Origin of the sequence: Aeromonas sp. R5-1, from assembly GCF_040908265.1 — a bacterium.
Taxonomy (GTDB): domain Bacteria; phylum Pseudomonadota; class Gammaproteobacteria; order Enterobacterales; family Aeromonadaceae; genus Aeromonas; species Aeromonas caviae.
The window spans coordinates 1-56057 of the sequence record NZ_JBFODJ010000068.1; the positions used below are offsets into that span (position 1 = coordinate 1).

Annotated in this window: 50 protein-coding genes and 4 tRNA genes; 29 read left to right on the top strand and 25 right to left on the bottom strand. The window is 62.7% G+C overall.

What is annotated here, in order from left to right:
- Nucleotides 1–4941, top strand: a 4941-nt coding sequence (locus tag AB5Y64_RS10235; RefSeq protein WP_368203734.1) for a type I secretion C-terminal target domain-containing protein, incomplete at its 5' end; no start/stop codon positions are given.
- Between the two features lie 167 nt (nt 4942–5108).
- On the opposite strand, the gene mdtH is transcribed toward AB5Y64_RS10235, so the two are convergent.
- Nucleotides 5109–6302, bottom strand: a complete 1194-nt coding sequence (gene mdtH / locus AB5Y64_RS10240; RefSeq protein ID WP_029314794.1) for a multidrug efflux MFS transporter MdtH — start codon at nt 6300–6302, stop codon at nt 5109–5111.
- A gap of 202 nt (nt 6303–6504) precedes the next feature.
- Here mdtH and AB5Y64_RS10245 point away from each other — a divergent pair, with 202 nt between their 5' ends.
- Nucleotides 6505–7404 (top strand): LysR family transcriptional regulator, encoded by a 900-nt coding sequence (locus AB5Y64_RS10245; RefSeq protein WP_029314793.1) that lies wholly within the window; start codon nt 6505–6507, stop codon nt 7402–7404.
- Between the two features lie 57 nt (nt 7405–7461).
- Here AB5Y64_RS10245 and AB5Y64_RS10250 read toward each other — a convergent pair whose 3' ends face one another.
- Nucleotides 7462–9234, bottom strand: coding sequence for a M4 family metallopeptidase (locus AB5Y64_RS10250; protein WP_039040201.1), 1773 nt, complete (start codon nt 9232–9234; stop codon nt 7462–7464).
- A 351-nt stretch (nt 9235–9585) separates the two neighbouring features.
- On the opposite strand from AB5Y64_RS10250, the gene AB5Y64_RS10255 reads away from it, so the two are divergent.
- The 8 genes from AB5Y64_RS10255 (at nt 9586) to putP (ending at nt 18479) form a co-directional block, all read left to right on the top strand.
- Complete coding sequence (locus tag AB5Y64_RS10255) at nt 9586–10140, top strand: GNAT family N-acetyltransferase (RefSeq protein WP_039040200.1); 555 nt, start codon at nt 9586–9588, stop codon at nt 10138–10140.
- 37 nt (nt 10141–10177) lie between these two features.
- Entirely contained in the window at nt 10178–10732 is a 555-nt protein-coding gene (locus AB5Y64_RS10260) for a GNAT family N-acetyltransferase (RefSeq protein WP_039040199.1), read from the top strand.
- 174 nt (nt 10733–10906) lie between these two features.
- A complete protein-coding gene (locus tag AB5Y64_RS10265) occupies nt 10907–12013 on the top strand; it encodes a 1-acyl-sn-glycerol-3-phosphate acyltransferase (RefSeq protein WP_010675527.1) in 1107 nt (368 codons plus the stop codon).
- A 310-nt stretch (nt 12014–12323) separates the two neighbouring features.
- Entirely contained in the window at nt 12324–12794 is a 471-nt protein-coding gene (locus AB5Y64_RS10270) for a YhcH/YjgK/YiaL family protein (RefSeq protein ID WP_039040198.1), read from the top strand.
- Between the two features lie 218 nt (nt 12795–13012).
- Nucleotides 13013–14212 carry an acetate kinase gene (locus AB5Y64_RS10275; RefSeq protein WP_010675525.1) on the top strand — a complete coding sequence of 400 codons (1200 nt, stop codon included), beginning with the start codon at nt 13013–13015 and terminating at the stop codon, nt 14210–14212.
- A gap of 131 nt (nt 14213–14343) precedes the next feature.
- Entirely contained in the window at nt 14344–15585 is a 1242-nt protein-coding gene (locus AB5Y64_RS10280) for a mechanosensitive ion channel family protein (protein ID WP_010675524.1), read from the top strand.
- Nucleotides 15586–15770: 185 nt separating this feature from the next.
- Nucleotides 15771–16697: a L,D-transpeptidase family protein gene (locus tag AB5Y64_RS10285; protein ID WP_010675523.1), complete on the top strand. Its 927-nt coding sequence runs from the start codon at nt 15771–15773 to the stop codon at nt 16695–16697.
- A gap of 273 nt (nt 16698–16970) precedes the next feature.
- Nucleotides 16971–18479, top strand: coding sequence for a sodium/proline symporter PutP (putP, locus tag AB5Y64_RS10290; RefSeq protein ID WP_323917925.1), 1509 nt, complete (start codon nt 16971–16973; stop codon nt 18477–18479).
- A gap of 71 nt (nt 18480–18550) precedes the next feature.
- On the opposite strand, the gene AB5Y64_RS10295 is transcribed toward putP, so the two are convergent.
- The 6 genes from AB5Y64_RS10295 to AB5Y64_RS10320 all read right to left on the bottom strand — a co-directional run bounded on the left by AB5Y64_RS10295 (nt 18551) and on the right by AB5Y64_RS10320 (nt 22500).
- Nucleotides 18551–19156, bottom strand: coding sequence for an NAD(P)H-dependent oxidoreductase (locus tag AB5Y64_RS10295; protein ID WP_323942286.1), 606 nt, complete (start codon nt 19154–19156; stop codon nt 18551–18553).
- A 54-nt stretch (nt 19157–19210) separates the two neighbouring features.
- Nucleotides 19211–19642 carry a MerR family transcriptional regulator gene (locus AB5Y64_RS10300; protein ID WP_323942285.1) on the bottom strand — a complete coding sequence of 144 codons (432 nt, stop codon included), beginning with the start codon at nt 19640–19642 and terminating at the stop codon, nt 19211–19213.
- Nucleotides 19643–19894: 252 nt separating this feature from the next.
- Entirely contained in the window at nt 19895–20533 is a 639-nt protein-coding gene (locus tag AB5Y64_RS10305) for a hypothetical protein (RefSeq protein ID WP_368203737.1), read from the bottom strand.
- Nucleotides 20534–20619: 86 nt separating this feature from the next.
- Entirely contained in the window at nt 20620–21048 is a 429-nt protein-coding gene (locus tag AB5Y64_RS10310) for a VOC family protein (RefSeq protein ID WP_368203739.1), read from the bottom strand.
- 379 nt (nt 21049–21427) lie between these two features.
- The gene (locus tag AB5Y64_RS10315) at nt 21428–22021 is read right to left on the bottom strand and encodes an MliC family protein (protein ID WP_042878427.1); all 594 of its coding nucleotides are present in this window, start codon (nt 22019–22021) and stop codon (nt 21428–21430) included.
- 110 nt (nt 22022–22131) lie between these two features.
- Nucleotides 22132–22500, bottom strand: a complete 369-nt coding sequence (locus AB5Y64_RS10320) for a DUF2061 domain-containing protein (RefSeq protein WP_010675518.1) — start codon at nt 22498–22500, stop codon at nt 22132–22134.
- A 180-nt stretch (nt 22501–22680) separates the two neighbouring features.
- Between AB5Y64_RS10320 and AB5Y64_RS10325 the strand changes: the two genes are divergently transcribed.
- The gene (locus AB5Y64_RS10325) at nt 22681–22902 is read left to right on the top strand and encodes a hypothetical protein (RefSeq protein WP_039040192.1); all 222 of its coding nucleotides are present in this window, start codon (nt 22681–22683) and stop codon (nt 22900–22902) included.
- A 72-nt stretch (nt 22903–22974) separates the two neighbouring features.
- Here AB5Y64_RS10325 and AB5Y64_RS10330 read toward each other — a convergent pair whose 3' ends face one another.
- The 3 genes from AB5Y64_RS10330 to AB5Y64_RS10340 are packed head-to-tail and all read right to left on the bottom strand — an operon-like array spanning nt 22975 to nt 26187.
- Nucleotides 22975–23829 (bottom strand): 23S rRNA (adenine(2030)-N(6))-methyltransferase RlmJ, encoded by an 855-nt coding sequence (locus tag AB5Y64_RS10330; protein ID WP_039040191.1) that lies wholly within the window; start codon nt 23827–23829, stop codon nt 22975–22977.
- Nucleotides 23823–24284, bottom strand: coding sequence for a DUF2390 domain-containing protein (locus tag AB5Y64_RS10335; RefSeq protein WP_039040190.1), 462 nt, complete (start codon nt 24282–24284; stop codon nt 23823–23825). Before AB5Y64_RS10335 ends, AB5Y64_RS10330 begins: the two co-directional genes overlap by 7 nt.
- Nucleotides 24277–26187, bottom strand: a complete 1911-nt coding sequence (locus tag AB5Y64_RS10340; RefSeq protein WP_039040189.1) for an ABC transporter ATP-binding protein — start codon at nt 26185–26187, stop codon at nt 24277–24279. The genes AB5Y64_RS10335 and AB5Y64_RS10340 overlap by 8 nt, the downstream gene beginning before the upstream one ends.
- A gap of 146 nt (nt 26188–26333) precedes the next feature.
- Between AB5Y64_RS10340 and AB5Y64_RS10345 the strand changes: the two genes are divergently transcribed.
- From AB5Y64_RS10345 to AB5Y64_RS10355, 3 genes are all read left to right on the top strand, one after another.
- Nucleotides 26334–26744, top strand: coding sequence for a CBS domain-containing protein (locus AB5Y64_RS10345; RefSeq protein ID WP_010675511.1), 411 nt, complete (start codon nt 26334–26336; stop codon nt 26742–26744).
- Between the two features lie 328 nt (nt 26745–27072).
- Nucleotides 27073–28173: a porin gene (locus AB5Y64_RS10350; protein WP_039040188.1), complete on the top strand. Its 1101-nt coding sequence runs from the start codon at nt 27073–27075 to the stop codon at nt 28171–28173.
- A 335-nt stretch (nt 28174–28508) separates the two neighbouring features.
- Nucleotides 28509–29453: a chemotaxis protein CheV gene (locus AB5Y64_RS10355; RefSeq protein ID WP_039040187.1), complete on the top strand. Its 945-nt coding sequence runs from the start codon at nt 28509–28511 to the stop codon at nt 29451–29453.
- Between the two features lie 87 nt (nt 29454–29540).
- Here AB5Y64_RS10355 and AB5Y64_RS10360 read toward each other — a convergent pair whose 3' ends face one another.
- Nucleotides 29541–30149, bottom strand: a complete 609-nt coding sequence (locus tag AB5Y64_RS10360; RefSeq protein ID WP_039040186.1) for an arylesterase — start codon at nt 30147–30149, stop codon at nt 29541–29543.
- 57 nt (nt 30150–30206) lie between these two features.
- Here AB5Y64_RS10360 and AB5Y64_RS10365 point away from each other — a divergent pair, with 57 nt between their 5' ends.
- Nucleotides 30207–30917 (top strand): ABC transporter ATP-binding protein, encoded by a 711-nt coding sequence (locus AB5Y64_RS10365; RefSeq protein ID WP_010675507.1) that lies wholly within the window; start codon nt 30207–30209, stop codon nt 30915–30917.
- 64 nt (nt 30918–30981) lie between these two features.
- Entirely contained in the window at nt 30982–33423 is a 2442-nt protein-coding gene (locus AB5Y64_RS10370) for an ABC transporter permease (RefSeq protein ID WP_039040211.1), read from the top strand.
- A 42-nt stretch (nt 33424–33465) separates the two neighbouring features.
- Here the strand turns inward: AB5Y64_RS10370 and AB5Y64_RS10375 are convergent, their stop codons facing one another.
- On the bottom strand, nt 33466–34371 hold the full coding sequence (locus tag AB5Y64_RS10375) for a TIGR01777 family oxidoreductase (protein ID WP_039040185.1): 906 nt from the start codon (nt 34369–34371) through the stop codon (nt 33466–33468).
- A 245-nt stretch (nt 34372–34616) separates the two neighbouring features.
- Between AB5Y64_RS10375 and AB5Y64_RS10380 the strand changes: the two genes are divergently transcribed.
- The gene (locus AB5Y64_RS10380; protein WP_039040184.1) at nt 34617–36158 is read left to right on the top strand and encodes a cyclic diguanylate phosphodiesterase; all 1542 of its coding nucleotides are present in this window, start codon (nt 34617–34619) and stop codon (nt 36156–36158) included.
- Nucleotides 36159–36208: 50 nt separating this feature from the next.
- On the opposite strand, the gene AB5Y64_RS10385 is transcribed toward AB5Y64_RS10380, so the two are convergent.
- On the bottom strand, nt 36209–37390 hold the full coding sequence (locus AB5Y64_RS10385) for a PLP-dependent aminotransferase family protein (protein ID WP_039040183.1): 1182 nt from the start codon (nt 37388–37390) through the stop codon (nt 36209–36211).
- A gap of 199 nt (nt 37391–37589) precedes the next feature.
- Entirely contained in the window at nt 37590–38657 is a 1068-nt protein-coding gene (locus tag AB5Y64_RS10390) for a M28 family metallopeptidase (RefSeq protein WP_039040182.1), read from the bottom strand.
- A 260-nt stretch (nt 38658–38917) separates the two neighbouring features.
- Here AB5Y64_RS10390 and trmB point away from each other — a divergent pair, with 260 nt between their 5' ends.
- The 5 genes from trmB to AB5Y64_RS10415 all read left to right on the top strand — a co-directional run bounded on the left by trmB (nt 38918) and on the right by AB5Y64_RS10415 (nt 42719).
- A complete protein-coding gene (gene trmB, locus AB5Y64_RS10395; RefSeq protein WP_010675501.1) occupies nt 38918–39631 on the top strand; it encodes a tRNA (guanosine(46)-N7)-methyltransferase TrmB in 714 nt (237 codons plus the stop codon).
- 26 nt (nt 39632–39657) lie between these two features.
- Nucleotides 39658–39990 (top strand): YggL family protein, encoded by a 333-nt coding sequence (locus AB5Y64_RS10400; protein ID WP_039040181.1) that lies wholly within the window; start codon nt 39658–39660, stop codon nt 39988–39990.
- 96 nt (nt 39991–40086) lie between these two features.
- Nucleotides 40087–41007 carry a glutaminase B gene (gene glsB, locus AB5Y64_RS10405; RefSeq protein WP_010675499.1) on the top strand — a complete coding sequence of 307 codons (921 nt, stop codon included), beginning with the start codon at nt 40087–40089 and terminating at the stop codon, nt 41005–41007.
- Nucleotides 41008–41036: 29 nt separating this feature from the next.
- Nucleotides 41037–42329 (top strand): sulfurtransferase, encoded by a 1293-nt coding sequence (locus AB5Y64_RS10410; protein WP_039040180.1) that lies wholly within the window; start codon nt 41037–41039, stop codon nt 42327–42329.
- Between the two features lie 183 nt (nt 42330–42512).
- Complete coding sequence (locus AB5Y64_RS10415; RefSeq protein ID WP_010675497.1) at nt 42513–42719, top strand: YgdI/YgdR family lipoprotein; 207 nt, start codon at nt 42513–42515, stop codon at nt 42717–42719.
- Between the two features lie 55 nt (nt 42720–42774).
- Here AB5Y64_RS10415 and AB5Y64_RS10420 read toward each other — a convergent pair whose 3' ends face one another.
- Together AB5Y64_RS10420 and AB5Y64_RS10425 are read right to left on the bottom strand one after the other, a co-directional pair.
- Nucleotides 42775–46335: an ATP-binding cassette domain-containing protein gene (locus AB5Y64_RS10420; protein ID WP_039040179.1), complete on the bottom strand. Its 3561-nt coding sequence runs from the start codon at nt 46333–46335 to the stop codon at nt 42775–42777.
- 97 nt (nt 46336–46432) lie between these two features.
- Nucleotides 46433–47710 carry an alpha/beta hydrolase gene (locus AB5Y64_RS10425; protein WP_039040178.1) on the bottom strand — a complete coding sequence of 426 codons (1278 nt, stop codon included), beginning with the start codon at nt 47708–47710 and terminating at the stop codon, nt 46433–46435.
- A gap of 236 nt (nt 47711–47946) precedes the next feature.
- Here AB5Y64_RS10425 and AB5Y64_RS10430 point away from each other — a divergent pair, with 236 nt between their 5' ends.
- Nucleotides 47947–48081 (top strand): hypothetical protein, encoded by a 135-nt coding sequence (locus AB5Y64_RS10430; protein WP_080560565.1) that lies wholly within the window; start codon nt 47947–47949, stop codon nt 48079–48081.
- A gap of 155 nt (nt 48082–48236) precedes the next feature.
- Nucleotides 48237–48458: a hypothetical protein gene (locus AB5Y64_RS10435; RefSeq protein WP_010675494.1), complete on the top strand. Its 222-nt coding sequence runs from the start codon at nt 48237–48239 to the stop codon at nt 48456–48458.
- Nucleotides 48459–48522: 64 nt separating this feature from the next.
- On the opposite strand, the gene AB5Y64_RS10440 is transcribed toward AB5Y64_RS10435, so the two are convergent.
- Both AB5Y64_RS10440 and AB5Y64_RS10445 read right to left on the bottom strand, forming a co-directional pair.
- Nucleotides 48523–48598, bottom strand: a tRNA-Asn gene (locus tag AB5Y64_RS10440).
- A gap of 5 nt (nt 48599–48603) precedes the next feature.
- Nucleotides 48604–48679, bottom strand: a tRNA-Phe gene (locus AB5Y64_RS10445).
- Nucleotides 48680–49060: 381 nt separating this feature from the next.
- On the opposite strand from AB5Y64_RS10445, the gene rraB reads away from it, so the two are divergent.
- A complete protein-coding gene (gene rraB, locus AB5Y64_RS10450) occupies nt 49061–49396 on the top strand; it encodes a ribonuclease E inhibitor RraB (protein WP_039040164.1) in 336 nt (111 codons plus the stop codon).
- Between the two features lie 68 nt (nt 49397–49464).
- Here rraB and AB5Y64_RS10455 read toward each other — a convergent pair whose 3' ends face one another.
- Nucleotides 49465–51438 (bottom strand): EAL domain-containing protein, encoded by a 1974-nt coding sequence (locus AB5Y64_RS10455; RefSeq protein ID WP_039040163.1) that lies wholly within the window; start codon nt 51436–51438, stop codon nt 49465–49467.
- Between the two features lie 166 nt (nt 51439–51604).
- Here AB5Y64_RS10455 and AB5Y64_RS10460 point away from each other — a divergent pair, with 166 nt between their 5' ends.
- Nucleotides 51605–52099, top strand: coding sequence for a hypothetical protein (locus AB5Y64_RS10460; protein WP_029314787.1), 495 nt, complete (start codon nt 51605–51607; stop codon nt 52097–52099).
- Between the two features lie 96 nt (nt 52100–52195).
- Here the strand turns inward: AB5Y64_RS10460 and AB5Y64_RS10465 are convergent, their stop codons facing one another.
- The 5 genes from AB5Y64_RS10465 to rsgA are packed head-to-tail and all read right to left on the bottom strand — an operon-like array spanning nt 52196 to nt 55037.
- The gene (locus AB5Y64_RS10465) at nt 52196–52597 is read right to left on the bottom strand and encodes a hypothetical protein (protein ID WP_039040162.1); all 402 of its coding nucleotides are present in this window, start codon (nt 52595–52597) and stop codon (nt 52196–52198) included.
- A gap of 2 nt (nt 52598–52599) precedes the next feature.
- Nucleotides 52600–52851, bottom strand: a complete 252-nt coding sequence (locus AB5Y64_RS10470; protein WP_010675489.1) for a DUF2960 domain-containing protein — start codon at nt 52849–52851, stop codon at nt 52600–52602.
- Nucleotides 52852–52855: 4 nt separating this feature from the next.
- A complete protein-coding gene (locus tag AB5Y64_RS10475) occupies nt 52856–53104 on the bottom strand; it encodes a VF530 family DNA-binding protein (RefSeq protein WP_039040161.1) in 249 nt (82 codons plus the stop codon).
- Complete coding sequence (gene asd / locus AB5Y64_RS10480) at nt 53101–53973, bottom strand: archaetidylserine decarboxylase (protein WP_039040204.1); 873 nt, start codon at nt 53971–53973, stop codon at nt 53101–53103. The genes AB5Y64_RS10475 and asd overlap by 4 nt, the downstream gene beginning before the upstream one ends.
- 29 nt (nt 53974–54002) lie before the next feature.
- Nucleotides 54003–55037 (bottom strand): small ribosomal subunit biogenesis GTPase RsgA, encoded by a 1035-nt coding sequence (gene rsgA, locus AB5Y64_RS10485; protein ID WP_039040203.1) that lies wholly within the window; start codon nt 55035–55037, stop codon nt 54003–54005.
- A 91-nt stretch (nt 55038–55128) separates the two neighbouring features.
- Here rsgA and orn point away from each other — a divergent pair, with 91 nt between their 5' ends.
- From orn to AB5Y64_RS10500, 3 genes are all read left to right on the top strand, one after another.
- A complete protein-coding gene (gene orn / locus AB5Y64_RS10490; protein ID WP_039040160.1) occupies nt 55129–55674 on the top strand; it encodes an oligoribonuclease in 546 nt (181 codons plus the stop codon).
- 177 nt (nt 55675–55851) lie between these two features.
- Nucleotides 55852–55927: transfer RNA gene (locus AB5Y64_RS10495), tRNA-Gly, on the top strand.
- Between the two features lie 25 nt (nt 55928–55952).
- A tRNA-Gly gene (locus tag AB5Y64_RS10500) sits at nt 55953–56028 on the top strand.
- Nucleotides 56029–56057 lie beyond the last annotated feature (29 nt).

A 56057-nucleotide genomic window follows, 5' to 3' on the forward strand; every position in this document is an offset into this window, starting at 1 on the left:
GTGCAGTACCTGGGCAAAGACGAGAGCAAGGTGGAAGTCTTTACCGTGTACGGCAAGGACGGCAGCAGCCACCAGGTGACGATCACCATCAACGGCACCGACGATGCACCTACCCTGAGTATCGACAAGGGGGCCGTGGTCTCCGAAGAAGGGCTTGCTGGCGGCATTACCGATACGGCAGGCAGCAGCGATACCACCGACAGAGTGGCCGCCAGCGGCAAGATCACGGTCGGCGATGTTGACAGCCATGATACGCTTACCATCAGCCTGAACGGACCGGCCGGGCTGACGTCCGGTGGGGCCAAGGTCCAGTGGAGCTGGGATGCGGGCAGCAAGACGCTGGTCGGCTACACGGGGGTGATAGGCGGCGCCGATTACAAGGCAGTGGTCGAGGTCAAGCTGACGGCACCCAATGCCAGCGGCAAGGGAGAGTGGACCTATGACGTGACCCTCAAGGGCCCCCTCGACCACGGGGATACGACCTCGGAAGACAAGTTGTCGTTCCAGCTGGACGTGGAGGTCTCCGATGGCAGCGGCGTCACCAAGGGCAAGCTGGATGTCAGCGTCGAGGACGACTCCCCCATTGCCGGCAGCAGCGATGCCGTTTCCGTGGTGAAGACCGATATTCCGAACGTGCTGACCGGGCTCTTCGACCTGACCAAGTACAGTGGCAACCAGAGCACCCTGAACATGGCGGGCTTTACCATCAGCGCCCTGGGCTTCAAGTCGGCAACCGATTCCTCACTGGTAACGGCGGATGTCAACGGCTCCAGCTCGGGGCTGGGGGTGGCCAGCGGTGCTGCGCCTTACCACAACCTCGCCAACGAGATTGACTTCCGTCACTTTGCCGACGGATCGTCCGCCTCCGAGCAGTTGATCGTCAGGCTGGATGCGGGCAAGGTTGCCTACGGCGCCAACATCAAGTTCAGCAAGATGTTTGGCGGCGAGCTGGAGAGCGGGGTCGTGGAGTTCTATCGCGGTGGTGTGCTGATCAGCACCCTGGTATTCAACTCCAACGCATCGGGTGGGGAGTTCAACCAGAACTTCCAGGTGCAGCAGGGTGGCTTCGATACCATGGTGATCAAGGCGACCAACAACGGCAACACCAATACCTCCGACAACAGCGACTTCACCGTACAGAGCATCGAGTTCCTCGGTGCCAACACGGCGCAGGCCATCGCCTATGGTTCCGGCACCGTGACCCCGCAGTGGGGGGCGGACGGCAAGGGCTCCATCGGGCTGGTGCTGGACCCGGCGACCTTCGAGAATGGTCTGCGGACGGCTTCCGGCTCAGCCATCGCCATCACCGCCAGCGGGGCCAATACCCTGCTCGGGAAGGATGCGGGCGGCAACCTCGTCTTCAAGCTGGAGTTCACGCCGGCCACCGGCAAGTGGGAGTTCTTCCAGTACCAGCGCATGTCCAAACCCCTGGGTGATGGTGACATCGACTTCCAGATCCGGGTGGTGGATGGTGACGGTGACGCCAGCACTGGCTCCTTCGCCACCAAGCCTCTCTTCACGCCGCTGGTTCAGGGTGTCTCCAGCGAGAGCGTGACTGAAGGGGGCAACCTGTTGCACAAGGTCACCTTGTCCGATGCGACCCAGGAAGCGACCGAATACGATTTCGCCATTCGCGGATCGGGCAACAACCCCGCCTCCAACCAGGACTGGGGCAATGCCCAGTTCAGCAACGGCGTGACCTACAACAGCACCACCGGCAAGATCACGGTACCGGCGGGCGTGACAGACTTCACGGTGACCATCCCGACGGTGAACGATCGTCTGGTCGAGACGAACGAGACCCTCTCGGTGACCATCGGTGGTCAGAGCGGGACCGGTACCATAGTGGACAACGATCGGGCGCCGACGGCGGCCGGCGGCCACAGCGCCGGTGCCGAAGATCAGCCCCAGGTCCTGACCTGGGCCCAGTTCGGTGCCAGCGACGATCAGGACGCGACCGATCTCGGGGTGCAGATCAACACCCTGCCGCTGAACGGTACCCTCGAATACCTCAATGCGGCTGGGCAGTGGGTTGCGGTGCAAACCGGATCCCTCATCTCCTATACCGAGGTGAACGCAGGCCATCTGCGCTTCGTGCCAGGTCTGAACGAATCGAGCACCCATGCCGCCAACGGCAACGGCGCCGTGGTCGGCAACATGAAGGGCGATTATGCCAGCATCGGCTATCAGATAAGCGACGGTGCCAACCTCAGCAACGGCAGCAAGCTGGTGATCGACGTGGCGGCGGTGGCCGACAAGCCGACCGTCAACCTGAGTCTGGTGGGCAACGGTATTCCCCTTTACAACCTGAGTTTCCCGAGCGCGGGGATCACCACGGGCCAGTTCCAGTCCGGCAGCTTCGACAAGGGGGCCCTCGGGATCACCAACACTCTGACCGATAGCACTTCTAGTAAGGAAACCGTGGTGGGTGGTGATGGCAACGACTACATCGTGAGCCAGAAGGGGGGCGGAGACCACTTCGTCGGTGGCAACGGCAATGACGTGCTGGTCGGTGGCAACTCAGTGTCGGGCGATACCCTCGACGGCGGCGTTGGAAACGACATTCTGGTCGCTGGGTTGGGTGGCGATACTCTCTATGGCGGTGCTGGTGATAAAGATATCGCTGTACTGTCCGGCAACCGTGCCGACTACGCCATCACGAAGGGCAGCGGATACTCGATCAATGATCGCTGGTTCAACTTCTCCGTCACGGAGAAGGGGGTCGGCATCACCAAGGCGCTGCACGACGTGGAGTATGTCCAGTTCGCCGACGGTGTCTACCAGATCAATCAGGATACGGGCGTGCTGACCCTGGTGCAGCCGGTGGTGGTCGACTACCCGCTGGAGGTGAGCGCCTCCCTGAGCGATCGGGATGGCAGCGAAGTGCTCGACAGCCTGGTACTAAGCGGGATGCCCAAAGGCTCCGAGCTCTACAAGGGCAGCCAGTTGCTGGGCACCGTCGGGGTTGATGGCAAGCTTACTCTCACCGTCAACAGCGGTCTGTGGAGTGAGATCGCGCTGGATGTGAAGTTGAGCGGACTGACGCTGCGAGTGCCGGGCAGCAGCGCCGGTCGGGTGGATCTCAAGGTGGAGGCGATCACACGCGAGTTGTATTCGGAGTCGTCAAACACCGCCAGCGACGAAGACAGTATCCGTCTGAGCTACTTCAATGCCACCGAAGGGGAGCCGGGCAACCAGGACCAGACCTATGGCAGTGAGCACAATATCGTTGTGGGGGATCTGGATGGCAGCGTTGTGCTGCCGGGTCAGAACTACAACATTGCCTTCATCGTTGATAGTTCCGGTAGTATCGGTGACGACGCAATAGAGACGATCCGCACACAACTGGAGAAGGTCTTTACCAGCCTCAAGACCAGTGCGGGCACTGACAATGCGGGTACCGTCAATATCTTCCTTGTGGATTTCGATACCACGACCCATGGCAGTGTCAGCGTCAATCTGACCGATAGCGGGGCATTAAAGACCTTGCTTGATGCCCTCAAGGGGATGTCCGCCGACGGTGGCACCAACTATGAGGCCGCATTCAGCAAGGCGGCGGACTGGTTTGCCGCAAGCACGGCGACAAGCAATGTGGATGCGAAGAACCTGGCCTACTTCATCACCGATGGCGAGCCGACCTTCTATGATCTCGGCACCACCACTAGGCTCAGTGATGTGAAGATCATCGACAGGGCTTTTGCCAATGACGACTATCTCAGCGCTACTTCTTTGAACCTCAACAATTATGTGCTCGGCAATACCGTGGCCTATAGCGGTCTCGAAGTGGTCAACAGTAAAGGGGAAGTGATCAAGTGGACTCAAGTATGGGGTGGTTGGTCGAGGACCACGGTGGGAGTTATCGTCAAGGGCAGCAACGGCCAGAACCAGATCCAGCTGCTGGGCGGGGATGGGCGAAACAGCACCGATGAGGTTCGGGCCGACGCCTTGTTGGGTTACCAGCTGTTGACCGCAAAAGGAGTGACCGTCGAGGCGATCGGACTGGGAGCGAATATCTCCTATAACGATCTCAAGTCCTACGACTCTGATGGTGTTATCAAGACAGGGGTCAATGCCTCCGATCTGGCCAATGCCATCCTGGGGACGCCGGTCAGCAACCTGCCCGGCGTTGACAGGCTGGATGGCGGTGCCGGCGACGACATCCTGTTTGGCGACGCGGTACGCTTCACCGGCATCAGCGGGGAAGGGTATGCGGCCATCAAGCAGTATGTGAGCGGCAAGCTGGGGGCAGGGTCGGTGACCGATGCCCAGGTGCACGCCTACATCACGGATCACGCCAGCGAGTTCGATCAGTCGTCGGCCAATGACAAGGGTGACACCCTCCTCGGCGGTGATGGCAATGACATCCTGTTCGGTCAGGGGGGTGATGACTTCCTGTACGGCGGTGCCGGCAACGACACCCTGTTCGGTGGTAGCGGCAACGACACCCTCTATGGGGAGAGCGGCAACGATCGCCTCTATGGCGGCAGTGGCAACGACACCCTCTATGGCGGTACCGGCAACGACATATTGAGCGGCGGGCTGGGCAACGACATCCTGATCGGGGGGGCCGGCAACGACATCCTCATGGGGGATGCAGGTGCCGATACCTTCACCTGGCTGAAAGGGGATACCGAGGCTGGTAAGGTGGCCAAGGACTACATCGTCGATTTCAGCAAGTCGGAAGGGGACAAACTGGATCTGAGCGACTTGCTCGACAGCGATGGCAGCAAGAGCGAGAGCTCCCTGAAGAGCCTGCTCTCGGTGTTCCAGGACAGCGAAGGGGTGCATCTGCAGGTCAAGGAGAGCAGTGCGGCGCCGGTGACCCAGGAGATAGTGTTGATGAACCACACCTTCGACACCCTGACGGGCGGTTCAGGGACGACGGCCAACCAGGTGATCGATTTCATGTTGCAAAACAACATGTTGGATATCAACAAGTAACAGCCAAGCGGGCTGGACAAAAGCGGCAGAGCAATCTGCCGCTTTTTTTATGGGGGATTTTCGGGCGGATGGGCGCAGACGAGGGGGAGGGCAATGCAAGGAGAAGGTAAAAAAGGGCGCCCTTCAAGAGAAGGGTGCCCGGGGTAGACGGGATGATTGCCAGAGGATCAGGCGTTGACCCCTGCCAGGCGGGAGCCGCGCTGGAAGCAGTTGGCCAGCAGCAGCAAGGTGGTGACACCGACGGTGCCGAGCACCAGCCAGGGCAACCAGGGTTGCCCCTGGGCCATGGCGTAGTCGTGCAGGGCACCGCCCCCCACGTAACCCGTCATGCCCCCGAGCGCCAGCCCCAGTCTGCTGAAGCCCATGTAGCTGCCCCGCGCCCCCGGTTGTGCCAGCTTGGTCATCAGGGTTTCCCGCGCCGGCTCGGCGATGACGATGCCGAGATAGAAGCAGGCGAGCAGCAGGAAGACGGCGGGCAAGGTGGTGGCAAAGGCCACCAGCCCGATCCCCGTGGTCATCAGCAGCACCCCCGCCATCAGGCGGTTCTCCAGCTTGAAGTGGCGCTCGCCGAACCGGGCAAGGGGGTAGAGCAGGGCCAGGGAGATGGCCGTCTCCAGGGTATACATCCAGCCCACCGCCGTGGTGCTGCCCGCCATCTGTTTGACCAGAATGGGGAAGATCAGCATGACCTGCACCCAGAGCGCGTAGTAGCCGCTTAAGATCAGCACCAGTCGGCAGAAGGCCTTGTCCGCCAGCACCTGGCCGAGGCCGTCCCGGATCGGCGTCGGGCGCACCGAAAGCTTGTAGGGGGGCAGGATCAGCAGGTTGCACAGGGCGGCGCAGACGAACAGGCCGGCACCCAGCAGGCAGACATATTCAAAATCGAAGTTGAGCAGCCAGCTGCCGAGCAGGGCTCCCACCACGGCGCCGGCGCTCTCCAGCATCATCAGCAGGGAGATGTAGCGACCCCGCTCCCGTGGCCGGGTGAACTTGATCACCAGGGCGGCGCGGGGGGGATCGAACAGGCAGCCACCCAGCCCCGAGATGATGCAGGAGAGGATCAGTTCCAATCCGCTCTGGGCATAGGCCAGGCTGGCAAACCCCAGCGCCCGCAGCAGCATGCCGCAGACGATGAGGGGGCGCGCCCCGAACTTGTCGGCGAGGGAGCCGCCAAAGACCCCCAGCCCTTGCTGGGTAAGCTGACGCAGCCCCAGTGCCAGTCCGACCACACCGGCGGCCCAGCCCAGTTGGTCGACGAAGCGCAGGCTGATCATGGGCATCACCACGAAGAAGCCCAGGATCACCAGCAGGGAATCCAATGCCAAGAACCACCGCCCCAACCGCCTCGCCCGATCCACCATGACCCTGATACCTCTGTTTGCTTCGCTGATATTGTTGTCTTTCTTGCCCGAACGGCGCCGTCACCAAACAGAGCCAAGGGGGATGACAACTCCCTGGCTCGGTGGCGTTCAGCCGGTTCATGACGATTGATGCTGCTATTCTGGTGGGGCTCCAGATATAGTGGTAGCCGACAACTGGCTATATTTCATATTGGATTTGGTTATGGCTATGACCCTCGACGATTTGCAACTGCTGCTGGATGTGGCCAACCGTGGCAGCTTCAGCAAGGTGGCCGCCATTCGCGGCTGGTCACAACCCATGGTGAGCCAGCGCATTGCCGTGCTGGAGCAGGAGCTGGGTCAGTCCCTGTTCCGTCGCCATCGTCGGGGGGCCACCCCGACCCCGGCCTGCGAGCAGTTTCTGCCTGCCGCGACTGCGGCCCTGAGTGCACTGGAAGGGGGGCGGCTGGCGATGCAGGGGGCGCCTGCATTGCCGCGGATCCGGCTCTCCTGCCTCCCCTCCCTGACCACGGCGGTGTTCGGCCCCCTGCTGCTGGCCCTGGTGGACGAGACCTTCGAGATCCGCTGCAACACGGATCACTCTGGCATCATCATGCAGGAGTTGCTGACCGGCGAGACCGACGTGGGCTTCATTCTCAAGTGCCCTGCCATCGCGGGCATCCAGCTCGAACTGCTTTACCGTTCTCCGATCATCGCCGTGGCCTGCGCCACCCACCCGCTGGCCGGGCGGCAGGGGCTGACCCTGCAGGACATTGCCAACGAGCGGCTGGCGCCCCAGCAGTGGGGGACGGGCTGCGACGAGCTGATCCTGCAGTTGCGTCTGCTGCGCCAGGTGGCGAGCCCGCTGCACGCCATCCAGCCAGCAAGTGCGGCGCGTGAGCTGGCGCTGGAGCACGGCTTCATCACCCTGATGCCGGCGCTCGCCATCACCCGGGATCTGGAGTTCGGTCGCCTGGTGAAGCTGGACGTGGTGGATCTGCCACCGGATCACTGGGACGTGATGATGGCCTGGCGCAGCGGCAAGCGCCCCAATCCCGCCAAGGAGCGGGTGCTGGAGGCGGCCCGTACCCTTGCCCGGCGCTGGTCGGGCAAGCGGACATAAAAAAGCGCCGGACCAGGCCGGCGCTCTTCGCTTATTCCCCTTGATGCCCGCTCAGACTCAGTAACTGGCCTTGAGGGTGACGCCGGAGAAGGCGCTGAACCCGCTCAGCTGCACGTGCCAGGTCCCCGCCTTGGGGGCGTTCAGGGTACAGGTTTCGGCATTGCCGCTCTTGTAGGGGCGGCAGTCATAGCTGCTGGCGGTCGGCGCGCTGCCGAACTTCACGTAGAGATCCGCATCCCCGCTGCCGCCGCTGCTGGTCACCACCAGCTGGCTTCTGCCGGCGGGCACCTCGACGGTGAAGTTCAGCTTGCCCCCCTTGGCGGCGGTGAGATTGCTCACCGGTACCCCGTTTTGCAGCACGCTGCCCGGTTGGGGCGTGGTGCCGCCACAGGTGGCATTGACCCCGACGGCGGTGAAGGCGGCTGCCACGTCGATCACGCTGTAGCCGAGATCCGTGGCGGCCTTGGTTACCCCGCACGCCCCCTGATCGAAGGTGGTGTTGGGGCCCCAGTAGAGGCGGTTGGCCAGCACGAACACCTCGAACGCCTTGCGGGTTTGCCAGCCGCTGGTGTTGGCCAGCAGGTAGAAGGCGCGGTTGTAGACCCCGGAGCTGTGGTGCACGTCGATGCCGTCATAGTAATCGCTGGCGTGGCCGATGGACTTGCCGTCCCGGGCCGGGTCCTCGAAGTAGCGCAAGGAGCCGTTGCCCTTGAAGATCTGGGCCCCTACCAGCCAGTCGTTGCTGCCCTTCATGTAGTATTCGGCCGCTTCCCCCGCCATGTCGGAGAAGGCCTCGTTGATGCCGCCGGACTGACCGGAGTAGACCAGTCCTGAGTTCTGCTCGGTGAAGCCATGGCTCACCTCGTGGGCCGCCACATCCAGGCTCACCAGCGGATAGAAGGTGGTGGCCCCGTCGCCGAAGGTCATCTGGCTGCCGTCCCAGAAGGCGTTCTCGTAGTTGCGGCTGTAGTGCACCCGCATCTTGAGCTTGAAGCTGAGCGGCGCCGTGTTGTACCAGTTGCGGTACATGTCGAACACCACGTTGCCGAAGTAGTGGGCATCGTTGAGAGGGGAGTAGGCACCGTTGATCTCCTTGACCGTGTTCTCCGGGCAGGTGAACTGGTGGATGGTGCCCCCCGTGGTGCCGTGATTCATGTTGAGGGTGTCCACATTGGTCCCCGTCATGCGGCAGTTGTCATCCACCTGGAGGGGGCCAAAGTCGGCGCCGTAGAAATACTTGCCGGTCTTGACGTTGCCCCCCGGGCCGGTGGCGTCCTTGTGGTTGATCCCCTCCCAGCGTTTGAGCTCGCTGCCGGTCTGGGCGTCGATCATCACGAAGGGGCGGCTCGGTTCCTTGCTGGCGGCGAGCCAGGAGACCAGATAGACCAGTCTGGCCTGGCCGGTCTCATCCTGCATCACGAACAGCTTGACCTGTTCGTTGCTCCCCTTGGCACCGCTGCGAGCCTGGCGTGCGGCGTCGCTGGCGGAGAGGGCAACGGCCGGGCCCGTCAGGTCGGCATCGATCTTGCGCAGCATGGTGCCGGACACCTGATTGACCTGGCCCCCCAGCGCCTGATCGGCCACCAGGACCTGGCCCCACACTGGAATCCCCTGCCAGGTCTGCTCATAGCGTATCCGCTGCTGGCCATTGGGCAGCGTCACCGCTCGCACCTTGCGAAACTCGCCATCCCCGGCGCCAAGGGCGCCAATCTTGGCGGCGCCGCTCACCGCACCGGTCAGGTCGGAGACCTGGTTCACTTCCACCTGTTCTGCCGCCATGGCGGCGCTTCCCCAGCAGGCCAGCATGACGGCCAAATAGACTTTGTTCATCTCGTCTTTCCTTAGTCGATGAAGATTACACGCCGGGTCCGTTGCCCGGCGCTCTTACACTAGTGGGAAGGGGAAAAATAACGGCCTGTCATTTGTCACAGGGCAGCGAAAACAGGTAGCACGATTCACTTTTACAGCGTCAATCATCCATAAATGCTGGTAATGGCAGCATGTTGAACCGCTGTGAGGGGTGATTGATGACCTGGGGGGCAAGGTGCCCGCATGGGGATCGCCATATGGGGGTTGCCAGCGGGGAAGTCGGTTGAAAAGTCCTTGGCAAACAAGGGATTGATTGACTACATTGGCTCCCATGCCGGCAGATGGCCGGAGCGGAACCGGGGAGGAGTGGCGATGTTTTCATGGCAACTGGATGACGAGCTGGCGCTCCTGTTCCTGCAACCCGACATGGCCAGCGAGCTGTTTCGCCTCTGCCAGCGCAACCGCGACTACCTCTCCCAGTGGCTGCCCTGGGTGCCCCACATCCAGCAGCCCGCCGACAGCGCCACCTTCATTCGCCACGCCATCGAGAAGTTTGCCCGGGGGGAGGGGCTGACCACGGCCATCGAGTATCAGGGGGAGGTGGTCGGCGTCATCGGTTACAACCAGATCGATCACGAGCTCGGCAAGGTGACCATCGGCTACTGGCTGGCGGAGCGCTGGCAGGGGCACGGCATCATCACCCGGGCCTGCCAGGCCCTGATCCATCACGCCTTCGAGGAGATGGGGATGGAGAAGGTGGAGATCAGCGCCGCCCTCGAGAACGAGGCGAGCCGAGCCGTGTGCGAGCGGCTGGGAATGACCCAGGAGGGAGTCACCCGGCGGGCGGAGCGGCTGGCGGACAGGGTGGTGGATCATGTGCACTACGGCCTGCTGCGGGACGAGTGGCTGAGGCTGAGGGATCTCTGATGACCCTTCTGTCCGCTTCCAACCTCCTGAGGGCGAGATGACGACGCTGCCCCACATTGCCACCCCCCGTACCCGGCTGACCGTGCTGACCCCGGAGCGGGCCTGCCTGATGGTGGATTTCTATCTGCGCAATCGCGCCCACCTGGCCCCCTGGGAGCCCAGGCGGGAGGAGAGCTTCTACACCCTGGCCCACTGGCAGACCCGCTTGCGCGACGGTTACGGCCACTATTTCGAGGGCAGTGCCGTGCAACTGGTGGCGCTCGATCCCAGGGGGGAGCGGGTGCTCGCCACCTGCAATTTCACGAACATTGTGATGGGCATGTTCAAGGCGTGCCACCTGGGCTATGCCATCGACAAGGAGCACGAGGGGCAGGGCCTGATGCAGGAGGTGGTGGCCGCTGGCATCGATCACCTGTTCCGGGAGCGGGGCCTGCATCGCATCATGGCCAGCTACATGCCCGCGAACCTGCGAAGCGGCGCGCTCCTCGAACGGCTGGGGTTCGAGCAGGAGGGTTACGCTCGGGACTATCTGATGATCAACGGCCGCTGGGAGGACCACGTCCTCACCGCGCTCATCAATCCCGCTGGCTAGCAGAGCCGTTGTCGAAAGGGGGGCTGGCGGGTGACCGCCATCGCTTTTTCACTGCAAGATCGCACTATCTGTACACCTCTCATACCCCTGGGGATAAAAGCGTGTAAAATTGCGCCCTGAATTTTCCCGGCCGGCAGACGCAGGCCGCGACTCCATACATGCAAGGCAGACATTGTGACAGAAGTAGATAGATTCGCGGACATTCGCCCCTATCGCGATGAAGAAGTACCGGCTGCCATCGAGCGGCTGATCCAGGATGACGAGTTTATCGGCGCCATCGCCAAATACCGCTTCGGTTCCCTGATGAGCTGGCTGGGTTGGGCCATTCGCCCGCTGATCCGCCAGTTCCTGCGCCACAAGTGGGCCAAGGTCAGCACCATCCATCAGGTACAGATGGGGGTAACCCGCTACATGACCCGGATGATCGCCACCTCCACCCAGGGAGTGAGCTTCTCCGGGCTCGAACACCTCAAGAAGGAGCAGGGCTACCTGTTCGTCTCCAACCACAGGGACATCGCCATGGATCCGGCGTTCGTCAACTGGGGGCTGCACACCCATGGTTTCGATACCGTGCGCATCGCCATCGGCGACAACCTGCTGCGCAAGCCCTGCGCCACCGAGCTGATGAAGCTCAACAAGAGCTTCATCGTCAAGCGCTCCGCCAAGGGACCGCGGGAGATGATGAAGGCCCTCGGGGAGCTGTCGGCCTACATCGGCCAGTCGGTGCACGAGGGGCACTCCATCTGGATCGCCCAGAAGGAGGGGCGCGCCAAGGACGGGGATGACAAGACGGATCCGGCCATCCTCAAGATGTTCTACGTGGACGGCAAGAAGCAGAAGATCGAGTTCGTCGACTACATGCGCAGCCTCAACATCGTGCCGGTGAGCATCAGCTACGAGCTGGATCCCACCGACAAGGCCAAGGCGCGCGAGCTCTACGAGAAGTCGGTCAACGGCAGCTACGAGAAGGGCGAGTTCGAGGACATCGAGAGTATCGTCGCGGGCATCGTCGGCCAGAAGGGGCGGGTACACGTCTCCTTCGGCGCCCCCATCACCGAGGGCTTCAGCGATCCGGACGAGCTGGCGGCGCTCATCGACAAGGCGATCTGGAGCAGCTATCGCCTCTTCCCGGGCAACTACCTCGCGGCGGATGTGCCCGGCAAGGCCAGCACCATAGAGCAGAGCGCCTTCCTGACTCGCCAGTCCGAGGTGCCACAAGAGCACAAGGCCATCTGGCGCGCCATGTACGCCAAGCCGGTGGAAAACGCCGGAAAGGTTTGAATGGCACCGCTTTTGAGCGGGTGATGGAAAAAAAACGGGAGCAGATGCTCCCGTTTTTGCGTCTGGTCAAAGTCGGGGGAGATTGGGTAGTGAATAATATTGTTTCAACTGGTACGATCATCAGGTAAATGGGCGAGTATCTCTTGGCAGGGGCGGACGAGTATGCAACAGTGACTCGGCGCCATCGGCTTGGAAGCGACAGCGCCCCCGTCTGCACGGATGGCAGACGAGACGATAAAAGGACCTTCAATGGTCCTTTTTCATTGGTGCACAAAGATAGACCACAGATATACCTAAGGATGCGAACCTCATGATCACCGGCAGTCTGGATACCTTGCAACGCACCCCCTTGCCCGCCCCCCTGAACCGTATCGTGGCCGAGGTGGTGCAAAGCGTCGAACGCTGGTTGCACGCTCCCCTCGGCAAGCAGGAGGTCGACGGCCTCACGCTGTTCTGCCTGGTGAGCGAGGATCTGACAGAGCCGGTGGCGGATCGCCGGGGCGAGTTTCATGAGCAGTATCTGGACATCCAGCTGCTGCTGCGCGGCGAGGAGTGGATCGGCGTGGGCCCTCACGCCTACAGCCGGGACGGTGCCGACCATCCTCACCCCGATCTCTGGTTCGTCGATGACGAGCAGACCAGTTATCTGGCGTTGCAGCCCGGCGACTTCGCCATCTTCTGGCCGGGAGAACTGCATCGCCCCCTCTGTACCCTGACGACCCCAGGTTCGGTCAAGAAGCTGGTCGTCAAGGTTCACCAGTCGCTGCTGACCGGCGCCTGAGTGGCAACCGGGGCCTGGAGTCCCGAGTGATTGGGCCAACAGAGGCCCGTTGCGAATCGCTGATTCGACGCGCGCGCCAGACGAACGGTCTGCGCCCAACGATTTGAAAAATTGGACGCACCCTCCTGCGACCATAAGCCCCCGGCAGGGGAATCCCATCCATCGCTGGATGACACGACACTGTCGGCGTAAAGCCGAAGCACAGGAAGATGTAGAACATGAGCAAGTTGGTATTGATCCTTAACTGCGGTAGCTCTTCCCTGAAATTTGCCGTAATGGACGCTGAAACGGGCGAGGACATGCTGTCCGGCCTGGCCGAATGCTTCAATCTGGATGACGCACGTATCAAATGGAAACTCCACGGGGTCAAGGGCGACGCCATGCTGGGCGCCGGTGCCGCGCACCAGGAAGCCCTCGACCACATCGTGGGCCACATCCTGCCCCAGGATCCCGCCCTGGCCGATCAGCTGGTCGCCATCGGCCATCGCATCGTGCACGGCGGCGAGCAGTTCTCCCGCTCCGTGCGCATCGATGACGGCGTGATCGCCGGCATCGAAGCCGCCATTCCGTTTGCCCCCCTGCACAACCCGGCGCACCTCATCGGCATCCGTGCCGCCCTCAAGGTGTTCCCGGCCCTGGCCGACAAGAACGTGGCCGTGTTCGACACCGCCTTCCACCAGACCCTGCCAGAGGAAGCCTACCTCTACGCGCTGCCCTACAAGCTCTATCGCGAGAACGGCATCCGTCGTTACGGCGCCCACGGCACCTCCCACCGCTTCATCGCCGAAGAGACCGCCAAGGCGCTGGGCAAACCGCTCCATGAGCTCAACATCATCAATTGCCACCTGGGTAACGGTGCCTCCGTCTGCGCCATCAAGAACGGCGAGTCCGTCGACACCTCCATGGGGCTGACCCCGCTGGAAGGGCTGGCGATGGGCACCCGCTCCGGTGACATCGACCCTGCCATCGTCTTCTTCATGCACGACAACCTGGGTTACAGCGTGGACAAGATCAACCAGGTGCTGACCCGCGAATCCGGCCTGCTGGGCATGACCGAGGAGAGCAGCGACTGCCGCTACGTCACCGGCAACTACGCCACCGACGCCGGTGCCAAGCGTGCACTGGATGTCTTCACCTATCGCGTTGCCAAGTACGTCGGTGCCTATGCTGCCGCCATGGATGGTCGCCTGGACGCCCTGGTGTTCACCGGTGGCATCGGCGAGAACGCCGCCATGGTGCGCGAGATGGTGCTGGCCCGACTGGCCCTGCTCGGCTTCAAGATCGACAAGGAGGCCAACAACGCAGCCGTGCTGGGCGGTGAAGGCCCCATCACCGTCGAAGGCAGCCGTCTGGCCCTGGTGATGCCCACCAACGAAGAGCTGGTGATCGCCCGTGATGCCCTGAGCCTGGTCGGCTAAGGCACCCTCTGGTGATGACAACGCCCGGCCCCTGCCGGGCGTTGTCGTTTCGGCAATAGTGATCGGCCTGTCATTTGACATGGGGGACCAGATGCGTACCCTGACCGCTGTGTGATATTGCGGAGGTAACGATGAAAGAGATGTTTTTCAACTGGTTGTCAGGCCTGGGGGTCGATGTGACCCCCATGATGGCCCTGGTGATCGCCCTGGGGTTCATCGTGCTGACCGCCATGGTGCTGCACCTGGTGCTGCACCGCATCCTGCTGGTGCGCCTGGTGGGGCTGCTTGGCAAGACCAAGCAGATGTGGCTGCCGCCCCAGTTGCAGCAACGCCTCTTCTACCGGCTCGCCTTCGTGTTCCAGGGCGCCGTACTGCTCGGTCAGGCGGAGATCTGGCTGCCCAAAGCGTCCGAGAGCCTGGCGCTTATCGAGTTGCTGGCCCAGCTCTGGATCCTGCTGTTCCTGCTGCTGGCCCTGTTCGCCCTGCTCGACTGCCTGCTCTCCCTGAGCCGTCATACCCGGCTTGGGCGGGATCTGCCCCTGCGCGGCATCTTCCAGGGGGTGAAACTGGTGGCCAGCATCCTGGTGGGCATCCTGATGATCGCCCTGCTGCTCGGCAAGTCGCCCCTCTTCCTGTTCAGCGGCCTGGGGGCCATGACCGCAGTCCTGATGCTGGTGTTCAAGGACCCCATCCTCGGCCTGGTGGCGGGTATCCAGCTCTCCGCCAACCGCATGCTGAGCGTCGGTGACTGGCTGCAGATGGACAAGTACGGGGCGGACGGCGAGGTGACCGACATCGGCCTCACCACGGTCAAGGTGTCGAACTGGGACAAGACCATCACCACCATCCCCACCTATGCCCTCATCTCCGACTCCTTCAAGAACTGGCAGGGGATGACCGAATCCGGCGGGCGCCGCATCAAGCGCAGCGTCAACATCGACATGACCAGCGTGCGCTTCCTCACCTCGCAGGAGCAGTTGCAGCTCAAGCAGGCCAGGTTGCTGGCACCCTACCTCAGCCGCAAGGAGCAGGAGCTCAGCAGCTACAACCAGCAGCTCAGCGATGCCATCAGCTGCCCCATCAATGGTCGCCACCTCACCAACCTCGGCACCCTGCGCGCCTATCTGGACGCCTACCTGCGGGCCCATGCGGGCATTCGCAAGGACATGACCCTGATGGTGCGCCAGTTGGCACCGACCACGGACGGCCTGCCGCTGGAGATCTACTGCTTCACGGCGACCACCGCCTGGGCCGAGTATGAAGGGATACAGGCTGATATTTTCGACCACATATTTGCGATAATTGAGCAATTCCATCTGCGTTTGCATCAGTCGCCAACCGGTTATGATATGCACAGTTGGAAAAACGGCTGATCCCGCTTATGACAAGGTGCCGTGGCGCAGCGCGGCACCGTATTTAATCACCGACCCGTCAGCACGTGGCGGTTGAAATTTGCATGGCAGAGGAGAAAAATGGCGGCCTTCTCTTCGCCCCGGGCGCGCTCGTCGCCTCCGCGCTGGCCAGAGTGCTGAACCACCCCCTTTATCACAGGAAAGTTATGAAGCTCCTCCACAACACGGCGGCCGCACTGTGCTGCTCCCTGATCCTGGCCGCCATGCCCGCCCTCGCCATCGAATATGCCCTGCCCGCAGCCAACAGCCGCCTGGTGGGGGAGAACCTGGACTACGTGGTGTCCCCGGAAGAGGCGGGCCAACCCCTGGAAGCGGCAGCGGCCAGATTCCAGCTCGGCTTGACCAACATGCTGGAAGCCAACCCCAAGGCGGACCCCCTGCTGCTGCAGGCGGGCGAGAAGCTGGTCGTGCCCCATCAGCTGATCCTGCCGGATGCCCCCCGTGAAGGCATCGTGCTGAACGTCGCCGAGATGCGCCTCTACTACTACCCCAAAGGCAAGAAGGTGGTGGAAGTGCTGCCGATTGGCATCGGCCAGCTCGGCACCGACACCCCGGAAGACTGGGTGACCAGCGTGCAGCGCAAGAAGGCGGGCCCGACCTGGACCCCGACCGCGAAGATGCACGCCGAGTATGCCGCCCGTGGCGAGACCCTGCCTGCGGTCTGGCCGGCCGGTCCGGACAACCCCATGGGGCTGTTCGCGCTCTACATCGGCAAGATGTACGCCATCCACGGCACCAACGCCCAGTTCGGCATCGGCCTGCGGGTGAGCCACGGCTGCGTGCGTCTGCGCAACGACGACATCGAGTACCTGTTCAAGCAGGTCCCGGTCGGTACCCGCGTCCAGTTCGTGAACCAGCCCATCAAGGCCTCTGTCGAGCCGGATGGCCGCCGCTACCTGGAAGTGCACCAGCCCCTCTCCCGCAACCAGGAGGAGTTCAACTCCAGCCTGCCGGCCCCGCTGCCCATGTCCACCGCCGTGACCCGCTTCATCGCCCACGCGGACAGCGACTCCCAGCTGGTCAAGCAAGCCCTGGAGCAGCGCAGCGGCATGCCCATCGCCATCAACCGCTGATCCCGCCCGTCGGTATCCCGAGCCCCGGCCACTGTCGGGGCTTTTTTATGGCGCGGGGGAGGGGATCATCAGGGTAAACCCTTGGCAGATCGGGATAAAATCCGGCCTTATTGCAATTGAGTGGTTGCTTGGTTAGGTGTTAAACGTTTTCCATGTGTTTTTTATTTGTTAAAAGTGGTTGTGATCAGGCGATCTGCTGATTACTCTAGGCCGGTTTTTTAAGGAAGAGTTCGTCGCAAGAACGAACATAGACGTCACATAACGGAGTTTTGAATGACAGCTAGCACCCCCATGCTCATCACCTTTCTGGTGTACATCCTCGGGATGGTATTGATCGGCTTTATCGCCTATCGCGCCACCCAGAACTTTGACGACTACATTCTCGGCGGCCGCCGCATGGGGAGCTGGGTGACCGCCCTCTCCGCCGGCGCCTCCGACATGAGTGGCTGGCTCCTGATGGGCCTGCCCGGCGCCGTCTTCATCGGCGGCATCTCCGAGAGCTGGATCGCCATCGGCCTCGTCATCGGCGCCTACTTCAACTGGCGCTGGGTGGCCGGTCGGCTGCGGGTTCACACCGAGAAGAACCGCAACGCCCTGACCCTGCCGGACTACTTCACCTACCGCTTCGAAGACAAGAGCCGGGTGCTGCGTATCCTCTCCGCCCTGGTGATCCTGCTGTTCTTCACCATCTACTGCGCCTCCGGCGTGGTGGCCGGTGCCCGCCTGTTCGAGAGCACCTTCGGCATGAGCTATGACACCGCCCTCTGGGTCGGCGCCGCAGCCACCATCACCTACACCTTCTTCGGCGGCTTCCTCGCGGTGAGCTGGACCGATACCGTGCAGGCCACCCTGATGATCTTCGCCCTCATCCTCACCCCGGTGTTCGTCATCATCGCCGTGGGCGGCATCGACACCGCCATGGTGCAGGTGGCGGCGCAGAACGCCAGCAACCTCGACATGTTCAAGAACCTGGACTTCATCGCCATCATCTCCCTGATGGCCTGGGGCCTGGGCTACTTCGGCCAGCCCCACATCCTGGCGCGCTTCATGGCGGCGGATTCCCACCATTCCATGGCCAGCGCCCGTCGCATCAGCATGACCTGGATGGTGCTCTGCCTGGGCGGCGCCGTGGCCATCGGCTTCTTCGGCCTCTCCTACTTCTCCACCTTCACCGAGCAGGCGGGTGGCGTGACCACCAACCCGGAGCGCGTCTTCATCGAGCTCTCCAAGATCCTGTTCAACCCCTGGATTGCCGGCGTGCTGCTCTCCGCCATCCTGGCGGCGGTGATGAGTACCCTCAGTTGCCAGCTGCTGGTCTGCTCCAGCGCCATCACCGAGGATCTCTACAAGCCCTTCCTGCGCAAGAACGCCTCCCAGAAAGAGCTGGTGTGGGTCGGCCGCGCCATGGTGCTGCTCATATCCCTCATCGCCATCGCCGTGGCCGTGAACCCGGAGAACCGGGTGCTGGGGCTGGTAAGCTACGCCTGGGCCGGCTTCGGTGCCGCCTTCGGTCCCGTGGTGCTGCTCTCCGTGCTCTGGTCGCGCATGACCCGCAACGGCGCCCTGGCGGGCATGCTGGTCGGTGCCCTGACCGTCATCATCTGGAAGCAGTTCGGCTGGCTGGGTCTGTACGAAATCATCCCGGGCTTCCTGTTTGCCACCCTGGCCATCGTGCTGTTCAGCCTGCTGGACAAGGCCCCCTCCAAGGCCATGCAGGATCGCTTCGCAGAAGCCGAGCAGGAGTTCCAGAGCCCCATGGCAGACGCCATCGCGGCAAAATAACCCCCGCCTCGACGACAAAAGCCCCGCAACTGCGGGGCTTTTTAATGGGCAAAACATGCCCATGGCAGGGATTAGGCGGGGCGCCTGCCCAGCCGCCGCACATCTTGGCGGGCGGCGGCCCCGGCCTGGCTGAGCCAGCGCTGGCGGGCCCCCTCATCCGAGGTGTGGACGGGCCCCAGATGCTGGCGGTGGGTCAGCCGGATGCCGCACAGCCCCAGCACCGGCTTGTCCAGGGTGCGCTCTAGGGGCGCACCCTGCCACCAGCGGTAATACCAGGGGGGGCTGTCCATGGTGAGCAGCAGGCGCGCCGTCTTGCCGGCGAGCAACTGCTCCGGGTACGCCTTCCCCGGCTGGTAGCGAAAGGCGAAACCCGGCAGCAGGGTACGATCCAGCAGCCCCTTGAGCCGGGCAGGCAGGTGGCCCCACCAGAGGGGGGCGACGATCACCAGATGGTGGGCCTGCTTCAGGCTCTGTTGCACCGCCTGCAGATCCGGTTCGAGGGGTTGCGCCTCGTCATAGCCATGGTGAAGATCCGGCGCGAAGGCGAGCTCTCCCACGTGATGCAGGGTGACGCGCGCGCCCCCTTGCTCGGCACTGCGGGCATACTCTCGGGCGAGGGCGTGGCAGAGGCTGTCGGGTTTGGGGTTGCCGTTGAGAACAAGCAGGTTGGGGGTCATGGTATGGCTCCTTGAAGTGAGCCCCCATTACACCCCTTGTCCCATGGGGCAGAGTCAAGCCACCTTTTGTCCCCGATCCGCGGCGGCGGGATGATCCCGCCCGTCGGGGGATTGCCGCGCCGGGGTGCCATAGCGGCAGGGGTGCTGCGCCAGCAGCGTGGCGCACTGGCTCAAGCCCTGATGCTGGCGTTGCAGCCGGGCGACCTCCGCCTCGATCTGCGCCAGCTTGTCCGCGATAAGCTGCTCCACCTTCTGCCAAGGGAAGTGATCGAGGCTGGTGACGCCCGCGAGCAGGGGAACCAGCTCCCCGAGCTTGCAGCCAAGCCGCTGGGCCTCGCGGATAAAGCCGACCCACTCCAGATCCTCGGCCCGGTAGACGCGATACTTGCCGTGCCGCCTGGGCTCGGGCAGCAGCCCGAGCTGCTCGTAGAGGCGGACTGCCTTGGGAGTGGTGCCCGCCAGCCGGGCAAATTCGCCGATATACATGGTGCTGCTCGCAAAGGAGGTATGAAGGTGCCCACTATAGGCCAGTGGCAGGGGGGATTACATCCCCAGGGGGAGGGGCGCGCTGTTGGCACAGCAGATACTGTACAAGCAGCGCTGGCTTCTCGATGGGGGGCAGTGATAAGGGACAGCACCTTGTCAGGCAAGTCTGCTATGAAGGTGGTGGGTGTCGCTGGTTTAACTAAGCGGAATCGAGGCAAGTTTTAGCAGTTCCGCATTAGTTATTTGTTAAGTCTACAAATTTTCCATCATAGCTCCAAAATCATTCCATTTTTCCAAAACAACTTTATGTAATAATTTAGAAACTGAATCTATAGATTGACCGACTAAAAGCGCAGTAGAATTAAAACCTTGCAAGCTAGTATTCACTTCAATCTGCATGCTTCCTTTCCCGAATATATGGGAAATACCATCAATTGGGTTAGAGTATCCCTTGAAAAGTCCTTTCAATATACCACCCAACCCTGAGTTTGTTTCCAACACACCGAGGTGAACTACCGCTAAGGCACTTAATTTGTTAAGTGATTCGATGGTTGAATTAAGCTCATTAATTATGTTTGATTTGATAAACCCAGAAGGGAATTTACTTGATAGGTATGTTTGGGATTCAATGTCGGAGAAGCCTTTTTGTTTCAGCAAAAGATGAGCGTTATCCCTCAACTCTTTCTCAATTTCATTAAGGGCATTATGAAGGTTCGCTTGGATTTGGTTAGTATTTAGAGCAATTATAGCTCTCAAGGACACTTTTCTATCACTATTAGGGTTTGTAATGAATGGTGCTATATCGCTCAAAAATAACATATTGAATCTTGAAATTAGGGATCCTACATTTTCTTGGAATTTCCTTGCATCCCACATATTAGTAGAACTCATGCACAAACCCTTCCATTATTTTTAGTGAGGTGTAGCCACCTCGTTGCACCATGGCGAAGTCCATACCACCGGTGTTCTGTTATTTGCTAAAACCGAATCTCCACCGACCCCGCACTGCGCCTTGCCTCGCCGTGATAAACCGCTTCGATATTATTGCCGTCCGGATCGAGGACAAAGGCGGCGTAATAGCCGGGGTGATAAACCCGCTCGCCGGGGGCGCCGTTATCCTGGCCGCCGTGGGCCAGCGCTGCCTGATAGAAGCGATCGACTGTGGCGTGGTCCTGCGCCTGGAAGGCGAGATGATGGCGACCGGTCAGTGCGCCGAGCGCAGCCGGGCTGTCGATGGATGTGACAAACAGCTCGTCAGCCCAGAAGTAACCCTCACCCGCGCCGCCGATTGGCACATCGAGGGTGGCCAGTATGGCCCTGTAAAAGCGCTCGCTGGCGGTCAGGTCTTTCACCACCAGCTGGAGATGGTCGATCAGCCGACCCCGATGCAGTGTGTGCGTTTCCATACATTCACTCCACTCGACATGGTTGAATCAGTCACTTACCTCTTGCCGGTTGTGCCCTTTGGCGACGCTACCGCCCTGAATGTCAGCTTCCAGCTTGCTGCGATTGACCAAAGGGGCGTGGTTGGCATGGCTCATGGGAGACTCCGACGAGGCGTGTGTTGCCAATTGGCTATATTAACGGCCCGCGAGCGAAGGGAAAGGAGGAAATGGCGAATTGCCGGGCAAGATCAACAAATGGAGGTCAGCCCGAAAGCCTGGCGTCCGGGCTGGATTGGCGAGAGGGGCTGGGGATAGGTAAAAGGGGGCGAGTGGCCACCAGCTGGTGACCCTCTTGCTGCCTGTACGGGAGTGGTTGCCCGGCCTCTGGCCGGGCGGGGGATCAGTTGCCCGGGATCTCGCTGCAGTTAAGGGTGGGCTGACCGTAGCGCTCCAGCATGGCGTCGCTCCCCTTGGTCCAGAGGGTGAGGTTTTGCCCCTCGTACCGGGCGCCGCTGGCGCTGGGGGTCTCATAGGCGAGCACCTGCTGCTGGTTGTTCCCCTCGCTCAAATTGATCATGGCGGCGGGCCGCTTGGCCTCGTTGTAGAAGTAGGTGGAGAGGGTGACGCTCTTGCCGCACTGATAATCGACCGGCGTCGGCACCTTCAGTTGGCCGCCTTTTATCTGCAACTCGGTGATCCGCAACTGGTAGCTCTCTTCCACGCACTGGCGCAGGTCGCCCGCCTTCCAGCAGTCGTTGCGCCCCTTGATCCAGCCGCGCTGGATGGCGCGCTCGCTCTTCTGCTGCTCGGGGGAGAACCCGGCAATCGCCTTGGGATAGAGGGCTGACAGCTCGTTATCCAGCGCAGCCAGTCCGGCATCCTTGCAAATGAGGGTTTCGGCGGCGCCTTTCGCCTTGGCGCATTCGAAGGACGGGGTGGCCGCCGCGGCCAGCAGAGGGGAAAACAGCAGGGTTCCAAGCAAGATCTTGTTCATCGACAGGGCTCCAACAGGGGGCATGATGCCCCGTGACCAGAGCACACTTTACACCCGAAGTAGGCAGGAGCACCCCGTATTTTTGGGTGGCGGGCGGCCCTGCATGGCAATCAGACGCCGGCCAGCGCCAAGGTCTGGCGGCTACGCCACAGCCGCTCGTGGAAGAAGAAGACGACGGTGTTGATGGCAGGTTCGATCAGTGCCATCACGCCGCCGGTGAGCAGCTCGCCACTCAGCAGGTAGGCGACACCGAAGGCCACCGAGAAGTGGACCAGGGCGAAGCTGCTGGTCTTGGCCTGCAGGCTGTGCTCAGGCTTGAGCTTGTGCCAGCCAAGGTCGTGGAAGTAGAAGGCGACCGTGTTCACGGCGGGCTCGATGAGGGCGATCAGGCTGGCGGTGAGCAGTTCGCCGGTCAGCAGGTAAGCCACGGTGAAGGCGACACAAAAGTGCAGGATGGCGAAGCTGATGGTCTTTTTCATGGTGGTGTCTCCTCTGGCGATGAAGGCAGTATCACCCAGAACCTCATCAAATGAAAACCATTCTCATCTATTGGCGAAATAGAAAATGCCTATTGACCGGTGGAGGCACCACCAGATTGGGAGTTGCCCGGGAACGCAACGGCGCTAGAGTGTGCCTTTTGCCATGAAAAAGGAGCTTTCATGACCATCAACTCCAACCTGTTTGTTCTCTTCATGCTGCTGCTGATGATCGTCGTCGGCGTGGTGGCATGGCGACTGGCCCGGCGCAAGAGCCGCCACCCGGGGCTTGTCACCTTCCTGTGCGTGCTGCTCTGCTTGGTGCCGCCCTTTGCCCTGCTGGCGCTGCTCATTCTGGCGCTCTGGCGGGACATGCCCGCAGGCGCCGATGCCAGACAAGCCTAGTCTCTTCCGCCACTGCCGCAGTCATAGAAAAGCCCCTTGCGGGGCTTTGTCGTGTTGGCGGCGGGTGAACGGTCAGGCCTCGGCCTTGTTCAGCCACTCCACCCTGTACTGGGCGCCGGCGCCCTGGGCCAGCTTGGCGCACAGGGGTTTCAAGAAGGCATCGATCTGCTCGTCCAGCATCCAGGGGGGGCTGACGATGAGGATGCCGGAGCCGTTCATGCCCCAATCGGCAGTCTGGCCGGCCACTTCCAGCTCCGCCACCAGGACGTTGCCGAAGTTCTCCCGCTTGATCGCTTTGAGCATGTCGCGGGACTTGTCCGCCTCTTGCCCGAGGATGGGATACCAGAGGGCGTAGATGCCGGTGGCCCAGCGCTTTTGCGCTTTTTTAAGGGTATCGACCACGGCGAAGTAATCTTCCTTGAGCTCATAGGGAGGATCGATCAGCACCAGACCGCGGCGCGGGGTGGGGGGCAGCAGGGCGACCAGCCCCTCGAAGCCGTCGCGATGGTGGACGGCGACGCGGGGGTCGTACCCCATGTTGGCGCGAAGATCTTCCACCTCGTTGTTGTGCAGCTCCATCAGCGCCAGCTTGTCCTGATCGCGGATAAGGCGGCGGGAGAGCTCCGGCGAGCCGGGGTAGTAGTGCAGCTGGCCATCGCTGTTCATCTCCTCGATGACACCCAGATAGGGGGCCATGGCAGACCACTGGGCCCGCTCATCCCACAGGCGTTTGATCCCGTCGGCGTATTCCGCCTTCTTCTGGGACCAGTCGCCGCGCAGGTCGTAGAGACCGCCACCGGCATGGGTGTCCAGCACGATGAAGGGTTTCTCCTTCTTCTTGAGGGACTCGATGATCAGGGCCTGGACGGCGTGTTTGAGCACATCGGCGTGGTTGCCGGCGTGAAAGGCGTGGCGGTAGCTCAGCATATGAGATCTCTGAGGGGGCCCTGCTGGGCACCCAGTAACGATAGATAGTGAAACAGGTTGCGGCTGTCGCCGCGAAACAGGGCGAGGGTGCGCAGGGTCTGCAGCAAGACCCCCTGTTGCAGCCGCTCCAGCTCCAGTTCGTGGGCCAGCATGGTCTGGTACTCCTCGGCCCCCACCCGTGACTTGGCCTGCTGGCGCAGGGTGCGCCAGGGGAGCAGCACCGCCTCGGTCTGTACCAGGGCCGGTTGCAAGTCCGTGAGGTCGACCGGGATCCGGAGCAGGTCGAGGTGGTGCAGCAGGAGCGCCAGGTTGACGTTGCCCCCCATGCTTTGCACGTGGAGCCAGTCCTGGCTGCGCTGGCCATAGGCGCCTGTGCTCCATGTCCAGAACTCGGAAGGGGTGGGCAGGGCGTCGGGGCTGACCCGCTCGCTGGCCATCAAGGCTTCATCACGCAAAGAAGGCCTGCTCCATGGTTTCCAGCTCTTCAGAGAGGCTCATCCACTCCAGCTCGACGTGCTCCAGCTCCTCCTTGAGGGGGCCCTGGGACTTGAGCAGCTCGGAGAGCTTGCCCTTGGCGCTCTCTTCATAGATGGCGGGATCGGCCAGCTGCTCTTCCACCGCGGCCAGCTTGGCCTGCAGTTTCTCCATGCTGGTTTCGAGCTTCTCGAGCTTCTGGCGCAGCGGCCGGGTCGCTTGCCGGAACTGGGCTTCGAGGCGCTTCTGATCCTTGCGCGCCACCGCCGAGTTGGCGGAGACGGTGCCATCTGCCGGCTTGGCATTGGCCTCTTTCTCCTGTTCGCCGAGCCACTTGTGGTAGTCGTCGAGATCCCCGTCGAAGGGCTCGACCCGGCCGCCGTGGACCAGATAGAAGTCATCCGTGGTGGTGCGCAGCAGGTGACGGTCGTGAGAAACCACCACCATGGCCCCCTCGAACCCTTGCAGGGCCATGGTCAGGGCGTGGCGCATCTCCAGATCCAGGTGGTTGGTCGGTTCATCCAGGAGCAGCAGGTTGGGCTTTTGCCAGGTGATGAGGGCCAGCACCAGACGCGCCTTCTCACCGCCGGAGAAGGGGGCTACCTTGTCGAGTACCTTGTCGCCATGAAAACCGAAGCTGCCGAGGTAGTTGCGAAGCTCCTGCTCGGTCTTGTCCGGCGCCAGGCGCACCAGGTGATCGAGGGGGCTGTCGTCTAGGCGCAGGGTCTCGAGCTGATGCTGGGCGAAGTAGCCGATGCTCACCCCGGCGCTCACCTCCAGCTTGCCGGAGAGGGGCGGGTTGGAGCCCGACAGCATCTTGATGAAGGTGGACTTGCCCGCGCCGTTGCGACCGAGCAGGCCGATGCGCGAGCCCGGCACCAGGTTGAGCTTGATCTTCTCCAGGATCACCTTGTCGCCGTAACCGGCGCTGAGGTTCTCCATGGCGATGAGCGGGGTCGGCAGAGCGGAGGGCTCGCGAAACTCGAAGCTGAACTCGGAGTCGGCGTGAGCGGGCAGGATCTTCTCCATCCGCTCCATGGCTTTGAGCCGGCTTTGGGCCTGACGGGCCTTGGAGGCCTTGTAGCGGAAGCGGTCCACATAGGATTGCATGTGGGCCATCTCCCGCTGCTGCTTCTCGTACATGGACTGCTGCTGGGCCAGGTGCTCGGCCCGTTGCAGTTCGAAGTCGGAGTAGCCGCCGCTGTATTCGTTGAGCTTGCCGTTCTCGATATGGATGATGCGATTCACCACGGAGTCGAGGAAGTCGCGGTCGTGAGAAATGAGCACCAGCGTGCCCTGATAGCCCTTGAGCCACTTCTCCAGCCAGATGACGGCGTCCAGATCCAGGTGGTTGGTCGGTTCATCCAGCAGCAGCAGATCGGAGCGGCAGAGCAGCGCCTGGGCCAGGTTCAGGCGCATGCGCCAGCCGCCGGAGAAGCTTCTGACCGGCGAGTCGAGCTGATCGCCGCCAAAACCCAGACCGTGCAGCAGCTCGGCGGCGCGGGCGCGAATGCTGTAGGCACCTATGGTATCGAGCTTGCCGTGCAGCTCGGCCACCAGCAGACCGTTGTCATCCGCCTCGGCCTGGGCGAGCTCGGCCTCCAGGGCGCGGAACTCCTTGTCGCCATCGACCACGTATTCGAGCGCGGAGCAATCTAGCGCCGGGGTCTCCTGGGCCACGCCGGCAATCTGCCAGCCGGCGGGCAGGCTGAAGCTGCCGTTGTCGATGGCCAGTTCGCCCCGCACCAGCGCAAAGAAGGTGGACTTGCCACAGCCGTTCTTGCCCACCAGGCCCACCTTGTGGCCGGGGTGTATGGTGGCGGACGCGTTGTCCAGCAGCGTGCGGCCGCCGCGGATCAGTTCGATTTGACTGGCAACTATCATGGATGGGTCTGCTTGGCTCGATTGAAGGAGAGAAACTGGCGCGGATCTTACGTGAAATGACACAAATTTGCACTTGAGGGCGGGGGGGATGGCTGCCGCCGGAAAAACGTGTCATAACAGAGACATCTGGGGGCAGGAGGCTGACCATGTTGATTAAAGAGATCATGACGACCCGGGTCGCGACCGTTTCCATGGATGACAGGCTGAGCGTCATCAAGGAGATCTTCGAGCAGGCCCATTTCCGCCACCTCCTGGTGGTGGAAGAAGAGGAGCTGGTGGGGGTCATCTCGGACCGGGATCTGCTGCGTGCCATCAGCCCCTATCTGGACACGGATGCCGAGATGAACCGGGATACCGAGACCCTCAACCGGCGCGCCCACCAGATCATGAGCCGTGAACCCATCACCGTCTCCCCCGAACGCTCCCTGAAAGAGGCCGCCGGCCTCATGCTGGAGCACCAGATCTCCTGTCTGCCTGTGCTGGAAAACGGCGCCCTGGTGGGCATAGTGAGCTGGAAGGACCTGCTGAGGGTCATGCGCGGCTGGCAGCCGGTCTGACGAGGCGGGGAACATAAGCGGGGAGTCCGTGTCGCCCGGCAGGGCTTCCCAGCTTCTCGCTTTGCTGAAGGATTAAACTGCATTAATCAAATATTTCAGTTCACTTATGTTGTAAAAGTGATTTTTGTGGTCATAAATTCTACCGATGTCATTTCATGTGACACTATATGTCGCGGCGTCAGCTCGAATTGACGCTTTTATAATTAATCGTTCGCCGCTTCAGTTCCCATCAAGGTTTCCGGATCTACCTTAGGCCATCGGCACATCAACCGATCATCACGACCGAACTCTGGTCTGACAGAGAGTGCTTACACCTGAGGAAAGAACAATGAAAAAGACAGCATTGACGATGGCCATCTCCAGCCTGCTGCTGGCCGGTGGTGCACAGGCCGCCAACGTTTACGATCAGAATGGTACCAAACTGGACATCGGCGGCCGCGTCAACGGCATGTACTACGGCACCGATGACAACGCCACCGAAGGCGATGCCAGCTACCTGCGTCTGCACATCGCAGGTGAAACCAAGGTTGACGAGGATCTGACCGCGTTCGGCTTCGCCGAGTACAACCTGCCGGTCTCCGGTTCTGACAACGACGAGCTGCGTTACGCCTATGCGGGCATCAAGCACGATCGCTTCGGTGCCTTCAGCTACGGCCGCCAGGACGGTCTGTTCACCAAGGCGGTGAACAACTACACCGACGTGCTGCCGGAGTGGGGTGGTGATGGTCTGGGCAAGGACACCGAGGTGTTCGGCACCGGCCGTACCAACGGCCTGGCCCAGTACATGTACAACTGGCAGGGGCTGACCCTGGGTGCCCAGTTCACCGGCAACAACGACCCGCAGAACGCGAGCCGCAGCGAGCGCGTCGGTCCGAACAGCACCTGGAGCCCGAAAGGTTCTTCCGAGGGGTATGCCCTCTCTGCCAACTATGACTTCAACATGGGCCTGAGCCTGGGTGCCGCCTACAACCAGGCAGGCAAGACCGACGAACAGGCCGAGAACGTGAGCTTCGGCGGCGACAACGACGCCAAGCTGTTCGGGGTGGGCGCCAAGTATGCCGTCGGCAACCTCTACATGGCCGCCACCTACTCCCACGGTGAAGATCACCTCTTCGTGGACACCGGCTCCATGCGCGGTTACGCCGAGAAGATGGATGGCTACGAAGCGGTCGTGCAGTACAACATCACGCCGAAGTTCAAGCCCTCCCTGGCCTACCTGCGTACCGACGTGAAGGACAGCGCTCACGGCATCGATGACACCGCGACCGAATATGTCTCCGTGGGTGCCTGGTACAACTTCACCGACAACTTCAATGCCTACGTGGACTACAAGATCAACCTGCTGGACGAAGTGGGTTCCACCGGCAAGAACAGCCTGAACAAGTCCACCGACGACATCGTCGCCGTGGCCCTGCAGTACAACTTCTAAGTCGTCCCGGACGCACTGCACATCTCAGGACCGGCCCATGTGGCCGGTCTTTTTGTTGCTGGCGGACCGCGCTGGATGACAAGAGCGGCACGCCGGGGTTCAGCAATGCCCCTGTGTGGTCGATACCCTTGTTGTCGGGGCCGGTGCGTGGCTGTGCTTGCCATGAGGCAGTGATGGGGCGATGATCACGCCCCGTGGTCAAGATCCTATCTTTCCTCGACGCTTTTCATTATTTCTATATAGGCTTGCGTTGTCCCGACAGGGAAAGCGGGGCTGGTTGGCATGTCGCAGCTCCGGTGCGGGGCAATTTCGGGAAATGGACGTAAGGGCGTTATATGGCGAGCATATTGGATTCAGTGGATCAACGTACCCAGCTTGTAGGGGAGAATCGCCTGGAACTGCTGATGTTCCGTTTGGGTGCCCAGCAACTGTTTGCGATCAACGTCTTCAAGGTGCGGGAAGTGGTCAAGCTGCCCCATCTGAACAAGATGCCGGGGTCCCACCACAACATCAGCGGCGTCGCCAACATTCGCGGCGTCTCCATCCCCGTCATCAACCTGCGCGGTGCCATCGGGATGCGTCCCATGGCCATCGATCAGGAGTCCAACCTCATCATCACCGAGTACAACCGCACCATTCAGGGGTTCCTAGTGGGGCAGGTGGCCCACATCGTCAACATGACCTGGAAGGACATACTGCCGCCGCCCCGCTCGGCGGGTCGTGCCAACTACCTCACCGCCATCACCCGCATCCCGGAAGGGGGGGTCGACCAGATCGTCGAGATCATCGACGTGGAGAAGGTGCTGGCGGAGATCATCACCTACGACGTGCGCATCTCGTCCGAGGTGCTGGACGAAGAGATCCTGCCCCAGATGCAGGGACGCCGGGTGCTCATCGTCGATGACTCCAGCACGGCCCGCAACCAGGTGCGCGAGACCCTCGCCCAGCTCGGGCTCGAGGTCATCGAGTGCCAGGACGGCTTGCAGGCCCTCAAGCTGCTCAAGGGGTGGTGCGATGCGGGCAAGAAGGTGACCGACGAGATCATGCTGATGATCACGGATGCCGAGATGCCGGAGATGGATGGTTATCGCCTGACTCACGAGGTGCGCAGCGATCCGCGCATGTCCGAGCTCTTCATCACCCTCAATACCTCCCTGAGCGGCAACTTCAACGAGGCCATGGTCAAGAAGGTGGGGTGTGATCGCTTCATCTCCAAATTCCAGCCCGACTTGCTGGTGGACGTGGCCCAGCAGCGGATGCGGCAGATCCTGGGCCGTTGAACCCGGCACGCCGAACCATGAAAAAGCCCCCGCCATGCGGGGGCTTTTTGCTGGGCAAGGGGAAGGGCCATGGGCTCGGCCACCGGGCTACTGAGTCAGCAGAGGCTCGACAAAGCGGGCGACCTTGTCGCGGATCCGGGGCTGGGCGGCGGCCGTCGGGTGCAGTCCATCGTTCATCATGAGTTCAGGGCGCAGCACAATATCATCCAGAAAGAAGGGCATCAGCGGCAGGTCGTTGGCCTTCGCAAGATCCGGGAAGATCTGCTCGAACTGTTGCAGATAGCGCGCCCCATAGTTGCGGGGCAGCAGGATCTGGGTCAGCACCGTCTTCGCCTGGTGCGCCCGGGTGAGCTCGATCATCTTGGTCAGGTTGGCCCGGGTGATGGCGGGAGCAAATCCCCGCAGCCCGTCGTTGGCGCCGAGTTCGATCAACACCCAGTCCGGTTTGTGGGTTTCGAGCAGGGCGGGCAGGCGGGCCAGGCCGCCCTGGGTCGTTTCACCGCTGATGCTGGCATTGATGAGGGTGTGTTCTCCCCCCTGCTGCTGCCACTTTTCATTGAGCAGGGCAGGCCAGCTCTGTTCGGCCTGCATCTGGTAGCCGGCGCTCAGGCTGTCGCCCAGTACCAGCAGGGTCTGGGCCTGGACGGACGCTGCCCAGCAGCACAGGCAACTCACGGCAAACAAGAGACGCATCATGCAGTCAACTCCCACGTTCTATTGTCATTACAGGTTCAGGCAAACAGGATACCCAAGATGAGTTCAACGCCCATTATCGCCGTCAGGGGGCTCGGTAAAACCGTTCGCCTCGGTCAGGAAAGCCTCACCATCCTTGAAGGGATCGATCTGCAAGTCAATACCGGCGAGACGCTGGCGCTGGTCGGTGCGTCCGGTTCCGGCAAGTCCACCCTGCTCGGTTTGCTGGCCGGTCTCGATCTGCCGAGCAGCGGCGAGATAGAGATCCTCGGCCACTCCCTCACCCGGCTGGACGAGGAGGGACGCGCCAGGCTGCGGGCCGAGCAGGTGGGGTTCGTGTTCCAGTCGTTCCTGCTGCTGCCCACCCTGAGCGCCCTGGAGAACGTCATGTTGCCGGCCGAGCTGCGGGGGGAGACCGACAGCGAGCCCCGTGCCCGGGAGCTGCTGGCCCAGGTCGGCCTGGGAGAGCGGTTGCACCACCTGCCGCCGCGCCTCTCCGGCGGCGAGCAGCAGCGGGTCGCCATTGCCCGTGCCTTCATGACCCGCCCCAGCCTGCTGCTGGCGGACGAGCCCACCGGCAACCTCGACAGCAAGACCGGGGAGACGGTGATCGAACTGCTGTTTCGTCTCAACCGCGAGCACAACACCACCCTGGTGGTGGTGACCCATGACCATGAGCTGGCCCAGCGCTGCCAGAGGCAGCTGGTGATGTCAGCCGGGCGGCTGGAGGCACAGACTGTCATGGCGGCCAGGGTGGGAGAGCTGTCATGAGTCAGTGGAGACAGAGCTGCACCAGGGGATCGCTGGCAGCAGCATGGACGGTGAGGGAGGCGTCATGAGTCAGTGGCGACTGGGATTGAAGCTGCTGCGCCGGGAAGGGTTCAGTGGCGAGCTGCGCTGGTTTGTGCTGGCGCTGGCGCTGAGCGTCGCCTGCGTGCTCAGCGTGGCCCTGGTGGCGGATCGGCTGGATGCGGGGCTCAAGGCCTCCGGGCGGGATTTCATCGGAGGGGACAGGGTGCTGCGCTCCGCGACGCCGGCACCGGCAGAGTGGCTGGCGCAGGCGCATCAGGAGGGGCTTGCCGTGCAGACCACGGTCAGCTTCAACAGCATGCTGTTTCACGGCGATACCCTGCAACTGGCCTCCATCCGCGCCGTGCCCGGGGATTTTCCCTTCTACGGCAAGCTGGAGCTCACTCCCCAGCGCGCCCCGGCGCCCGGCGAGATCTGGCTCTCCGCCAGGGTGATGCAATTGCTCGGCGCCAAGGTGGGGGAGGCACTCGAGGTCGGCAACACCCGGCTGACGGTGGCAGGGGAGCTGGGCCAGGAGCCGGATCAGGGGTTCAGTCCCTTCCAGATGGCGCCAAGGGCCTTGATCCACAGCGCCGATATCGAGGCGACCGGGGCCCTGCTGCCGGGCAGTCGCCAGCAGTGGCGCTATCTCGTCAAGGGGCCCCGTGACGCCATCGCCCGCTATGAGGCCTGGCTCAACCCCAGGCTGAGCGCCGGGCAGAAGCTCGTCAAACCCGACGATCAGGGTACCCAGGTGGGGAAATCCCTGGGCAATGCCGAGCGCTTCTTCCGTCTGGCATCCCTTGCCGGCGTGCTGCTCGGCGCCCTGGCCATGGGGATAGCGGTGCGTCATTTCGCCGAGCGCCAGACCAACATGGTGGCCCTGCTCAAGACCCTGGGGGCCTCGCGGCGCACCCTGTGGCAACTGATGGGCACCCTGCTGTTCTCCCTGACCCTGGTGGGGGCCCTGATGGGGCTGGTGGCGGGCAGCGCCATGCAGTGGCTGACCCTGAACCTGCTGGGGGATCTGCTGCCTGCGGATCTGCCGCCCCCCTCCTGGCGACCCTTCGCCCTGGGCCTCGCGGTCGCCTTCTTCATCACCCTGATGCTGGCGTTCGTCCCCTTCCTGAGGCTGCTCAAGGTACCGCCGCTGCGGGTGCTGCGCCGGGAGCTGGAGGCGGGGATCCCCCCCTGGCTGACGGTGCCCGTGGGGCTCATCGGGCTGTTTGCCCTGGTGTGGGGCTTTACCGCCGACATCAGGCTGGCCTGCGGGCTCATCGGCGGCATGGGGGTGTTGATGGCGCTGCTGGCCCTGCTCGCCTCCGTGCTGCTGCGTCTTGGCAGTCGGCTCAAGGGGCCCCATGCCCTGCGCCTGGCCATCAATCACCTCTCCCGGGAGCGGGGCAGTGGTCTGTTCCAGCTGGCGGGCTTCGCCCTGGCCCTGATGCTGTTCGGGCTGCTGTGGGCGGCGCGGGTCGATCTGCTGGAGGATTTTTCCACCCGGTTGCCTGCCGATGCCCCGAACCGCTTCCTGGTCAATGTGGCGGACAGCGAGCGGGAAGGGATCCTGGCCGATCTGCACCAGGCCGGGGCCATCACCTCGGACTTCTACCCCATGGTGCGCGGGCGCCTGACCCGTATCGCCGGTGAGGCGGTGGGGGAGGATGCGGCGCGGGAGGGGGTGGACAGGGAGCTCAACTTCACCACCACATCGGCCCTGCCCGCCGACAACAAGGTCACTGCCGGTCAATGGCTGGCCGGCAAGGGGGAGGTCTCCGTCGACGAGGCACTGGCGGGACGGCTCGGCATCGCGCTCGGAGACGTGCTCGGCTTCACCATAGAGGGGCAGGCGTTCGAGGCCAGGGTGACCAGCCTGAGGTCCATCAAGTGGGACAACATGAGGCCGAACTTCTACATGATCTTCTCGCCGGACGTGCTGGCCCCCTTCTCCCAGACCTGGCTCGGCAGCTATCGTCTGCCGCCAGAGGGGCGAGGGGCAGAGGTGGAACTCATCCGCCGCCACCCCACGGTGAGCCTCATCGATGTGGAGGATCTGATAGGCCGCCTCACCCTGGTCTCCGATCAGGTGAGCCGCGCCCTGGGGTTGATGCTCGGGCTGGTGACGGTGGCTGCCCTGCTGGTGCTGCTGACCCAGACCCAGGCCGGCATGGCCCATCGGCGCCGGGAGCTGCTGCTGATGCGCACCTTGGGGGCGGGCAGCGCCCTGCTCGAGAAGATGTTGCGCTGGGAGCTGGTGGCGAGCGGTGCCCTGGCAGGGCTCTGCGCTGCCATGGTGGTGGAGCTCTGCTCCTTCGGTCTGCAGTGGTGGTGGGAGGGGGCGCAGTGGCAGTTCCACTGGGCCATCTGGGCTGCACTCCCCCTGCTTGGGGCCGTGCTGGTGACCCTGGCCGGACAGGGCATGCGCCGCCAACTGCTGGCGGGTACCCTGAGCGACCGGCTCAGGGGACTGGGGCAGGGGCTGCTCTGATGGCTCGACACATCCCGACCTCGGTCGGGATGTGTCATTGGGTCAACGGGGTGAGTGCAGCAGATTGTCCAGAGCGCCGGGCAGGGCCGGGAAGCTGAAGTGAAAACCGGCCTGCTGCAAGCGGGCGGGCAGCACGTGCTGTCCGGTGAGCAGCAGATCCGCCGCCTCTCCCATCAGGAGTCGCAGGAGGGGGGCTGGTACGAAGAAGAGATGCGGGCGATGGAGCGTGGCGGCCAGGGTCTCGCTGAACCGGCGATTGCTGACCGGTTGCGGGGCCGTGCCGTTGAAGATGCCGTCACACTCGCCGTGCTCGATGAGAAACAGCATGGCCCGCACCAGATCCTGCACGTGGATCCAACTCATCATCTGGGTGCCGCTGCCCATGGGGCCGCCGAGGCCGAGGCGGTAAGGGGGCAGCATCCTGGGCAAGGCGCCCCCCTCCATGCCGAGTACCAGGCCGATGCGCAGGATGCAGACCCGGGTCTGGGCCGAGCGGGCCTGCTGGGCAAGCTGCTCCCACTTCTGACAGAGACGGTGGGTGAATTCGTCGTGAGGGCTCTGGCATGTTTCATCCAGAGGGGCGTCATCCTGGCGGCCATACCAGCCGATGGCGGAGGCATTGAGCAGCAATCTGGGGGGCGTGCTGGAGAGTTTGACGAGATCCACCAGCTGTTCGGTCAGCAGCCAGCGGCTGTTGCAGAGCAACTGCTTGCGGGACTCGCTCCAGCGTCCGGCGGCGATGGGTTCGCCGGCCAGGTTGATGACGATGTCCACGTCATTGAGGTGATCCAGCCTGTCCAGGCTGTCCAGCAGGGTGACATCGTGGCCGAGCAGCTCGTAGGCCCGGCTGCCCTGGCGGGTCAGCACGACTACTTCGTGCGCCACCTTGAGGTGTGCCACCAGACGGCGGCCGATAAACCCCGTGCCCCCCGTGATCAGTATCTTCATGTCCTGCCTCCCTGACGCTCTAGGGTCTACTCTAGAGCCTGGGTGCCCGATGGACAAGCTCCTGTTTTTATGAGCATTATGATTTTTGTCTCCCAAGACGCCGCCCCCTTTGTCCACGGGGTTGCCGGGCGTTGCGACCACGGGGGGCGCCGTGGCGCGGCGGTATCAGGGGCTCATTCCGGCTTGCCAAACGGGCGCCAGCGGGTAAACTCGAGCGCTTTTTCGCCATGTTCATGAGGGCCGTTATGCCATTTCGACGTTTGAAGGTACGTCAATTCTATGTCCGGCTGCTCTGTGCCTTGCTGGCCGGTCTGTTGCCCATGCTCCTTGGGCTCGTCATCGTCATCTGGCAGACCGCCACCGGCGTGAAACAGGATGCGGTGGCGCGCCTGGAACATGCCAGGGTCATGTTTGACCGCACTCTGGACAATGCCCAGTTGGCGGCGTCGGCCCTCACCGGCAGCCTGGGCAGGCCCTGTCTCGAGGTGGTGCAGGGGCTCAGGGATCAGGTGGCCACGGTGCCGGATGTGCGTAGCGTCAACCTGGCCAGGGGGGATCGGATCTACTGCTCTTCCCTCTATGGCCCGGTCGATGGCGGCATCAAGCTGGATGACTATGTCGGGGGCAGGCTCGACCTGATGAAGGGCAACCCGGTCACCCCGAATCGCCCCCTCATCGCCTACCGGGAAGAGGTGGGCGAGTTCAGCGTGCTGGTGGGGGTCGACGGCTACTACCTGCTCAACATCCTGGACATGCTGAGCCGCAACTCCCCACTGGGGCTGGTGGTCGGCAACGAGATGCTGCTGCGAAACAGCGAACTCACCGACAAGCTGATCCCCAAGGATCGCAATGGCTATCTCGAACAGGTCTCGACCAGGTACCCGTTCAAGGTAGTGACCACGGTGTCGGTGGATGAGTACCGTGCCCACATCTGGGACTACTCCAAGGTGGGCGTCATTATTTATCCTCTGCTGAGCCTGCTGCTCGGGGTGGCGGTCTTCTGGCTGATGGGCCGTTCGACTTCGCCGGCCCAGGAGCTGAAACGGGCACTCTCCCAGCAGGAGTTCATCCCCTATCTGCAACCCGTGGTGAACGGGGAGGACGGCCAATGGAGCGGTTGCGAGGTGCTGATGCGCTGGCAACACCCCCGTCAGGGGATGATCTCGCCGGATCGCTTCATTCCCCTGGCAGAGGACAGTGGTCTCATCGTGCCCATGACCCGGCTGCTGATGGCGCAGGTGCGCGAACAGTTTGCGGGCAAGGCGCACCATCTGCCGCGAGGGTTCCACTTCGGCTTCAACATCAGCGCCAGCCACTGCAAGGATCTGAGCCTGGTGGAAGATTGCCGGGATTTCATCAACGCCTTCAAGGGGAATCCCATCAAGCTGGTGCTGGAGCTGACCGAGCGCGAGCTCATCGTGGCGGACGAGACGACGGACCGGCTCTTTGCCGAGCTGCATGCCCTCGGGGTCTTCATCGCCATCGACGATTTCGGCACCGGCCACTCCAGCCTGACCTACCTGCAGACCTTCCAGGTCGACTTCCTCAAGATCGATCAGAGCTTCGTCGGCATGATTGGGTCGGACGCGCTCTCCAGCCACATCGTGGAGAACGTCATCGATCTGGCGACCCGGCTCGGTCTGCAACTGGTGGCGGAAGGGGTGGAGAATCAGGTGCAGGCCGACTATCTGAAGGCCCGAGAGGTGACCTTCCTGCAGGGCTATCTGTTTGGCAGGCCCATGCCCATGAAGGAGTTTGTCAGCCAGCTGGCCGGGCAGGGGCGCTGAGAGGAAAGCGCGAGGCAAAAAAAAACCAGNTTTTTTTATGGCCGGATGGCTCAGAGCATGCGAGCCAGGGCGCGGCACAGACGCTGAACACCCTCTTCCGTGGTCGCCTCATCCACACAGGAGAAGCTCAGGCGCAGGGTGTTCTGGATCTCGGGGCGCACATAGAAGGGGGCGCCGGGCACGAAGGCAACCTTCTCCTTGATGGCCTCGTCGAACAGGGCCATGGCACTGACGCTGGGCGGCAGGGTCAGCCAGAGGAACATGCCCCCTTCGGGACGGGTGTAGCTGACGCCGGGCGGACAGTGGCGGGCGAGGGCGGCTTCCATGGCGGCACGCTGGCGACCATAGACCTCCTTGATCTTCTCCAGGTGAGCGTCGAGGGAGTTGTCGGTCAGGAAGCGGTGCAGCACCTGCTGGCTGAAGGCGTTGCTGTGCAGGTCGGTGGCCTGCTTGGCGATGGTGACCTTCTTGCGCAGCCAGTCCGGCACCACCATCCAGCCCAGGCGGAAGGCGGGTACCACCGTCTTGGAGAAGGACCCGAGCAGCACGGTGTTGTGGGGGGCCAGCTTGGCGATGGGGGGCAGGTGCTCCCCTTCGAAGCGCAGCTCGCCATAGGGGTCGTCTTCCACCATCAGCAGATCGTGGCGCACCAGGCGCTCGGCCAGGGCTTCCCGGTTGGCGCGGCTGTAGGAAACACCGCTCGGGTTCTGGAAGTTGGGCACGCCGTAGAGCAGCCTGGCGCTGGAGCCCTGCTCCAGCAGCGCATCCAGCGCGGCCAGATCCAGCCCCTCTTCACCCAAGGTGATGGGCTTGAAGTTCGGTTGATAGACGGAGAACGCCTGGATGGCGCCAAGGTAGCCCGGCTCTTCGATGATGAGATCCTGCCCCTCGTTCACCAGCACCTTGCCCAGCAGATCCAGCGCCTGCTGGGAGCCGCTGGTGATGAGGATGTTGTCCGGATTGACCTCCATGCCGTGGCGGCTCAGGTAGCGATCGGCGATGAACTGGCGCAGCGGGGCAAAGCCCTCGGTGGTGGCGTATTGCAGCGCGGCGGCTCCCTGCTCGCGCAGCACGTCCTGGCACGCTTGCTCGATGGCCTTGACCGGGAACAGATGGGGGTTGGGCAGGCCGCCGGCGAAGGAGATGATCTCCGGATTGGCGGCAACTTTGAGGATTTCACGGATAAAGGAAGGCTCGACCTTCTCGAAGCGCTGGGCAAAAAACGGCTGCATAGGGTTCTCTCTGACTAGGTGGCGGTCGCTCCATTCAACCGCCAGGTTATCCGTTTGTATCAGATTTCAGAAATGAGGCAATGGCTGTCACAAAAATCCATAAAAAAGGGCAGGTTTGGCACCTGCCCGAATTTTATCGTCCCGACCCCGGTCAGGGGCGCAAAAACCCCTGTCAGGGGGACATCGGGCGGGATGGGGCTCAGAGCCCCGGTGCCTTGAGGAAGCGGATCATCAGGTCGGTGTTGGCCCCGAGCTGCTGCTCGATCCGGCCCGGGAAGAGCTCGGCCATCTTGTCGAGGCGATCATGCTCCGTGTGCCAGATCTTGCCCCACTGGGTCTCGCTGTCCCGGTCGCAGGCGCTCTTGGTGGCGTCGTCGTAGCAGTCCCACAGCGCCGGATTGGTGCTCTGGGAGTAGCCGTCATAGCCATCTTCCCCGTTGATGGTGAAGTTGGTGGCCTCCACGTAGGCGATGGGCACCCCCAGGCAGGCAAAGGGGGCATGATCGGACCAACTGCCGGTCTCCCCTTCCGGGTAGCCGCTGTAGCTGGGGTGAATGGCGAACGGGGTGGCGGTTTGCTGGGAGATGGCCAGCAGGCGATCGCGCACCTTGGGATCGAAGCTGTAGCGGCTCGGGTCGGCGCAGTTGTACTCGGCCACGTCGGAGTGGGCCGAGTGGACATAGATGATGTCACCCCCGGCGATGGTGTCATAGTTCACCATGGCCAGCAGCTTGGCGACGGCGTCGGTGTCGAGACTGGCGGCATAGGCTTTGGAGCCGTTGAGGCCGTTCTCCTCTGCGCCGAAGAAGGCGAAGCGCACCGTGTAGGGCAGGGTCTCTCCCTTGAGTGCCTCGGCAACCGCCAGCAGGGCGGCGACGCCGGCCCCGTTGTCGGTGGCGCCTTCGGATCCTTTCTTCTCGCCGGTGCTGTCATAGTGGGCACCGATGAGGATCACCCTGTCGCTCTGACCCTTGAGCTCGGCGACGATGTTCTGGGAGGTTCGGTCTGTGCCGCCCCGGGTGTAGGTGAACGGCTGGTTCTGCACCTCGTAACCCCAGCCGGCCAGGTGATCCTGGATCCAGGCGGCGGCGCGGGTTTCGGCCTCGGTGCCAGTGGGGCGAGCGCCTATCCCTTCTGCGCCAGAGCTCAGTTGCACCAGGAATTCATGGGCCTGAGCGGCGGGGGCAGGGGGTTGGGAGTCGTTGTCAGAGGGGTTGCAACCGGCCAGCAGGGCAGGCAGGACGAGGGCCAACAGGGTTTTCTTCATACTGCAATCCTTTGTTGTATATGGTTTTATTTTTCCGCATCAGGATGAACCTGACGTCCGGCAGATTCTGTGAAGGGGGTGGCATTTGTCAACCTTGCCGGTGGATGTGGGCAGTCCCGGGGGATTTGTTGTGGGAAACACTTGCGCCTTGTGCCTATCTTGGGATAATTCGCTCCCCTGTTTTTGCGAACTGATGCAATAACGAGCGATCCATTTATGTCGGCTCTGTTCCAGAGCGATGCAATAACGAGCAATTTACTATGTCTGTGACCCAAGATGTGTTTAACGAAGACGGCAAGTTCATGCGCAAGATCCGCAGCTTCGTCCGTCGCGAAGGCCGCCTGACCAAAGGGCAGGAGAAGGCCCTGGAAGAGCTCTGGCCGGTCATGGGCATCGATTTCGCACCAGAGCCGCTCGACATGGTGGCCCTGTTTGGCCGCGAGGCACCCGTGGTGCTGGAGATCGGTTTCGGCATGGGCGCCTCCCTGGTGGAGATGGCCAAGAACGCCCCCGAGAAGAACTTCATCGGCATCGAGGTGCACTCTCCGGGTGTGGGCGCCTGCCTTGGCACCGCCCAGGAGGCGGGCGTCACCAACCTGCGCGTCATCTGCCACGATGCGGTGGAAGTGCTGGAGCACATGATCCCGAACGGTTCTCTCTCCTGCCTGCAGCTCTTCTTCCCGGACCCCTGGCACAAGAGCCGCCACCACAAGCGCCGCATCGTGCAGCCTGCCTTTGCCCAGGATATCCGCCAGAAGCTTGCCATCGGTGGCGTCTTCCACATGGCCACCGACTGGGAGAACTACGCCGAGCACATGCTGGAGGTGATGAGTGCCGCCGAGGGGTACGAGAACACCTCCGCCACCGGCAACTGGGTGCCCCGTCCCGACTGGCGCCCCCTGACCAAATTCGAGCAGCGTGGCCATCGTCTGGGCCACGGTGTCTGGGATCTGATTTTCAAACGAGTCAACTGAGTCAACGTATCAACTAAGGAGCTATCATGGCCAACCGTAGCCGCCGTCTGCGTAAGAAACTGCGCGTCGATGAATTCCAGGAAATGGGGTTCGACATCAGTTTCAACTTCCCGGTCGGCACCGCCGAAGAGACCATTGATGCCGTGGTCGATGCGCTGATCGACGAGGTGATTGAGCCTCGCAAGCTGGCCTTCGCCGGCTCGGGTCACCTGGCCTGGGAAGGGATGATCTGCACCCAGCAGCTCGGCAAGTGCACCGACGAAGACCGTTCCGCCGTTCAGACCTGGCTGCAAGGCAAAGGGCTGGAGGCCGTGGTGGTCACCGAGCTGTTCGATCTCTGGTACGGCGAGCCGGCCTGATATCTGACTGCCTCCCGGGCAGATAGAAAATCCCGCCGCCGGCGGGATTTTTGTCGGTGGGCTGGCCCCGCCTCGTTTCACGTCATGGAATAGCCAATGGTGTTGTCATCCGAATTACTGGCCGGCATCCTGGAAGAGGTGCGTCCGCTGCTCGGGCAGGGGAAGGTGGCCGATTACATTCCCGCCCTGGCCCAGGTGCCTGCCGACCGGCTGGGGATCGCGGTCTGTACCGTTGAAGGGGAATTGTTCACCGCAGGTGACGCTTTCGAGCCTTTCTCCATCCAGAGTATCTCCAAGGCCCTGAGCCTCACGCTGGCCTTGACCCTCTATCAGGAGGAGGAGATCTGGGCCCGGGTGGGCAAGGAGCCCTCCGGCCAGCCGTTTAACTCCCTCGTCCAGCTGGAGTTCGAGCAGGGTATTCCCCGCAACCCCTTCATCAACGCCGGTGCCCTGGTGGTGAGCGATCTGCTGGAAACTCGGCTCACCGCTCCCCGCCAACGCACTCTGGAGCTGGTGCGCCGCCTGTGCGGCAACCCGGCCATCATGGCGGATCAGGTGGTGGCGCGCTCCGAGTACCAGCACTCCGCCCGCAATGCCGCCATCGCCTATCTGATGAAGGCCTATGGCAACTTCGAGAACGAGGTGGACAAGGTATTGCAAAGCTACTTCAATGCCTGCGCCATCCGCATGAGCTGCGTCGATCTGGCACGAGCCTTCGTCTATCTGGCCAACCGGGGCGTCCCTCTTGGCGAGAGCACGCCCCTGCTGCCGGCCCGGACCACCAAGCAGGTCAATGCCCTGCTTGCCACCTGCGGCCTCTATGACGAGGCGGGCGACTTTGCCTACCGGGTTGGCATGCCGGGGAAATCCGGGGTGGGGGGCGGCATCATGGCGCTGATCCCGGGAGAGCTTTCCATCTGCGTCTGGTCACCCGAGCTCAACAAGGCGGGCAACTCCCTGGCCGGGACGGCGGCGCTGGAGCTGCTGGCCGAGCGCCTGGGCCGCTCCATTTTTTAACTCTCTTCACTATGCATCGAGACGACATCATGAAACGAATGACTGGACTGTGGCGAAGCTGCCTGACCGCCTTGCTGCTCTGGTGTGCCTGGCCCGCGCTGGCCGCCGAGCTGCCCCCGCTCTCCCTAGCGGATGCCAAGGGGAAGGAGGCGGTGATCCTGGATACCCGCCCGAGCTATTTCTATCAGGGCTGGCCCATGGACGGGGAGAAGCAGGGGGGTCATGTGGCCGGTGCCGAGCTGCTCTCCGCAGAGTGGAAATACAGTGACGAGGAGTGGCCTGTGGCGCTTGCGAGCAAGGGGCTGAAGGCCGACAAACCCGTCGCCCTCTATGGCACCCCTCGCGAGGTGGCCGAGGTGGCCCGTCTGCTGCGCCAGCAGGGCATCAAGCAGCTGTTCGAGCTGCAGGGATGGAAAGAGGCGCCCCGGGAGCATCTGGCACGCTGGCAGCAGCTGGTCCATCCGCTCTGGCTGGCAGACTTGCAGGCAGGCAAACCGGTCATCGCCGCCCCCAAGGGGGAGTGGAAGGTGTTCGAGGTGGACTGGGGATCCCCCAAGGCCTATCTGCTGAGCCACATTCCGGGAGCCGGCTACATCGACACCAACCGGCTGGAAGGGGAGCCGCTGTGGAACAAGGTCTCTGACGAGGCGCTCAAGGCGCTGCTGCTGGAGAACGGCATCCGTCATGACACCACCGTCATCCTCTATGGTCGCAACACCATGGCGGCGGCCCGTGCGGCCCATCTGATGATGTATGCGGGGGTCGAGGATGTGCGACTGCTGGATGGCGGGCTGGAGGCCTGGTTCGTGCAGCATCTGCGCACCGAGACCGGGCTGGCCAACAAGTTCACCCCGGCCAAGGAGTTTGGCGTGGCCATCCCGGTCCATCCCGAGTACTACACCACCCTTGACCAGGCCAAGGCTCTGCTCAAGCAGCCGGACGGCGCCCTGGTCAGCGTGCGCACCTGGGACGAGTTCGTGGGCAATACCTCGGGCTACAGCTACATCAAGCCCAAGGGGGACATTCCCGGGGCCAGATGGGGTCATGGCGGGGTGGATGCCAACAGCATGAGCGACTTCCACAACCCGGACGGCACCATGAAGCCCGCCCGCGAGATCCTCGCCATGTGGGATGAGTGGAATATCGAGCCGACCCAGCAGGCCGCTTTCTACTGCGGCACCGGCTGGCGCGCCTCCGAGGCGTTCTTCTACGCTTGGTTGATGGACTGGAAGCGGATCAGCGTCTACGACGGCGGCTGGTTCGAGTGGAGCATGGATCCGGCCAACCCCACCGTCACCGGCGAGCGCAAGCCGGGCAAGTAACTAATAATCCAGAGCAGGCCGGACAGATGTCCGGTCTTTCTTTTCTTGATAGATCATTTTCAATGGCTATAGCAGGTGGATTCTTTCTGTGAATCCTGTTGCTGCAATCAAGGTAAACGGGCCATCCGGTTGAGCTAGGCTTCACCTATCACCGCCAGGGTGAGCGTGAAGAAGGGGAGAGTGATGAAAGCTGTGATGATGCTGATTTGTCTGTTGGGATTGGCGGGGTGCAGCTCCCAATACATCATGAGCACCAAGGATGGCAAGATGATTGCCACCGACAGCAAACCCAGGTTGGACGAGACCACAGGCATGTATCGCTATTACGATGAAGAGGGGCGGGAGGTGCATATCAACAAGGACGACATCACCCAGATCATGGAGCGTTGAGGCTCTCCTCAAGCAACAAGGGCTGCCCGCGGGCAGCCCTTGTTATTTTTGGCGCTCATGCCGTCTGGGGCACTTGACGGTTGACCTGGCCGGCAAAAAGCTGGTGGAAGCGGGAGTGGGAGTTGGCCAGCAGGCTCACCGGCGAACCCTGCTCCACCACGGTGCCGGCCTCCATCACCACTACCTTGTCCACCGACAAGAGCGGTTCCAGATGGTGGGCGATCACCAGATAACTGGCCTCCGGCCGGTAGCGGTAGAGCAGCTCTGCCATCTTGCGCATGCCGCCGTGATCGAGGTCCGAGGTGGCCTCATCCAGCACGATGAGCGGGCGGCGCGACAGCAGGATGCGGGCGATCACCAGCAACTGGGTCTCGCCAGCGGAGAGTTGTAGCCTGTCGAGATCCTCGTCCAGCCGCCCGGCGCAGCGCTCGGCCAGTCCCACCCGGGCAAGCGCCTGCTCAAGCATGGCGTCCTCATGCTCGGTCAGGGGCGCCAGATTGGCCCGCAAGGAGCCAAAGAAGGTGAGCGGGATCTGGGAGACGGTGTCGTAGAGATCGCGCACCGCCTCCGGTGCAAGTCGTGACAGTGGCTGATTGCCGTAGAAGATCTCCCCCTGGGAGGCGGGATACATGGCCTGCAATACCCCCAGCAGGGAGCTTTTGCCTGCCCCGGTACGCCCGCACACACCCACCTTTTCACCTGGGGCCAGCTCGAAGTTCACCTTGTGCAGTGCCCACTGGCTGGTCTGGGGGTAGCGCAGCCCCAGGTTGTCGAAGCGCACTGCGGGGTGAGGGGTGGCGAGGGCCTCTCCCTCCTGGCGTTCGCTCTCTATTTCGCTGTATTCGCGCACCCGTTCCACCGCGTTCATCACCTGTTCCACTTCGGCAAAGGTGCGGATGAGGGAGTTGAGCATGGCGGAAGCGGTAAAGGCATAGGTGATGGCAACCGCCCCCAGCAGCGGGCTGTTGCCAAAGGCCACCATGAGTGCCACGGCCCCCACCAGGGCGGCGGAGAGCAGGGTCTGGTGCATGCCGAGCCAGCGGTTGATGGAGGTGGTGGTGTACCAGCTGCGCAGGTTGTTGTCATAGTGGTGCAGCACCTGGTCCAGCGCGAAACGCTCGGCCCCTGCCAGGCGCAGGGCGGGGGCGCCGCGGATGGTCTCGCTGATGCTGATGTAGAGCGGGGAGCGCAGCACCGAGGACTGGCGCCGCAGCTTGAGTTGCACCGCCCGGTAGCGGCGCTGTAATACATAGAGCGCCCATCCCACCAGGGGGGCGATGAGCAGCAGCAGGGGAATATTGATGCCGATCACCACCACCTGCAAGGCCACGGACACCAGCATGCCGAACAGTCCCACCAGCATGGAGAGCAGCATCTCTTGCGCCTCCCCCAGATCCCGGTCGAAGCGGTTGAGGATGCGCCCCTGGGGCACCTTGTCGAAGAAGGCCATGGGGGCGCGGCTGATGCGCCCCAGCATGCCGTCAAACAGGGTCCAGGCCAGCTTGAGGCCGAGTTTGTAGTTGATGACTCGCACCGCCATGATGCAGGCGAGGGAGCCCGCCCCCAGCAGCACATAGATGCCGAGCAGGGTCGTGACGTCGCTCACCTCGGCCTTGCCGCCGAGCCAGAGATCCGAGGCGATGCGCAGCCCCTCCTGGCCCAGGGTGAGCAGCAGGACGAGCAGGATGGCTCCGGGGGCGGCGAGGCGCTGCCACATGAAGCCAAACAGCCCCCAGTCCACCTTGCCCTCCACCACTTTCTCCTCGCTGAACTGCTCCGCCTCCTGAGGGGGGATCGGCGGGGTGGGCTGGGGATGCTGGACAAGATCCGCCAACTGGTGGGCATCGAGCTCCACCAGGCGCCCTTGCTCGATGCGGATCACCCGATCGCACCTGGCCAGCACATCCGGGTCGTGGCTCACCAGGAGCCGGGTTGGCCCCGGCTTGAAGGCGAGCCCCTGCTCCAGTACCTGGGCCGCGACCATGGGGTCGAGCGCAGACAAGGGGTTGTCCAGCAGCAGGATATCGGCCCGGGCGTAGAGGGCGCGAGCCAGGGCGACCCGCTGCTGCTGGCCGCCGGAGAGGCGGGTGCCGAGCTCGCCCACCAGGGTTTGATCCCCGTGGCTGAGCAGCGCGAGATCGGCCGTGAGGGCGCAGGCGCCGAGCACCCAACGATAGCGCTCGACGTGCCAGGGCTGGCCGAACAGGATGTTGTTGCGGATGGTGTCGTTCATCAGCCAGGGCTTGTGGCCCAGATGGGCAACCCGGCCGTGGCGACGGATGCTGCCGGCAAACTCGCTGTCAAAGCCGGCAACCAGATGCAGCAGGCAGCTCTTGCCCGCCCCGGTGGCCCCGGTGATCCCCACGAGCTCCCCCGGTGCGATGGCGAGGTTGGCTCCCTCGAGCACCGGTTTTTGCTGGTGCAGGGCACTGACGCCTTCCAGGTGGAGGGCCCCCGCCGGCAGGGCGGGATCATCGAGTTCCCGATGCTGCTCCGGGCTGTTCAGGAACTCGCACAGCCGGTTGAAGCCGGTGTTGAAGTTGATCAGGGTGCGGATGAGGTAGGGCAGTCGCATCATGGGGATGCGCAGCACGGTAAACAGGGCGATGGTGGTGAACACCTGGGGCAGGGTGAGGGTGTTGCCCGACGCCAGGTAGGTGGTGAAGGTGGCCAGGGTCACCAGCAGGGGAGTGCTCAGCATCAGCCCTTCGTTGATGGCATCGAGCCTGAGCACCCGGCCCAGCACCCCCAATTCCTGCTGGCGCTTGGTGTTGGCCGCCCGGGTGAAGAAGGGGCCAAGCCCGTTCTGGCGCACCAGCCGCAGCTTCTTGATGTATTCCGCCAGGATGCCGTTGCGCTCGTCCTGTTGACGCTTGAGCTGCTGCTCCTGCTGGTTCATTCGCCGTACCACCCGGGTGGAAATGAGCAGCAGCAGGGCCAGCACCGCGAAGCCCACCAGACCGGCACTGCCCACCTGCCACACCAGCAGGGCGATGGTGCCGATGAGTTGCAGCGCCATGGTGACCGGCATGGCGGGGTCCGCAAGAATCCAAGTAATGTCCCACACGTCCCGGTTGATGAGGTTCTGAACCCGGCCGCCGGCCCTGTCGTCGAAGCTCTTGCCACCCTGCTTCATCACCTTGGCGAGCAGGGATTCGGCCAGCAGACGGCGGATGGGCACGTGCATCTTGAGGGCCAGTTGCAGGGAGTGCTCCGCCAGCATGCCGGCGGCGAGCACGGAGGCGAACAGGGCCAGGGCCAGCAGCAGCTTGTGGCCGGTGGTGGCATCGGTGCCGAGCTGGGTCATGCTGTGGTTGAGCAGCCAGGGGCTGGTCAGGGTGGCCAGCATGCCGAGCAGTTGCAGCAGGGTGAGCAGGCCAATCCGTCCCTTGTAATGGCGCCAGATAAAGGCGGTCAGGGGCCAGGGGCGCACCGGCTGGCGGGCGGTGAGCGCGAGGAAGGCGTCGGCGCGGCCGTCGCGCCTGTCTTCCGGCAGCAGGGGATAGAGATCGTCGAGACTGACCTGGGGCTGGGTCAGCCCCTTGCGCAGCAGCGGGCCGGTCCAGCGATAGAAGAGGCGACTCAGCCAGCCGGCCGAGATTTCCGGATGATCCAATGGGTGTCCTTGTTGTTTTGTGTTGCTTCCATGGGCGGGGCGGCTCATGGGCCGCCCTCGAACTTGTTGTCTTGCTGCGGGCGTGCACCCGGCGGGATCAGCGATCCCGGTTCATGCGGATGAGCCGATCCAGGATCCGCTCGCCATCGACCCGCAGGCCGTTGTGTTCGTACTCGTTGGTGATCCAGGCGCGCCTGTTGCCAAGCCCCTTCAGGGTGTCGCGGCTGTAGTCAAACTCCACGTACATGTCCTCGGCATAGACGGCGCAGGCCACCGGCACAGTGTTGCGGGCCAGCTGCGCCGGGTCGTAGAGGGGACCCCAGTCCGCTTTCTGGGCAAGCAGGTGGGCGGCCTCCTTCAGGGGAATGAGCTCGCGGAACTGCTCGAACATCCAGGGGAAGATCATCTCACCGGTGAAGGCGAAATCTTTGCCTGGCGCCCAGGCCAGGGAAGGGAACTCCCTTCTCACCCGCTCGGCCGCCCAGTTGCTGGCACTCCCTTCGCAATAGATGAGCTCGTGCAGGATGGCGAACACCGGGTTGGTGTTGAACGGCTGCATGGCCTGCACCTGATAGAGGAAGGCGGGGTTGAGGCGTTCGCCGATGAAGGCGTCTTCCAGCAGGTAGTAAAGTGCCTCGAAGGCGCCGCTGGCCCCCAGATCCAGCCCCTGCTGCTGCAACTGCTCCACCGTCAGGCGCTGGCCGTTGGGCAGGCGCACGTCGTGGTGGTGCAGGTGATTGGCCAGCCGGTTGGCCAGGGCCTGTGCATGGGGGAAGCGGGTGAAGAAGGCGCGGTTCTTGTCCGCCACCCGCTGGTAGGTGGCGCGGTAGACCTCATCCGCACTGCGCCCGATGGGTGCCACGCCGCCGGTGAGGTAGACCTCGTGCAGGCTCCGCGGGAACAACGAGAGATAGGTAAGGCTGCAAAAGCCGCCGAAACTCTGGCCGAGCAGGCTCCAGGGGCGCCCCGGGCTCAGCACCTCGCGAATGCATTCGGCGTCGCGCACAATGCTGTCGGCGCGAAAATGGCCGAGGTAATCCGCCTGCTCACTTGGGGTCATCCCCGCCAGGGCGTCAGCACTGATGGGAGTGGAGTGGCCGGTGCCGCGCTGATCGAGCAGCAGCACCCGAAACTCCTGCAGGGCCCGCTTGATCCAGCCGCCATCGGCGGTCGGGCGAGGAGCGCCGAAGCCCGGGCCCCCTTGCAAATAGAGCAGCCAGGGCAGGTCATCATCCAGCTTGTCCTTGCGGCAGAGGGTGCGGCCAAACAGGGTGAGGGTCGCCTCCTCGTCGGGATGCTGGTGGTCGAGGGGCACGGTAAAAAAGTGTGGCTCGCAATGGATGCCATCCAGCACATAGTGCAAGGGGCTGCTCATCTGGGGTCTCCCTGAGGGTAGGAAAATCGTCGGCCTCATCATAGCCCTGGCGCAGGAGCGGGTCACGCCGGTTTTCCAGATTGTTAACAGAGATGGAGCCTGAGGTTGGTGTCGTACAAGGTGTGGTTTCGCCGCGGTTGACGGCGGGCTGCAACTGGACAAAGATGAGCCGCCTGCCGGGATGGGCAGGGATAGGTCAGCACCCCGGGTGCAGGAAACTGGATGGAGTTGGCTCGATGAAGCCGAGATGGATACGTGTTCGCAAGAGACGCACACAGAGGGATCCGGAGGGGGTGCTGCAGGTGGGTTTGCTGGTGTTCAGCGCCACCTGTGGTGCCACTCTGTTGCTGGCGGCCTGCAATGGCGGTTAGCTGAGTGAAACAGACCCGCTTGTCATGAGCGGGTTTTTTCATGCCGGAGCAGAAGGTCGGGACCTGCCTGTAGCCCTTTGCTGGCGCGGGTTTGCGGTATGCAGAGTACGGCTGCTATGGTCAATTTACGACCGGATCCACAGAGGGAGGCGATCATGAACAGTCGTGAAAAAGTCCTGGCTCATTTGGCCACAGATCACCGGGTTGCAGGATTGACCGCCGGCGAGGCACTGGCTGGCATGAGCCACTCGATGAGTTCGCTCCTGCTGCAACAGGATCAGCACTTCTTCCGCCGCCATGCGGACGACCCTTGCCACGAAGTCGCCCGGGCCTGCTCGGCCGGACACGTATGGCATGGGGACGAAAACCACTACTAGCCCCGGCATGTGAGTAAATGACAGATGCAAAAAGGCCCGCTCATCTGAGCGGGCCTTTCGAATTTGGCTCCTCCTACTGGACTTGAACCAGTGACATACGGATTAACAGTCCGCCGTTCTACCGACTGAACTAAGGAGGAATAGTTGGTGCCCAGAGACGGAATCGAACCGCCGACACGGGGATTTTCAATCCCCTGCTCTACCGACTGAGCTATCTGGGCAACGGCGCGCATTAAACCCTTTCTGGATTGAGGTGTCAACCACAGGCCGCAGATTGATGTACCGTTCGCTCGATATCCGAGCAATCTTCCCGTGATTGGACCGGTTTCCCCGTTTTAACCATGAAAAGAGGGGCGCCTGTGCGGCAGGGCGGGCCGACGGCCAGCAGAACATCATGAAGGATGGCGGGCTGCCTGACGTGCCGAGGGCTGCCCGTTGGCGCCAAGCCGGGAGAGGCGCCAGTTATCTTGGCCCATCGATTGAGCCTGCCGCGCTCTGCGGGTATGCTTTGCCGCACTCATCCCCTGGCCATGGTCCGGGCCGACGCGGCTGGCAGGGGTGACATCCATCCAACATCGCCTGGGGTTTATATGAATACCAATATGCAAGAGTGGCGCGAAGAGACCGCCGCCATCGTCAACGAGCTGCTGGCCGATGGCAGCAACCCGGATCTGGATTACGAGATTGAGCACCACTTTGCCTGCCAGAAGTTCGATCTGCTGGAGAAGGCGGCGGTCGATCTGTTCAAGGCCGGTTTCGACGTGACCGACGCCGAGGAGATGGAGCTGGACGACGGCGCTACCATCTTCTGTTTCGACGCCATGGTGGAGTGCAAGCTGGACATCGACACCATCGTCGCCGACATCGAGAAGATGCTGCCCATCCTCGAGAAATATGGGGTGGACTACGACGGCTGGGGCACCTACTTCCAGGAGTAAGTGCGCCAGATCACGTACGCTTTGCAAAAACAACAAGGCCACCCTCGGGTGGCCTTGTTGTTGCTGGCTTACTGCTCCGGTAGCTGGTAGCTGCGGGCAAAGTCGGCCGGTGGGAGGGGGCGGCTGAACAGATAGCCTTGCAGCCGATCGCAACCGACCTGCACCAGCCAGGCCTGCTGCTCCGGTGTCTCCACCCCTTCGGCGGTGATCTTGATGCCAAGCTCGTGGCCCAACCCGATGACGGAACGCACGATGGCGGTGGTGGCCTGGTTGGTGGCCAGCCCCTGGGTGAAGCTTTTGTCGAGCTTGAGGGTCGCCACCTGCAGCCTGGGAAGGTAGGCGAGGGAGCAGTAGCCGGTGCCGAAGTCGTCGATGGCGAGCTGGAAGCCCGCCTCGATGAGGCTGGCCAGGTTGCTCTCTATCTCGTCGGCATTCTCCATCAGCACCCCTTCGGTGATCTCCAGCTCCAGTTGCCAGGGGGCGAGCCCGTGGCGCGCGATGCAGTCGAAGATCTGCGGGCAGAGCTCGGGATCGCGGAACTGCAGGGGTGAGAGGTTGATGGAGAGCACCAGATCCGGGGCCGCCACCTGCCAGCGGGCAAGCTGGGCACAGCCGAGCTCCAGCATCAGCTGGCCGAGCTGGCCGATGAGCCCCAGCTCCTCCGCCAGCGGAATGAACTCGTCGGGGGAGATCATGCCGAATTCGGGATGGGGCCAGCGGCAGAGCAGCTCAGCCCCGTGCAGCCGATTGCTGTGGGTGCAGATGATGGGCTGGTAGACGGCGGTCAGCTCGGCGGACTTGATGGCGAGTGGCAACTGGGCGGCGATGAGCTGGCGGCGCTTGAGCTTGGCATCGAGTGCGGGGTCGAACAGGGTACAGTGCTGCTGCTGGCGCTTGCCCTGGGCCAGAGCAGCCTCGGCGTGGCTTAGCAGACGCTCGGCATCCTTGGCCTTGCCATGGGCGATGCCGAGGAACACCGGGATCTGGATCCTGTGTTCTTCCACCTGATAGGGCGTCATCAGCTCCTGCTGCAGGTTGCGGCTCCACGCATCCAGAGAGAGGGGGAGCTCGGGCAGCAGCAGGGCGAAGTCATCCGCCGCGACCCGGCAGAGCAGGGACTGGGGCGGCGCCAGTCGTTGCAGGCGGCGGGCCACCTGGCTCAGCAGGCGGTCGGCGACCCGTATGCCGAAGCGATCGTTGATCTCGCGAAAATGTTGCAGATCCACCAGCAGCAGGCTGGCCTTGCGGGCCCCCAGATGACGGCTGGTCTGGAGGAAGTGGGAGAGCTTGAGCAGGCCGGTCAGGCTGTCGTAGTGCTGCTCCTGCTGCAACTGGGCCTGGGTGGTGCGCAGCCCGGTGATGTCGCGGCTCAGGGTCAGGATGCCGAGGGAGTTGCCCTCGTCATCCGGCACCTCGACCCGGGTGACCTCCAGATGGCGGCCTCTGCCCTGGGCATCCACCACGCAATACTCCCCCTGACCCAGGGTCTGTTCGACGGGCAGCCGGGGCGGGACGCGCCGACCCAGAGCCTCGCTTGCCACCAGCCCCATGAAGTCGAGAAAGGCCTGGTTGCAGTCGATGAGCACGCCCTGGTGATCCTCGAGACGGATGAGGTCGGGAATGGCATCCAGCAGGCGGCGTTGCAGCAACTGCTGCTGGCGGAAGGTTTGCTCCAGCTCCTTGCGCTGATCGATGGCGCTGACCATGGCAAACAGCGCGATGGGATCGCCGTGCTCGTCATACAGGGGAACCTTGTTGATCTCCATCCAGCTGGCGCCTTCGCCGCTGTGGCAATGGAGCTGCTGGTGCAGCAGGGGTTTGCCGTCGGCCAGCAGGCGGTCATCTTCCTCCCGGAATACATCCCCCCAGGGCATCTCGGCATCGCTCTTGCCAATGAGTTCGCTCGGGTCTTGCAGGCCGGCTTCTCTGGCGAATGCCTTGTTGGCAAACAGGTACCGTCCGTGCTTGTCCCGGCAGAAGATATTCATGGGTAACTGGTCGATGATCTGCTGCAGCAGCGCCAGGGAGAGCGAAGAAGTCACGAGAGCACTCACGGGGGAGACTTCGAGCAAATCTATGATAACAGGTGGGTTTTGTAAAGCCTAGGTTAAGAGTACGCCATTTGTGCGGATCCCTGCTGACAGCCTGTGTCGCGATCGCCATAATAGCCGCCGGTTGGCCTATGGCCTTATGGATGAGAGAAGCAGCATGAAGAAGATAATGGGGGGCGCCCTGGCCCTGTTGATGGTGGGTTGTGCGAGCGACAACAACGGCGGCGAGCAGTATCGCTATACCCCGCCGGTTGCCAAGGCAACCAACAACACCCAGGAGATGGCGATCCCGGTGGATCTGGTGTGGGCCCGTGCCGAGAAGTGGTTCGGCGATCACGGCCTGAACATCGAGAACAGCCAGCGTGGTGCCGGTCTGATGACCGCCAACGTGGAAAACTCGGCCGATGGTCTGGAGTGGCTGGATTGCGGCACCATGGGGTCCAAGGTGGCGCTGGGCAACCCCAACCTGCAGATCAACCTGATCATCACCCAGAGCGGCAACAACAGCGTTGCCACCGTGAATGTCAAGGGCAATACCCAGCTCTACTTCGTCGAGTCCTCCGGCGAGCGAGTGCTGGCTCCCTCCATCACCCCGGTGTGCGTCTCCCGTGGCAGCCTGGAACAGAGCCTGTTCTCCACCCTCGGCAACTGATCCTGCCGGGTATCATGAAAAACCCCGTTGCGTGCAACGGGGTTTTTTTATGCCTGCTCCGCGCCCATCAGGGCGTGAGGGGAGGGATGACGAGGATCAGGGGGTCAGATCGCCGTGATAGAGTACATGGTCGCCGGCTTTGAGCACATAGCCCTTCCAGGGGAAGAGCTGATAGCCGCCGCCCTGCCAGGACCAGTTGCCCTCTTCGCCCTGGCGGATCAGCCGGATCGGCTCGCCCTCTGGCAGGGTCAGCTCGGCCTGACTCTGATCGGCATTGAACAGCACGAAGGCGCTGACGGTCTGACCGGCATCGGTCGGGTTGAGGCGAATGCCCTGCTCGAACAGACGCACGCACTGGCCTGCCAGCGCCGACCATTGATAGCCCGCGCTGCCGATGCAGCCATGTTCGTCGTGATCCGCGCCGACCAAGGGTTCCCTCGGTGTCGTGTTGCAGGCGGCCAGCAGCAGGGTGGCCGCCATCAGGGTCAGGGTGCGCATGGTTACTCCTTGGCGTCCCGTTCGATGACGATGTTGGAGAAGCCCAGCTCCTTGAAGTAGTTCTCCCGGTAATCCTTCACGCTCTTCTTGTCGCGGCGGCACACCTGGGCCAGCTGCTCTTCCATGGCGTGGAAGCGGGTCAGATCGATCCCCTCGGCGGCGGCAACGGCATCGTAGATGCTGTTGAACTTGTCATTGGCGTAGCCAATCTCCCTGGCCTGCTTCTTGTAGGTGTAGGTAATCTTGAACGCCATGGCGTTATTCCTTTGCTTTGGCCTGCTTGCGCTGGACGTACAGATAGAGGCTTTCGACCTTCTCTCTGGCCCAGGGGGTCTTGCGCAAGAACTTCAGGCTGGACTTGATGCTGGGATTATCGGTGAAGCAGCGGATATTGATCTGCTGCCCCAGCGCTTCCCAGCCATAGTGCGCGACCAGGGCCGTGACGATGGCTTCCAGAGTCAGCCCGTGCAGCGGGTTGTTCTTCTGGGAAGCGGGTTGATCGCTCATGCTTGCGCCGCCAGGGTGGCAAAGGGCTGACCCATGCGGGTGGTGACCCCGTTGGCCAGGTGCGGCTCGAAACCGGCCAGCATGCCCGGGCCAAACAGGCAGACCACGGTACTGCCCAGCTTGAACAGGCCCATCTCGGCCCCCTTTTGCAGGGTGATGGCTTCATCGCCGGTGTAGTCCCAGCGCACCACCTTCTTCTCTTTGGTCGGCGCTATGTTGCCGGCCCAGATGGTTTCGATGCTCGCGACGATAGTGGCACCGACCAGCACCAGGGCCATGGGGCCGTGGGGGGTACGGAAGGTGGCCACCACCCGCTCGTTGCGGGCAAACAGGTTGGGCACGTTCTCGGCGGTGAGGGGGTTGACGGAGAAGAGATCCCCCGGCACGAACACCATGCTCTCCAGCACGCCGTCCAGCGGCATGTGGATGCGGTGGTAATCCTTGGGTGCCAGATAGATGGTAGCGAAGTCGCCATCCTTGAACGGGGCCACCAGATCCTCATAGCCCCCCAGCAGCTCGCGGGCGCTGTAGTCGTGGCCCTTGGCCTGGATGATGCGACCTTGGCTGATGGGCCCGAGCTGGCTGACGGTGCCATCCACCGGCAGGGCCAGGGTCATGGCGTCTTCCACCACGGGGCGGATGCCGGGTTTGAGCTCGCGGGTGAAGAAGGCGTTGAAGCTCTTGTAGTGTGCCGGGCTCTCGTGCAGCGCCTCGCTCATGTCGACCTGGTACTGCTTGATAAAGGCCTCGATCACCCTGGTGGTGAGGTTGCCCGCTTCGGCGGCGGCAAGTTTGCCCACCAGGCGGGAGAGGGCGTGTTTGGGCAGACAGTATTGACCGGCAATTTTCAGGTTGTCAGTGATGCTCATGATCTTCATCTGGGAATGAGTTGAACGGGTCACAGCCGCGCCTGTTGGCGACCGTGGCGGGCTTCCTGCATGGTTTCCAGGATGCGGTGGTAGTTGTGGAAGCGATCGGCGCTGATGGCGCCCGCTTCGACCGCGGCGCGCAGGGCGCAGCCGGGATCATCCTTGTGGGTACAGTCGCGGAACTTGCAGCCACCCAGGTAGTCGCGAAACTCGACGAAGCACCAGGTGATGCGGTCGGCTTCCAGGTGCCAGAGGGCGAACTCGCGGATCCCGGGGGAGTCGATGAGATCACCGCCGCTCGGGAAGTGGTAGAGCCGCGCCGTGGTGGTGGTGTGCTGGCCGAGCCCCGAGTTCTCGGAGATCTCGCCGGTGAGCACGTCCAGCCCCGGCATCAGGGCGTTGGTGAGGGACGACTTGCCCACCCCGGACTGGCCCACGAAGATGCTGATCTTGTCGGTGAGCGCCGCCTTGAGGGCGTCGATGCCCTCACCGCTCTCGCAGCTCACCAGCAGCACCTCGTAACCGAGCTTGCGGTAGGTCTCGAGCTGGTGCTCGATACGGGCGCGGGCCGCGTCATCGAGCATGTCGACCTTGTTCAGCACGATGAGGGGCGCTATCTCCACATCTTCTGCCGCCACCAGGTAGCGGTCGACGATGTTGGTGGAGAACTCGGGCATCACCGCCGAGACGATGATGATCTGGTCGATGTTGGCGGCGATGGGTTTGACCCCGTCGTAGAAGTCCGGCCGGGTCAGCACCGAGTGGCGCGGATGCACCGCCTCGATGACGCCGGCAGTCGCGGCATTGAGGCCGGGGCGCCACACCACCTTGTCGCCGCACACCAGGCTGCTGATGCTGCTGCGCCGCAGGTTGCTGCGGTGGATGGCACCATCGCTCGCCTCGACATCCGCGTGCTGGCCGAAACGGCTGATCACCACCCCTTCGATGGCGGGGCCGAACAGGGTGTCATCTACCACTGTGGTGTGCTCTTTTTGCAGCCGCCGCTCGCGGTTGGCCTGGACGCGCCTTTGTTGACCCAGATTGAGTTTTGCTTTCTTTGCCACGGGGTTTGCCAGTTTATGAACAGATTCAAAGCCAGTATGATACATGCAAATTGGCAAAATTCCGCCATTCCTCCCAATAGAGAGAGCAATCATGACAGTCAGCGCGCAGAACCTGGTATGGATCGACATGGAGATGACGGGTCTGGACCCCGAAGAGAACGTGGTATTGGAGATCGCCACCATCGTCACCGACAAGGACCTGAACGTGCTGGCCGAAGGGCCGGTCATCGCCATCCACCAGAGCGAGGAAGAGCTGGGCAAGATGGATGACTGGAACGTCAACACCCACACCAAGAGCGGGCTGGTGGCCCGGGTCAAGGCGAGTGAATACGACGAGGCCAAGGCCGTTGCCGAGACCCTCGCCTTCATTCGCCAGTGGGTGCCGGAGCGCACCAGCCCCCTGTGCGGCAACAGCATCGGCCAGGATCGCCGCTTCATGGTCAAGCACATGGGCGATCTGGAAGCCTTCTTCCATTACCGCAACGTGGACGTCAGCACCATCAAGGAGCTGGTCCGTCGCTGGCAGCCTGAACTGCTGGATCAATTCAAGAAGAGCGGCTCCCACCAGGCGCTGGACGACATCCGCGAATCCATCGCCGAACTGCAGTTCTACCGCGCCCACGTCTTCAAAATCTGAGTGGCTGGCAAGGGTTTGCCGTCGTTCGGTTGCTAAAATCAGCAGTTCGGCCAGCTTTTGAGCGAACGGCTGCAACCAGACAAAAAAGCCCTTGCAATTGGAATGTCTGCTCTTATAATTCGGCTCCCGTACAGTAGCGCAAGCAACCAAATGCTGTACGGTCTGTTTTCAGGTTTTGCGGGAATAGCTCAGTTGGTAGAGCACGACCTTGCCAAGGTCGGGGTCGCGAGTTCGAGTCTCGTTTCCCGCTCCAAAATGTTTGCTGATGACGTTCCGATGCGGGAATAGCTCAGTTGGTAGAGCACGACCTTGCCAAGGTCGGGGTCGCGAGTTCGAGTCTCGTTTCCCGCTCCAATCATCAGCACAGCCTCAAGACAATCCAT

Excerpts from the sequence above, each read along its gene's own strand:
- mdtH (WP_029314794.1), bottom strand. The coding sequence starts at position 6,302 with ATGGTGGATCGGGCGAGGCGGTTGGGGCGGTGGTTCTTGGCATTGGAT.
- AB5Y64_RS10245 (WP_029314793.1), top strand. The coding sequence starts at position 6,505 with ATGGCTATGACCCTCGACGATTTGCAACTGCTGCTGGATGTGGCCAAC.
- AB5Y64_RS10250 (WP_039040201.1), bottom strand. The coding sequence starts at position 9,234 with ATGAACAAAGTCTATTTGGCCGTCATGCTGGCCTGCTGGGGAAGCGCC.
- AB5Y64_RS10255 (WP_039040200.1), top strand. The coding sequence starts at position 9,586 with ATGTTTTCATGGCAACTGGATGACGAGCTGGCGCTCCTGTTCCTGCAA.
- AB5Y64_RS10260 (WP_039040199.1), top strand. The coding sequence starts at position 10,178 with ATGACGACGCTGCCCCACATTGCCACCCCCCGTACCCGGCTGACCGTG.
- AB5Y64_RS10270 (WP_039040198.1), top strand. The coding sequence starts at position 12,324 with ATGATCACCGGCAGTCTGGATACCTTGCAACGCACCCCCTTGCCCGCC.
- AB5Y64_RS10275 (WP_010675525.1), top strand. The coding sequence starts at position 13,013 with ATGAGCAAGTTGGTATTGATCCTTAACTGCGGTAGCTCTTCCCTGAAA.
- AB5Y64_RS10280 (WP_010675524.1), top strand. The coding sequence starts at position 14,344 with ATGAAAGAGATGTTTTTCAACTGGTTGTCAGGCCTGGGGGTCGATGTG.
- AB5Y64_RS10285 (WP_010675523.1), top strand. The coding sequence starts at position 15,771 with ATGAAGCTCCTCCACAACACGGCGGCCGCACTGTGCTGCTCCCTGATC.
- putP (WP_323917925.1), top strand. The coding sequence starts at position 16,971 with ATGACAGCTAGCACCCCCATGCTCATCACCTTTCTGGTGTACATCCTC.
- AB5Y64_RS10295 (WP_323942286.1), bottom strand. The coding sequence starts at position 19,156 with ATGACCCCCAACCTGCTTGTTCTCAACGGCAACCCCAAACCCGACAGC.
- AB5Y64_RS10300 (WP_323942285.1), bottom strand. The coding sequence starts at position 19,642 with ATGTATATCGGCGAATTTGCCCGGCTGGCGGGCACCACTCCCAAGGCA.
- AB5Y64_RS10305 (WP_368203737.1), bottom strand. The coding sequence starts at position 20,533 with ATGAGTTCTACTAATATGTGGGATGCAAGGAAATTCCAAGAAAATGTA.
- AB5Y64_RS10310 (WP_368203739.1), bottom strand. The coding sequence starts at position 21,048 with ATGGAAACGCACACACTGCATCGGGGTCGGCTGATCGACCATCTCCAG.
- AB5Y64_RS10315 (WP_042878427.1), bottom strand. The coding sequence starts at position 22,021 with ATGAACAAGATCTTGCTTGGAACCCTGCTGTTTTCCCCTCTGCTGGCC.
- AB5Y64_RS10320 (WP_010675518.1), bottom strand. The coding sequence starts at position 22,500 with ATGAAAAAGACCATCAGCTTCGCCATCCTGCACTTTTGTGTCGCCTTC.
- AB5Y64_RS10325 (WP_039040192.1), top strand. The coding sequence starts at position 22,681 with ATGACCATCAACTCCAACCTGTTTGTTCTCTTCATGCTGCTGCTGATG.
- AB5Y64_RS10330 (WP_039040191.1), bottom strand. The coding sequence starts at position 23,829 with ATGCTGAGCTACCGCCACGCCTTTCACGCCGGCAACCACGCCGATGTG.
- AB5Y64_RS10340 (WP_039040189.1), bottom strand. The coding sequence starts at position 26,187 with ATGATAGTTGCCAGTCAAATCGAACTGATCCGCGGCGGCCGCACGCTG.
- AB5Y64_RS10345 (WP_010675511.1), top strand. The coding sequence starts at position 26,334 with ATGTTGATTAAAGAGATCATGACGACCCGGGTCGCGACCGTTTCCATG.
- AB5Y64_RS10350 (WP_039040188.1), top strand. The coding sequence starts at position 27,073 with ATGAAAAAGACAGCATTGACGATGGCCATCTCCAGCCTGCTGCTGGCC.
- AB5Y64_RS10355 (WP_039040187.1), top strand. The coding sequence starts at position 28,509 with ATGGCGAGCATATTGGATTCAGTGGATCAACGTACCCAGCTTGTAGGG.
- AB5Y64_RS10360 (WP_039040186.1), bottom strand. The coding sequence starts at position 30,149 with ATGATGCGTCTCTTGTTTGCCGTGAGTTGCCTGTGCTGCTGGGCAGCG.
- AB5Y64_RS10365 (WP_010675507.1), top strand. The coding sequence starts at position 30,207 with ATGAGTTCAACGCCCATTATCGCCGTCAGGGGGCTCGGTAAAACCGTT.
- AB5Y64_RS10370 (WP_039040211.1), top strand. The coding sequence starts at position 30,982 with ATGAGTCAGTGGCGACTGGGATTGAAGCTGCTGCGCCGGGAAGGGTTC.
- AB5Y64_RS10375 (WP_039040185.1), bottom strand. The coding sequence starts at position 34,371 with ATGAAGATACTGATCACGGGGGGCACGGGGTTTATCGGCCGCCGTCTG.
- AB5Y64_RS10380 (WP_039040184.1), top strand. The coding sequence starts at position 34,617 with ATGCCATTTCGACGTTTGAAGGTACGTCAATTCTATGTCCGGCTGCTC.
- AB5Y64_RS10385 (WP_039040183.1), bottom strand. The coding sequence starts at position 37,390 with ATGCAGCCGTTTTTTGCCCAGCGCTTCGAGAAGGTCGAGCCTTCCTTT.
- AB5Y64_RS10390 (WP_039040182.1), bottom strand. The coding sequence starts at position 38,657 with ATGAAGAAAACCCTGTTGGCCCTCGTCCTGCCTGCCCTGCTGGCCGGT.
- trmB (WP_010675501.1), top strand. The coding sequence starts at position 38,918 with ATGTCTGTGACCCAAGATGTGTTTAACGAAGACGGCAAGTTCATGCGC.
- AB5Y64_RS10400 (WP_039040181.1), top strand. The coding sequence starts at position 39,658 with ATGGCCAACCGTAGCCGCCGTCTGCGTAAGAAACTGCGCGTCGATGAA.
- glsB (WP_010675499.1), top strand. The coding sequence starts at position 40,087 with ATGGTGTTGTCATCCGAATTACTGGCCGGCATCCTGGAAGAGGTGCGT.
- AB5Y64_RS10410 (WP_039040180.1), top strand. The coding sequence starts at position 41,037 with ATGAAACGAATGACTGGACTGTGGCGAAGCTGCCTGACCGCCTTGCTG.
- AB5Y64_RS10415 (WP_010675497.1), top strand. The coding sequence starts at position 42,513 with ATGAAAGCTGTGATGATGCTGATTTGTCTGTTGGGATTGGCGGGGTGC.
- AB5Y64_RS10425 (WP_039040178.1), bottom strand. The coding sequence starts at position 47,710 with ATGAGCAGCCCCTTGCACTATGTGCTGGATGGCATCCATTGCGAGCCA.
- AB5Y64_RS10430 (WP_080560565.1), top strand. The coding sequence starts at position 47,947 with ATGAAGCCGAGATGGATACGTGTTCGCAAGAGACGCACACAGAGGGAT.
- AB5Y64_RS10435 (WP_010675494.1), top strand. The coding sequence starts at position 48,237 with ATGAACAGTCGTGAAAAAGTCCTGGCTCATTTGGCCACAGATCACCGG.
- rraB (WP_039040164.1), top strand. The coding sequence starts at position 49,061 with ATGCAAGAGTGGCGCGAAGAGACCGCCGCCATCGTCAACGAGCTGCTG.
- AB5Y64_RS10460 (WP_029314787.1), top strand. The coding sequence starts at position 51,605 with ATGAAGAAGATAATGGGGGGCGCCCTGGCCCTGTTGATGGTGGGTTGT.
- AB5Y64_RS10465 (WP_039040162.1), bottom strand. The coding sequence starts at position 52,597 with ATGCGCACCCTGACCCTGATGGCGGCCACCCTGCTGCTGGCCGCCTGC.
- AB5Y64_RS10470 (WP_010675489.1), bottom strand. The coding sequence starts at position 52,851 with ATGGCGTTCAAGATTACCTACACCTACAAGAAGCAGGCCAGGGAGATT.
- AB5Y64_RS10475 (WP_039040161.1), bottom strand. The coding sequence starts at position 53,104 with ATGAGCGATCAACCCGCTTCCCAGAAGAACAACCCGCTGCACGGGCTG.
- asd (WP_039040204.1), bottom strand. The coding sequence starts at position 53,973 with ATGAGCATCACTGACAACCTGAAAATTGCCGGTCAATACTGTCTGCCC.
- orn (WP_039040160.1), top strand. The coding sequence starts at position 55,129 with ATGACAGTCAGCGCGCAGAACCTGGTATGGATCGACATGGAGATGACG.